The sequence below is a fragment of the Hymenobacter qilianensis genome (assembly GCF_014638675.1).
Classification (GTDB): Bacteria; Bacteroidota; Bacteroidia; order Cytophagales; family Hymenobacteraceae; genus Hymenobacter; species Hymenobacter qilianensis.
In genome coordinates this window covers 1-57,671 of record NZ_BMFN01000007.1, presented here as the reverse complement: position 1 = coordinate 57,671, position 57,671 = coordinate 1, and the positions used below count along the sequence as shown (strand labels likewise).

The following is a 57,671-nucleotide window of genomic DNA, read 5'->3' as shown; positions in this document are numbered from 1 at the left end:
AGAAGGCAACAGTTGGTCAATTTGACAGCAGTCATTTCTTCCCCACCGCCCCTATTGCGGTAGGGAAAGAAAAGTCATTTTGCTCGGGTCAGCTACCCCACCCTTATTGCGATAGGGGTACACCACTAGGGCGGGCTTATTCTGGTTGTTCTGACCGGCGAAAGCGTACAGCACGCCCCGCACGGTGACGGGCTTGTTCGGTTCTATTTCCGATACCGTGTACTTCTCCTGACCCGGAATATTGTAGTTCATTCCACCTAGATTGTACCGTGCTAGGCTGTCCTTGCCGTTGGGGGCATAGAGCGTCATGGTTGCAGGTACTTTTCCACTTCCATACCCTTTAGGCACCCACTGAATAACTGCCTCATAACTAATCCGGTAGCCAGGAGCCGTTCGCGGTGCTCCCGGTTCCAGGGAGCCCCACAGCGGTGGTAGAGCTACGGCTATTGGTTCTACTTTGAGCGTTTTAGCTGATACCGTTTCCAGGTATCCCTCAGGGGGCAGCAGCTGCTCGACGGCGGGCCGTACGTCTAGGGCCGTAGTGGGCAGTGGGGCGGAAGAGTTGGCTTGGGAAGAAGTAGCGGCAGCAGCTGGTGCCGCCGCCGGAGCCTCAGTTCCTGCCGCTTGCTGGTCGCTCGACTGGCACCCACTAACTAGGCCCAGACCGAATAGCCACGCGAAAGTTTGGGATGGGATTTTCATAGGGAGGGGAGGAAGTTGTTAAGAAGTCCAGAGACCGGAGGGCCGTTGCCGGTAAGATGGATTCAGCGCATCGGACATGGTAATGGAGGGTAAGCCAGCCGCAGCCGAGCTACTAGAAGTTTCCCCAGTGCCAGCACTACTACCCCCGCCACCACTACTGCCGCTGCCACCGCCAGCACTTATGCCGCCACCGCCAGAGCCACCGTTGCCCATTGCCCGGCCAATAGCCGAAGACAACCCCCCACCACCCGGAGCCGCGACACCCGCTGCAAATGTGGCCGCGCCTACTGCTGAACCAATCATTTGCCCAGCGAAGCCTTGCGCGGCGGAGGAGCCGATAAACAAGGAGGTTAGCCAGGGCACCATTCCGTACAGCAGCACGAAGCCCACGGACATGAGCATAAACTTGGAATCCTTCACTGATTGGTCTAGCCCACCGCTGGCCAGGATACCGCCAGCTACTTGCTGCGTTTGAGCAAAGAAGCTATACATCGTATCCAGCAGCACGAACGTAAGGCCCCAGAGCTGCACCGCGAGGAAGTTTTGCAGCCACTTTATCGCTAGCTGTCCAAAAGCCGGAATGACGGAAAGGGTCATCGCAATTGGCCCGCAGACGTAGAGAAAGCCGAGAATGAATTGCTGCAAAAACAGCATCACCTCGCGGACAATCAGCACGGTTGTAGCCGTGAACAGCCGCGTCATTAGGCCGGAGAAAGTGAAGTTGCTGATGGATTCAACCACACTAGTCATCATCGCCGCAGCCCCCGTTACCACGTCACCCAGGCCTAAAGCATCACTCTTAGCCGCCGCCGCCACCGGGGCAGGCGTCGTAAGCGCGGTTAGCGCTTCAGCCGCGGATTGGTCGGTGGAGAAGAGAGCAGTAAAGGCAGAAAGGCCAGCCCCCAGCGTATCGAGCAGGGTCTTGTAGAAGAACAGCAGAAAGAATATCCAGCACGCTTTCAGAATAGGCCCCCAATCCATTGCTAAGCCACTCCCGCTGATAAGCCCCCGGAAGATGGTATAGAGTAAGGCGATACTCATTAGCGCAGGCGTAATGAAGCGGCAGGCCATGAGCACAATTTCTAGGGTCTGGTCACAAGCGCGCAGAAACCCCGGGTCAACTCCGAAGGCTACCATTAGAAAGTTTCCCATCATTTCCCGCCGAGTTTACCGTTGCGCTTATCCTCGACAAACTGTTCTACTGCGTAGTCCAGCCGTTGTACTTTAACTTCTTCGTATTCCGGGGTGCCATCCGGGGCCAGCACCGGGCGACCGTCAGGGTCAATTTTGGGCCGCTTGTTGGTCTGCTGATAAAACTTAATCAGGCTATTCAAGTGGTTGCGCTCGAAGGGCTTAGACGTCAGGATAGCGTCTAGCTGAGGAGAGGCTTCCAAGGCAAACACTTTTCCTTTATCGCCCTGCTTGATAAAGAACTCCCGCAGGTGGTCAGTAGCGCGCACCGACTTAATCAGATCCATTTCGTGGCCAGTTAGACCGAGTGGTGCTTGCAGTTGCGCCAGCGAATCCGGGTTGATGTGCCGCAAAATGATTTTCGTGCCCGAGTTGGTAATGATAGCCGAGCCGATTTTGCTGTTTACAATTTCGTTGATACCCTGCGTGATGATCGTTACCGAACCGTTGGTTTTCCGAATCGTGCGGTACATACTTTCAATAAACTCCGAGAGGACACCGCTCAGCATCGTCCAGGCTTCATCCAAGGCGATGTACTTCACTGCTTCCGGGAACTTGCGGAACAGATCCAGGCTCAGCTCCGTGATGAGCATCGCGACCACCGGGTACAAGTCGGGGTCAGCTTGCACCTTGGCTAGGTCGAAGCAGATAAGCCGGTGTTCGCTCAGGTCTACATCACGCTTCGCATTCAGTACCTTCTCGTACCGGCCTCCCGTGATATATTGACTCATCACCAAGAAAAATTGGTGCATATCAATATACTTCATGTTCTTCTGGTAGGTCCGACGTGCCCCATCCAATGGGTCTGCTACGGCCCCTTCACCGGGAGCAGAAACAGGCTTTTGCATTTCAGCGTCGTAGCGTTCCACGAACTTGTAGAAGCTCTCCATACCGGGAAACTCCTCATCCGCTTGGCCTAGCTTATCCTCATTGTTCAGGTACTGGTAGTACTCAATCAGAAAGCGGGAAAGGATAGTACGCTCTGACTTATCCAGGCCGGAGGCTCCACCTTTCCAAAGCGCGGCAATTAGAGCGAGGTGGAAAACCGTTTTCTCATCATCATAAAGCCACTTTTGGGAAGCCTCATCCCGAGGTACCATGAAGGGGTTAAACTCGATGGGCCGCTGCGGGTCGTACTCGAAGTAGGTGTTCCCGAATTGCTCCCCGTTGAGCGACTGTATAACGTTACGGTACGTGCCGCCCACGTCCATAATGATTTGCCGTGCCCCCTTCTCGAACCGCTGCACAATCAGGTTGCCAAACGTGTAGCTTTTGCCCGTACCGGTAGGCCCAATCACCATCGCGTTCTGATTTTCCAGCTTGGTATTGAACAGGTTTACTTGTACCAGATTGCGGAAGCGGTCTACCAGGTATTCTCCTACCTGGTCCGTCTTGTAGGTGGACGTCCAGTGAGTGTAGCAAGCCGCCCGGTCAGTGGTACTGGTTAGCCAGCGGTCGGGAATCTGGTACGAGTTGCCAGGTAGCAAGCCGAAGAAAAGTGGCAGCGCCAAATAGCTTTCTACTACGCTTTCCGTGTTGAACATATACCGGAAGGCTGAAGCGGCTTTGTCCACGTTCTCACGGCGGCTGGTATCGTTGGTATCCCACAGCATGACCGAGAGGTGCAGGCCCACAATTTGCTTTTGACTGGCCCGTATTTCCGCGGTAAACTCCTCGACTTCCTTGGCGCGCAGCGCGTTGTCCTGACCAGCTAGAAAAGAGAGGGTGTTATTGATTTTGCGGTCATTGTCCAGGCTGCCTAGTTCGGACCGGCTATCCCGCACAATCATGGCTTGCGTCAGAATATGGGGGCACTGCAAAACGTGCGTCAGAGGGTAGAGCATGGGGGAGGTTACCCCGTAGCCGTTCCTGACCGCCGGGTAAGCATCCGTTCCCTGCCCCACCATGGACAGGATATTCACTTTGTGCTCCCCAACGGCCAGGGTACCTAGCTCATTCCCTATTTCGCGCTCTTGGCGGGTAGGCTGACCGTCGAAATTGAGGTTGAAGTATTGCAGGTACAGTTTGTGAATGTCTTGGCTGCTCAGGCGTTCGAAGGAAACGCCGCACAGGTTCTTGACCCCCTGGATAAACTCAATAGCGTTGCTTTCTGCCGCCTCCAAGGTTTGGACGAGCTGCGCGTAAGGGTTCTTCATAATCGCCTCACCAGCCCGAGCTACTAACACATTCAGGGCGTTAGTCTTGGGCGACTTCACGGCAACCGGCGCATACGAGAGGAATAGATAAGACTTTTGAAACAGCACCAGCCGTTCGTGAAAGTGCTTATTCATCTTCCCCTCAAAGTAGGTCTGTTGGGTTTTGTCCTGCCGATACGGACGGTCATAGTAGCCATCCGTTTTCTGCAACATCATACCTGCCGGCTGCGAGCGCATGGCACCCACCAGAGCTGAGTGGAAGGCTTCATACTCTTCCACGTTCCAGCTTTCCATTTCTGCTGGCTCAACCAGGAAACCCACCGCTACGCGGCCATCCTTAAAAACCACCTTGTCATCCTCATAGGAATGAACCGGCATCACGTCGTTAAACGCGCTTGTTTTTGGGTTTTTCATGAGGGGAAGGAAGTTGTCCCACAGCAATACGGCGGGGTTGGGAGAACTTGAAAGACACCCAGGCCAGCAGGAAGCCGGGCGGCTGGGTCTTGCTGAGGTAGCGAAACCCAAGGAGTAAGAGGACCTCTACCACTATCACGATTAGGTACACCAGGCGAGGTATCTTGACGATGATACCCAGGAAGCCGAGTAGCAGAACCGAGCCCATGAACAGGCCAACCAAAATGCCCAAATCCTGGAGGTTCATCCCCAGAACCTGAGCTGGTCGCTCAATTGATTTGTAAGAGCGCATGAGGGCACTACTTTCCTAGCGTACCCCACCTTGTCCCCCACCGACAGCCCCGACGAGGTCGTCTTTGAAGAGTTGGAAGCCAAACCAGAGGATAACGGCACCTACGAGCCAGCCCAGCGAACCCAGCGCATCCGGGGCACCACGCATGAACTTTAGCACCACAACGACCAGAAACACGATAAGACCGATAGCGAATACTACCTGCACGATACCCAGTACTGTTTCTTGCACTCCTTCTAGTGCGGCTTGCGCACCCTGTGCAAAGGCAGCCCGATTGGTCAGCGCCAGGGCTGATAGTAAAGCGAAAGCGCGGCGTTCCGCTTTAGAAGGTTGGTAGGCTTTACCAGCAACAGCCAGCTTGTTAGCCAAGGAAAGAGATTTGGTAAACATGGGAAGGAGAATTGGTGGTTAGTAGATGAAAACCGCAGGGTGCTTAACTCCCTATAAGCAGGTTAGAAAGGGGCGTATTCTTGACTTTTGAGTAAAGCCTTAGCAAAGAGTTATAGGATTGATAATCAGGGGGGCTTATGTCCCGGGAAGCACTATTTTTTCTCCGCTAGCAGGGAGGTGAGAATATTCTTTTGCCCGGCTGATTGAAGTTGTCTGGCGGCACGTTGGCGCTTGCGTAACTCGACCTCAGCCGCCCGATTATTTGTATCGTTCTTGGTTGGGGCAGCCGCAGCCGCCCCCAGCGGATTATCATAAACTGCATCCGGAACTGCCTCATCTTCCGCAGCCGACGCCGTAGCAGGTACTATATCTGAATTGAGGGTGTCTAATACTGAATCTGTTGCATTCGCGGCTGGTGGGCGCCTACCGGGTGCTTTGGTTTCATCTATTGCTGCATTTGTAATGCTGGTAGTAGCTGCGGCAGGTCTAGTAGTTGGTTGTGTAGCAGCTTCGGCCAATTCACGCCGTTCAGCTTCTTCGGCTTCCAGGCGTTCAACTTCTTCTTGAATCTCCTTTTGTTGTTTTTGTAAGAAATCCTCTTCCGGCATCAGCTGAGAAAGAGCGCCACTTTCAGTTAGTGGGGAAGCAACAGGAGTAGGTAAGGACGGCGCAGGGCGATAATGGAAGTTCTTTATTGACTTATGATTGCTAGTAGCTGTGAAAACCTCTTTTTTCTCTTTTTGAGCGCTTTTAAAGCGCCATACTAGTAGCCCAATAAGAGCAACAGCAGGGGCCAGAACCAGCGCTACAAATAAGACAGGTGACATAATAGGCTGCTAACGGCCTTAGTTCACCTAAACTTATAAAATAATTATAAACAAATTATAAAGAAAGTATAAAATTATTTTCTTCGTTGAAAGAGTGCAATAGTAAGTTATACAATAGTTGTTAAAAGCTTATAATTTTATTTTCATTTTTTAATCGGACTAAATCTACTGGGATTATATATTTGCTCTCACCCAGCTTTCTCAACGAAAGTTTTGCCTGGTATTTTAGGTTGTATTATAGCGGGATAGGTTGACAAGCAGGGTATGCTTGGTTTGGAGGACAAGCAAGGGATTCGTGTATTTGTAAATTCAGTATATACAATATCACGCCCTAAAGGCCCACTTTTACGGCCTGCAAACACACCTCCCAGCCATGTACTCAGAAGACAACACCATTCCCCCTTTAGGAGAGCCTGATCTAGACCTAACCATTACTTATGAGGATGGACTACGATACGCCGCCTACCGACTAAAAATGTTTGGTAGAGGAGAACTGAAACCGTTTTGTGACGCGCGGGGCTTGCCTTACACCACCCTTGTAAACCTTAAAAACGGCAACCTTAAAACTGAAGAAATACGCCTTGTCCTACGCTTGCTTCGCCACCTTGATGTTCCGGTTGAACTCACTAGGATAGCACCGGATAGCAACATTCACCGCTTCGTATTCCCGAACCGGGAGCTCCTCGACAAATTCCAAGCAACCCTCAAATGCTTTGATGGGGGCGTTTCTCCGCTGGAAAAGAGCAAGCACGAACAATCTAAATCTTGACCGGATAGCTCCCGCGTGTCCTTCGTTCAGAGCTACTGGTTTACATCTCACCAGTCAGCTGCCTACCTATGAACGCTCCAAGAGGGAATGACCCCAACGAGCTTGACCAATTCAAGCGCGACATTGACTTAGTTGACTACGCCCAGCGCCACGGGTACCAAGTACAGAAGGAAGGAAGGAGAGGCGATTGGCACCAGTTGGAGAAGGAAGGAGAGGTATTAATTATTAGTCGAAAAGGTGACCATCAGGTGTACCTCAATACCGGCGACGACCGTGACAAAGGCAGCGTAATTGATTTTGCCAAAACCAGAGGAGGTGATGGGCACGGCTTGAACTTAGGCCAGGTGCGGCTGGAGCTACGCGAGTACCTAAATGATGGAGCCGCACTGGCCCGCCAATATGCCCCCGCGCCCACAGTAGCGCGGCTTAATGCCTTGCCAGTGAGCGACCCCAACCACGAGCGTCAGGTGGAGGAGGATCGCAAAACACGCCTGATTGCGGAAGTTTTAGGAGTAAAAAAAGAGCTAACCGACCGTAGCTATCTGCATGGCCGGGGTATCGAAGATAAGACCCTCGATAACCCGGCCTTTCAGGGCCGCATCTTCACGGCGCAACAAAATGGGCATAAGAACACGGCGTTTCCTCTTTACAACGAGCAGGGATTAGCCAGTGTCGAGCAGAAGAACGAGAACTATAAAAACTTGCTCCCATTGCCTAAAAACGGCGTTTGGGTTTCCCATCCGACAGAGGGCAAGGATACCAAAGTAGAGCGAATAGTAGTAAGTGAATCAGCCATTGATTCGCTTTCCCATTATCAGCTCAAACACGAGCAAGACCAGAAAAACACCATGTACATTGCGACCAGTGGCACCCCTACGGAAGCACAGGTAGCCTTGATTCAGCGGGTCATTGACAAGCAGGAACCCAAGGAGATAGTACTGGCCAACGACCGCGACGCGGGAGGCCGACAATTCAACATGAACTACCTGAACGAGCTGCACCCAGCCCGTCCCTTAGCACCTATTGCTGACCAGGAAGCCTACAAAGAGGCCAGCCGCCCGGTAGAGTGGCACGCGACCAGTGACAAATACCACACGGCCCTGAAAGTGACGTATCATCACGACAGCACTGAGCAGGGCGCCCCCCAGGTGCAGCAACTCACCGACCGGATAGCCAGGATGAACAGCGTCCAGGAAAGCGGACCGACAATCGATCTGGAGGTGCAGCGCAGCACCGAGCGCGAGACAGTACTACGCTTGTCAGTGGCTAAGGCGGATACCGCACAACTCGAGGTAATCAGCCACGAGCTATACCGGCAGCGGGAGCAGCTACGGCCTGAGCAGGAGCGCCAGCAAGAACCATTCATCCGGGTAGACTATCCGCTGGCCAAGGATTATAACCGCGATGTAGAATTGACCCTTCAAGGGCTAAACGCGGAACAAATCCGCGCCCAGGGCCAGCGGGAGGAACTGGAACGCGCCGCCGAGCGTCAGCAGCGCCAGGAGCAAGAGCAGCAGCAGCGCCTAGAGCAGCAACGCTTGCAGGCCGAGCACCAGGCCGAGCAAAACCGCCATGATATTGACGAGAAACAGCGTCAGCAAAAAGATTGGCAAGAAAAGGAGCGCCAGGAGAATACTCCCGAAGCCCAGCAGCGCCGCCAAGAGCAAGACCGCCAGCTCAGCGAGGCAATAGCAGCATCAGCGGTAACTAGTGCCGCCACCGAGCAGTCAGGCGCCGCGTTCCGCTCCTACCGCACCGAGCAGGAAGCCGCCGAGCATACCGCGCAGTTTGTAGCGGCCAAGGATGCCGGCTTGATATTGCTCAAGGAGTACATTAACGATAACCCCCCGCCAACGGGCCGTAAGGTTGATGAAGCGGAGGTACAGGAAATCCGGGACCGGGCCAAGTTCGCTGCGATAAGCCCCGCCCCTACCCTACCTGTAGGGGAGGAGAAAACGGCAACGTGGAAGATTGATGAGCTGGTAGCTAATACCACCGGACGCGCTGAGGCCTGGAAGCAAGTGCTCGACCAGTCGGGCTACTCGATGCAGACCAGCGAAATCCGCAGCACGGTTGATGCGCAGGGCATACGTCGGGCTGAATTCGATATGAACTACCGGAACGACCAGCCCGATATTGCCATCATTCACGCCGTCATAACTAATACCAATGCGCGAGCTGAGGGCGGGCAGGAAATGTATATTGGAGTTAAGATTGTGGAATCTGAGGCCGACCGCGCTACTCGTCAAGTAGCCGCCGAAGCCGCCGCCATTCAGCCGCACAACCGCGATCGCAGCCAGGACATAGCCGCCAAACCCGCAGCAGCTGTTACTCTCGAAGTTGCCCGCACTGAACGGGCTGAAACCCCACCCCGTGCCGTAGTAGATGGGGTGGAAAAACAAGCTATTGTGAAGGTTGAGGAAGTAGAGCCAAAGGCCGGCGTACGTGGCCAAGCCGAAGCGGTAAAAAGTGCTATTAATGCCAGTGGCGCTAAAACGGGCGAGATTCTAAGTATTATCGACGAGCAAGGTATCAGGCACTCTGAAATGAAGGTGTCGTACCGTACCGATCAGCCCGAAATTGCTAAGGTGAGCAACACGCTTGACGCGGTGGCTAGACAGAGTGGTAACCATGTGATAGAGCATAGCAGCGACCGCGCCGAGCGCCGCGAAATCGGCAAGGGCTACGAAATGGCCCAGCCCCAACACAGTCAAGAAATCACCCGGTAGTCGGACGCTTCGCACCCGACTACCGCGCCGGAAACGGCGTTACCCATGACGCTAAATAAAAAGCCGCCCCGGAATCCGGGGCGGCTTTTTATTGTGGTTAGACAGAGACCAGAGACATCTTTTTCCCCACTGCCCTCTTTTTGCTGTTTTCAGACCCGTAAGGGTACATTTTTAAGAGCAGCAGCTGTCCCAAAGACAGCAAAAAAGCAATAGTGGAAGCTAAATAAGAGGTTTTATTAGTCAATAAATCGGTGGAGTACCCAGTTGGGCGTGCTCCCAGGGCCGCTGTTTAGGGCTATGGCTTCGGTCCTCGGGAACAAACTCCTACCCTCCTTCTCGCGACGTTCAGGCCGAAAGCAAGCCTGCTGACTCACTTTAATATAGTTCGATTACAGGCTTGCTTTCAGCTACAAACACCGATTGGGGCAGTGGGGAAGAAAGTCTGGTAGAATGGGGCAAGGGCCTAATAAAAGACAGTAAAAATAAATGTATTTTATACAAACATAAATGTAAAAAATGCAACAACGAATGAGCTTTTTACGTTTAATAGATATAGTCAATAAACAGATATACAGGCTCTTAGCTATGAAAAAGAACAGTAAGACTGCCACTACGAAAGCAACTGCCAAAGCTGCTACTACCAACCATCCCGACGTGTACCAGATTGTAACTGATCGGATTATCGCAGCCCTTGAAGGCGGTATTATTCCGTGGCGCAAGCCGTGGAACGCTGTTTACGGGTTGCCCCGTAACTATGCCACCGGCCGCGTTTACAGTGGTATCAACCTGTTTTTGCTGCATTTCAGTGGTGCCTTACCCTTCTTTATGACGTTTAAGCAGGCGCTTGCGTTGGGCGGCAATGTTCGCAAGGGTGCCAAAGGTCACCATGTAATCTACTACAGCATTGCCAAGCGCGAAAACAAGGAAACCGGAAAAGAGGAAAAAATGCCCTTTTTGAAGTATTACACCGTGTTTTCGGTGGAAGATATAGAAGGCATTGAGTTTAAGCTGCCCGAAGTAAAGACCTACGGTTTTACCCCCAGCGAGGTAGCCGAGGGCATTGTAGGAGCATGGGAGAGCAAGCCTGCCATTCAGCACTTGCACCAGCGCGCCTACTACTCGCCCATGATGGATATTGTGAATATGCCAAAGCCGGAGACGTTCACCACGTCGGAAGGTTACTATCAAACCTTATTCCACGAGCTGACCCACAGCACCGGCCACAAGTCCCGCCTTGACCGCGCCGAACTGACCGCTGGCGAAGGCAAGCAGAGCACCAGCTACGCCCGTGAGGAGCTAATCGCCGAAATGGGTGCATCATTCCTGAGCGCCGCCGCAGGCATTGCCACCGAGCAGACCGAGCAGAACGCGGTAGCTTATATTCAAAACTGGCTGGATCTGCTTAAAAACGACAAAAAGCTAGTAGTACAGGCCGCCAGCAAAGCCCAGCGCGCCGCTGAGATGATACTAGGCCACACTGAGGAGCCGGAAGATGAGGAGCAGCCCCCAACCGCCACCGAGCGGCCCGCAGCCGAACTGGCCGCGCCGGAGCTGGACGACACCGACCGCGAATTTATGGCAGCAGAAAAAAGCTGGTTGGCTGAGTAGCCACCGGCTAGGGGGTAGCAGCTCACGAGCTACTACCCCCTAGTCCTAGATTGCCCCTAACGTCTTAAAACGCTACTTTAGCACCTACCTACACTCCTAGTTCTTTCGATATGTCAGCCGCCCCAGCCACCGCCGCCGTTTCTTTTACCATCCAGCAGGGGAAAGGCACCTTGACGATTGAAGCAGCTACGCTGGCCGAGTTGGTAGACGCGGCCCCACTAACGAAGAAGGAGTTAGGTAAGAAGCTCAAGCTGAACCCGCGTACGTTCGACACACGCCGGCAGCAGCCAGGCACCCTAACCCAAGACGAGCTACATGCACTGGCCAACGCGCTAGGAGTGCCGTACCTTGATATTGCCCGGCTGATTTACGAGCAGCGAGAGTCCGAGCGGGCGCAGGAACCGGCATCAGAGTAGCCCCAGCAGGCCGGAAAGGGCATTATTGAACAAATAGGGGAAGCCTCCGACTTTGCTGTTTAAACAAAGGGTTTATACTCACCTGATCGGCAGCGGGGTACACGTTAGCCTAGTTATGGAAATACTAGGTCAACCTGGGTCTGTAGCTATTAGCGGAAAGTTTCCACCTTCAGATGAACTGCTAATGCTCTGATTTTCAATATATCTTTGGTCGTTTCCCCAAACGAATTAAGGTCCCCATTCAAGCTTTGCACATCACCGCAGGCCGCAGATTTTCAAAAATAGCCCACCGGGGTTTTTGGTCGCCTTCACCTTCTCCGTTTTGAGCTGATAGGTGAACTTGAAAAGCTGGTCCAGATGCTTGGTGTCTCCGAGGATGGTGGCCACCAGATGCGGCTGGGTGATGCCCAGTGTTTCCAGATGCTGACGCGCGGTGAAGGCGCGGGCATCCTCGGCCGGTTGCTCGAAGGGAATAGGCAGCTGCTGGGGCTGCTGGCGGGCAATGGTGAAGCGTACCGCGTCATAGGCCCTCCCCTTCTTGAGCAGTTGGTAGTCAATCTTGAGGTCGGTATGCTCGCTGACTTGGCGTACGGCGATGTCGAGCACCCGGGCCTTGAGCTGGCTGATGTTTTGAAACAGTTCCGGCTCCTTGCCCTTGGGGTCCTTCAGGTGCAGCATCTGCTTGAGCTCGTCCAGCGGGTAGGTGCGCGTGGTGGCCTTGTCTTTCCACTGGCTAACGAGCTGGTAAATGCGCTTGGCGTACTTGCTGCTTAACTTTAGGGCCGAGTGCAGCTGGTAGGAGGTGAAGTTTTCCTTGAGGTTGAACAGAAAAGGTCGGATGGGGGCGGCCAACTGAATCTGCAGGCAACCTTTACCCTTGATGTACTCTACCCGCTGAAACATCCACAGCTGCTGGTAGGTCCGCTCGTTTTCTACCTCGAACATGCGCGAGCCCATATCGGCCGTAGCTTCACGCAACTGCTGGTAATTCCACTGCCGCCCGGTCAGGGCTTCTACGTCCTTGACGTAAATCGTGTACTCCTGATCCGGCGCGTCATCCCGCCGCAGGCGGGAGAGCAGGTAGAAGAAGATGTCCAGTTGGCAGGCCGTGTAGTCGTAGCGCGCCTGGGTGATAGCGTTGTGCTGGCGCACAACGGGGGTGGGCTCCACCACGGTTAAGGCAGTTACAACAGGCTCCATAGACTCGGGGTACGTAGCAAGATATAAAGCAAATGTAGTTAACCAAGTATTAAAAAACCACAGTGGTAGTTATACGTGGTTTTTAACTTATAAAACGTGAGAGTTTAACTTATAAAACGTGGTTTTGAACTTATAAAAAGTGGTTTAAAAGGTATAAAACGTGGTTTTTCGCTTATAAAACGTGGTTTTATACCTTTATATACTATTGATTATCAGCGAGTTATGAACCCTACAAATAGACAAGTAATAACAAATACTCACAAACTTGTTGATACCCACTCTAAAAAAAGCTTTTAGAGTAGTGGTTCGAGCTGGGCGGTGGGGCAAACAAAAAACAACAAAAAGAAAGCACAAAATAAGCCTAACCACAGGGATTGCACTTTACCATGTAGAAGTTATGCTTTACTTATTTAAAACCACGTTTTATAAGTTGTCTCAGTTTCTCTAGCATCTCCGGTAATCAGCAGTGGCAAAACACTTTTTATACTCCCAGTAGACTTATTAACGGTGATCAAACAGCGTTTGCTGACTTTATACAAGAGTGAAAAACCACGTTTTATAAGTCGCTAGCCCCACCTTTATCTCCCAACTAGCACGTTTTATAAGCAAAAAATCGGCGCGACAGTGGCAGTAAAAGGGCCTTTCTGCCTAGTCTAAGCCGTTAAGCGGCTTCCAGGATAAAGTCAGCGGGGATGCCCAAGCGCTTGTAGAGGCGCTTAGCCAAGTCCAGATTGATGCGCCGGCCCTGGAGCACGTCGCTCAGGCGTGAGGCCGGGATATCCAGCAGGGCCGCTAAGTTTTTCTTGTTGAGCTTGCGCCGGTACATCTCCAGTTCCAGGCGGCCCACTAGGGTTTGAGGCTCGGGCAGTTCGTAGCCCTGGGTCTTCTCGTAGGCACTGATGGCGTCGCGCAACGCGAGCATGGGTGCCAGATCGGTGGGTTCCTTGTCCATCCAGGCCGTGAACTGGTCCAGGGCCTGGTGGTAGTCGGCTTGGGAGCGAATGTCCATGAGGAGGAAGCTTATAAAACGTGAGAGAAACGGTGCGAGCTCAAACGGTGTCGGCGTCGATGCGGTCGTACTGCTGGTGGGTGCCCACAAAGCGGATGAACACGGTACGGGTCGCGAAGTGCAGCCGCGCCACCAAGCGGTAATTATTGCCCCGGATGTTGAACACGTAGCGCCCGTCCCGGGTGTACTCGGCCGTGTTATAATCTCGAATCACGTCCGCGTGCCGGGCCCAGTCGCTTTCCTGCACAAAGGCGTACCAGGCACTGAGCGCCTCTTTCGCATCGGGGTGCTGTTCCCAAAACTCCCGTAGCGGCTTCTGGGAAATGATGACCATGCCCAAAGATATGGGCAGAATTCTGAAATTGATAATTTTCTCCTAGAATCTGTAATTGCTTATTTTAGAAATTAGTTCACCAGATAGGTCGCCTCTCCCCTACCCTATCGCCGTTAAGCGCAAAAGCAGCTCCGGAAGGAGCTGCCCTTGGTTTGGCGCGTTGTAGCGCCGAATTAAAAATAAGTTGTGTCGGCGACCAAACCGACCCTACTTCTAACCAGTGCTGCAAATTACATGCTTTGTGTTATTTGCTTGGTAGTTTTCCCTGTTTTCGTAAGTGCGCTTCGTAGTGATGATGAGCTGCTTCTATGTACGTCTGAATGTTATGGGGCACATCCTGTATACCCGCAAGTTGAGCCACTACTAGCTTAATCTCAAGCCAACTTGGTTCGGGCACTTTTAGTGAACGGAGCGCGACCGGAGCCGTCGCAGTGGGAACCGCAGGCTTGCGACCACGCCGACTAGGAGCAGTCGGGGCCGCTTGTTGAGGAGTTGACTCAATCGAGGCCACGGCAGGTTCTACCGCTGTCGGTTCGGTAGGCGCAAGAGTAGTGACTACCGTCGGCGCAGTTGCAGCCTCAGACGCAGTAGGTTGGGTTGGAGCAGCGGCAGACTCTGACTCTGTGGCCAACGGAGTTGCTGGCTGGGTTAAGGTCGCAGCGGGCGCTAAAGGTTCGCTGGCTTGTTTGGTTTTTTCACCATCCATACCAGCGCGGGCGGCGGCTCTATCCGCCTCAGAAACAGGAATACGCCCACGAGGAGCTTTTGGGACGAAGGGAGCGGGCATGGCCTTATTCAGTTACAGTGGTAGATGATACGCCGCGTTCGTCAGTTTCTGTAGCAATAGCCACCGAAGCTGCTTTGTGATTCGGTAAGTCCAGGCGTTCTATCAGCTCGTCACACACACGGCGTATTTCGTCGGAGCTTTCCTTGGTCCCACCAGCATAAGCGCGGAAGCCAGGGGTAAGCAGACTGTGCAAAGTAGATGCCCGCGAGTAGGCCACGCGGTTACTTAGAAAGGAGTTAAAGCGTGAGAGGCTCAGCCCGTCTATATACTCATCCATTTCTTTTTCTTCTCTACGGCCCGCAATCCGCTTCGTAGCTAAGCCGAAGTAATCAAAGGGAAGGCCCGCATCGTTCGCTGCTTTCTTGATGCTAGCCAGAATCGTCATAAACTCGGCAGTAGAAGCACGGTCTAGCTGATCTGACACGAGTGGCACAATAACAGCGTCACAGCCAGTGAGAGCATTAAAAACATCGTCTCCATCAGCGCGGCCCGGTACGTCAATGATGATTAAGTCGTAGTCGTTTTCCGGGTTGTCGGTGAAATCAAAGATTTTATCCAGTGGCAGGGCGAACACATCATAAGGATATTTGGCCGATGGATCTGCCTGTTGCATAGCAGCCAAGCTAGGGGCATCAATCTGGTTCCGGGTTTTGACAATGCTTTGCTGATAGTCACAATCCAGAATAGCGATTTTCAAGCCGTACTCAGTAGCCAAAGGAGCAGCCAAGACAAGGGCCAAAGTCGACTTACCGGAACCACCTTTTTGGGTAGCGAAGCTGATAATTTTTGACATAGTTTCTACTGATTAGAAGGGTTGGGTAAACACTCCTGACTGGTCAGGTAGAGGGTGAGCCAAATGTAAGTAGAAAAAGATAAAAGTAGCATAGAGTAAAAAGGTAAAATAATAAAAGTAGAAATTTATAAAAACATAATTATATAATAATAGAAAAGTAGAAATTATAATATTGAGTTCAGGGGAATCACTAGTATAAAAAGGGAAAAGTAGAATAAAGGAATTGTAGAATAGTAGAAACATAAGTACAAGTAATGTTAGTCATTCAAACCCGTATAAGTAGAAAAAGAGAAAAGTAGAAACAATTAGTAAGCAATTAAGGAAAGGTAGAAAAGTAGAAAAAGGGAAATTAGAAGGACGATAACTCTAATAAGCTTTAACGTTTGAAGGTAGAAAAGTAGAAAAAGGGAAATCTATTTAGTGAAGATAGTATTGATTCGTAAGCGAACTTGAGTAGTAGAAAAGTAGAAAAAAATAAAATAAATATAATGCGGTACATACAGGTAGGTAGGATCAATCTATATAGAGTAAGAACAATGCTACAGGAGTGTATTTATAGGGTTTAAGAGGGGTAGTTGAAGTTAGAAGAAGATTGATAGGGGAGGCACAATGGGAGTTAATTTTAATTATAAATTAGTTATAAATTAGTTAATATTCGTAGTTTCAGCTCTAGGACACTAACCTTACAACCACAGCCGACTAACCCTATCCCCAACCGCTATAAAGACAGATAGAAACTTCTTAGCAAGAAGAGTAACACAATATCAAGACTAAAGTATTGACATTGTGTTACTTAAATTTCAGCATAGCTGAAATCTGTATAATAAACATCATAATCTATTGATTAACAGGATAGTTTTAACCTAATAACGACTGAACGAACGATCCATGCCAACAAACCCCGGAATTAAGAGTGTCGCTATTCCCAATGCGGCACACCACCTAATGAGTAAGGAGGCCAAGCGGTTGAAGTTGAGCCAAGCTGATTATACCGCCGCAGCCGTTAGCTACTTTGCACAGCGCGGTCTCAATCCTGCCGAGACGGAGAGTCGGGAAGGTCAGCTAATCATGCAGCAAGTGAAGAAGCTAGGCGACCGAGTATTTAGCTATATGCAGGTACAGGAACGGAGTGTATTAATTCCGATGCTCGATGAAATGCTACGCAGCCGGATAACACTTGAGCGCGTGCTACGCATGAATGAGATACTGGTAAATAACCTAAGTACCGGACTGCAACAGCTTAGCGAAGCCCAACTAAAACAGCAGCGCGAGGCACTATTGAAACTGCGGAAGCAGAACGAGGAGATGATAGAAGCGCAGGTGCGGGAGGCAGTAGCGAGCAGTAAAATACAGCAGGGGCAGACACAGCAAGCGGGGGCAGTTGGGGAGAAAAGCGCCGCAAACTACTAGCAAAAGAGCCATGTACGTTAAGCTAATTAATCCCGTCACGCACGGAAAAGCAGCTTACAATAACACCGGCAGCAGTGCGCAAACACTGAATTACTTGAAGCAAGAAGCAGAGAAAGAAGGGCAGGAAGCTTCGTTTTTCGGTGCTGAGAAAGACGCTCAAACAGCCGCCGAAGTGATGCAGGATATTGATAATAATGTGAAGGGACTGCGCGCTACGGAGGCCAAATTTTACTCGTTAGTTATCAGCCCCAGCACCGATGAGCTATCCCACATTGGTAACAGCGAGAAGAAATTGAAGGAGTACACCCGCGAGGTGATGGAGCAATACGCTAGCAATTTCAAGCTGAAAGATGGACGCACTTTGGACAGTGAGAATCTTGTTTGGGCGGCGACCATCCACCATGATAGGAGCTACCGAGGCACTGACCCAGAGGTGGAAGCAGGGAGCGCCAAAGTAGGGGAGAAGCGACCCGGTTTACAGACCCACGTTCACATCATTGTTAGTGCCCGCGATACCGAGCAAAAGATAACTCTGAACCCAGGTGGCAGGCGGGACAGATTTAACCTGACGGAGTGGCAAAAAGAGGCAGGCAAACAGTTTGAAAAACAGTTTGGCTACACCGCCCAGGAGCGCGAAAAAGTGCAAACCAAGTTGAGGGATAGCAGCCGCGATACAGCCCGCGCCGCCAAGATTATGGAGCGAGTGGACCGCATCAATCTACTAGTGCCCAAAGAGCAGAAGCTAGACCCGCAGCGCGTACAGCAGCTAGCCGAGAAGCGCGAGTATGATAAGACGTTTTACCGATCGATAGCCACGGTAGAACGCCGGGCGGAGGCTGGAATACCGATTGATAACGCCTACCATCTACTGACCACGGGCAGAGAGCAGCCCCAGCCGCAGCAAGTCACTACAGCTGCTTTACGAGCCGTGCAGCAGGCCCTACGGTCGGGCCAAGGGCAGGACGAGAAGACCGAGACTATAGCTGAGAAGAAGGGCCGTAACCGCGATGAATTGGATATTGAAATGTAGTGATATGCCCCACCATAGCCTACCCTCAACATGATTAGTCAATCCACTAAACCAGCCAGCGGCCCGGTTAACGTCGGGCAACTCTTTGCCCTTTTGATTCTGCTTCTTATAGGAGGAGAGTATTATACCTTGCTTAAGAGCGATGAGGTAGCCGCCGCCAGGGCCGTGCAGCTCACGCCGGCTAGCGAGGTAGCTGAACTGACCCCCAAGGAGAAGTTAGCCGCCCGGATAGCTGTTATTAAGGAGAGGCAGCGCCAGCGCAAACTTGCCAAAGCGCAGATGCAAGCTGAGGCAGCAGGAACGCCTAGTATTCCTACCCATGCTACGGAGCAGACGCTTACTACTAGGGTATCCAGCGCGCAGGCCGTAACCAAGGCCGGACAGAGCATCAAGGGTAAGCTATTAGTCAGGGCCGCGAAGTTCTACGGCTCAGCCGGCATCCTCTTACGCGGGCTATTGGTAGTAGCCAGCCTTGTACTCGTATTCGTGCAGAAAACGCCCGCAGAGGAACCGGGAACACCGAAGCATAAGAAGATAGACCCCAAAGCGCGGCAAGTCATTACAGCGATTTGCTTGGGTATGCTGCTACTCGGAGCGTACCTGCTACTCACTATCCATACGTTCACTCCGGGCTTTATTACGTTTGGTTATCCAGCTGCCGCTGCCGCCGTGCTGGCCAGTGGTGGTATAGCTGGTTTCCTGTGGGCTGGTGCCAAGCGGCCTGCCTTCGGGCTGACGACAGAGCGTAAAAAAGTAGTTAAAGAAGATGCTGTTTATCTTCCTACCAGTGATGGCGGCTGGATTACCATAGCCAACCCGTACCGGGGCGTTATGGTACTGGGTGGCGCAGGAGCCGGCAAGACCTACTCGATAGGGGAGCCCTTGATCATCCAGTTTGCTAAGCGTAACTTTTCGGGCCTCATCTATGACTTTAAGTTTCCAGTGCTGGCAGAGGTTGCCCAGAAAGCTATCGTAGTGGCTGACCGTTACAAACAGGCTGAGAAGGAGAAAGCGGCCAAGCTAGCGGCTAGCCCATGGGGCAAGCTGCAAGCGAAGCTATACGCGAAGGAGCCAGTAAGGGAGGAGCCACCCGTACAGCTACACATCATCAACTTCCGTGACCTTACGCGCAGTGAGCGCGTGAATCCGATACGCGCACTCGATATGCCCGTGGTTGCGTTTGCCGAGGAGTACAGCCGGGCCATTATCAATAATCTAAATCCATCCAGCATTAAAAAGATGGAGTTCTTTGATACCAGCGCCGTAGCTTATTTAACGGCCATTATGTGGTTTTACAAGAAGCACTATCCAGCGTATTGCACCATTCCCCACGTCGTAGCTACAGCTATGCATAAGGACTACCGCCACGTCCTGAGTATGCTGGAAACCGACCTAGAAAGCGGTGATCAGGCCCGTAGCCTTATTTCAGCGGTAGAAACCAAAGCGGACAAACAAGTGGGAGCGATACTGGGCACCTTGCAGGTAAACCTAACCCGCATCAATAGCCCCGAAGTGGTTTGGGTACTGACACCGGATGAAGAAAACGGGGAAGGTTTCTCGTTGGATCTAAATAACCGGGTGGCGCCGAAGCTACTTTGCATTGGCAACGACCCGACCCTAAAAGAAACGTTTTCCCCGGTCGTAAGCTGCCTTATCACCGTGGCGATTAAGCTTATGAATCAGCAGGACAAGCACCGCTCCTACGTGTTCCTGGATGAAGCGGCCACGATGTACGTGCCTGGTCTGGAAACGCTGCCGGCGACAGCGCGAAGCAATAAGGTTGCTACTATCTACATGACACAGGGTTTCCCGCAGATGACGGATCTGTACGGCAAGGATAAAATGAATGTGATGGTAGACAACCTGAACAATCAGTTTTATGGCAAGACAAACTCGCTGGAAACGGCTAAGTTTATTTCCGAGCTGGTCGGGCGAGAGGACCGGGAAATGACCAGCACCAGCACCGGCACCAGCCAGGGCGGCAGCGGCCACCGCAACCGATCAACCAACCAGAATACCAGCCTTCAGGAGCGCCACTTGGTTCGGGTGCAGGATACCGTAGGATTGCAGCAGGGAGAGTTTATTGGTCAAACCGTGGAAACCGCGCAGACTTTCTTTAAAGGAACTATTGCCCGGAACGACGTAACAGCAGAGCGTTTTCCTTTGCATCCGTTTGCAACATTTAGTGCCGAAGGGTTAGACCCCGCCGCCGCCCTAAGTCAGACGGTGATGGAGAACTTTCTACGGGTGCGCAAGGAGGCCAACGACATAATTGCCACCTATCCCAATACCTTCGCCGGAGCCAACCAATAAAGTATTTTACGCGCACATTTTCACCTCGCAGCCCATTCAGGCCGGAGGGCTAGTGATACAGGGCTTGAATGAAAACGGTGAGGAATTAAATGCAATTCGCTGGCAGGGAATAGCCAAGTATAGTAACGTATCCCCCCATATTGACGGTATTAATCTGGATAACGTTGACAAGGTTCCTATACGGCAGACCGCGTGTTTAACCTGAGCAGCAATAAGACGTTAGGCGAGCTAGAGGTTGCAGCTGATAAACTTTCGGAACTGGCCTACTCAGTAGCGAAACCATATAGATGTAGGCAATGACAGTAGCGGCATAGAACGCTATCCATCATCTAACAGTAAAACCCATGCAAAAAGACGAGCTAGCTTTCCTAGAAGATATGTTTGCTGCCACGGAGCTGCTAGAGTGCGCGACGTGTGGTGAGGCAACATTACACGCCCACGAGGAAGTATTAGAAGTGTACACAGTCGGCACGAAACTAAGAATGCAGTGTACCTGCTGTCAAACGTCCCGGTCATGGATAGATTGGACGCCACCACAGACTAAGGCCAACCTCCACTAACACCAGAAACCCCGCCAGCATCGGGGTTTTTATTCGCCTAACCGACCACGCAGCTAACAAAAGGCCCCTGTTAATCTTAAAGGCCCATGCAAGTGCGAAGCAGAACGTTTTAAGGTGTATCTACTAGTTATTGGGATGCATTAGAGCTTTCCATGATCATAAGAAGCAGAGTCCTAGCAGATATACACTTTACTTGCAGCCTTGATTTCTATATGAGCCTTATTTACCCTAGCCTATTAAGGCCAAATTCGACCGAAGCCTTAACCATCAGCGGCCATATTTTAACGGTTCCTAAAGTTGAATTGCAGCTTCGACGTTGGGAGGGAACCCCCCTAAGCAACACGTTCGGCAATAAGCCCCTCATCTATTTTGGGGGCCAGCCTGTTTTTGCCGAGGTATGCATCTATGAGTTACTACGTCTTTCCGGTTGGCAGGCCCGATGGGTAGAAACCTACGGAGCTGGGGCAATGACACCCAATCATTTTACCCGCTGGGCTGATGCCGGTTTGGCCGGGCAGCAGCACGAGCCCATTACCGACCCTACGATGCTGACCTTATTGCATCAGATTGCCCAGGCCAACGGCAATACCTATGCGGGCTGTTGGGATGTAGTTGGCTGGCAGGGGGAGACTGTTTTATTTGCCGAATTGAAACGCCATAAAAAAGACCGTATCCGGCCGACTCAGCCGCGCTGGCTGGAAGCGGGCTTGCAGTTGGGCTTGCAGCCCGATAACTTTCTGCTAGTGGAGTGGGATTTTACGATACTTCCTAGTTAACCAACATCAACTCTTCTAGCCGGGTAGTGAACGCAGGCGAGCGCCATTGGGCTTTCCCCTGCCAGGGAGGAGGCATTTTACCGCTCGTAGTAGCCTAGTAGTTAGGAACCGGAACCGTCGTAACAATTTGCACCGTTCCGCGCCCGAAACGCTGATTTAAAGCGTCGAGGCTGGGCATTAGCCCGGCCGCATAGAAACCTTTGGCGGTACTGTTGACAAAATATGCCCCGCTACTTGGAAAGGGCTTATTTTGCATCGTGCATTATACCGACTTTGAAACCCGCTGGCTGAAATCAGGCGGCGCGGAGCGGGCTAACTACGGCCTGTTTCTGCAAGACCTCTGCGACTTACTCGGCGTACCGCGCCCCGATCCTACTACTGATAACCCTGCCCAAGATGCGTACGTGTTGGAGCGGGCTGTGACGTTTGAGGACGGGGGGGGCAAGCAGACCACCGGCCGAATAGACTTGTATAAGCGAGGCTGTTTCGTGTTGGAAACCAAACAGGGCACGAACAGCCCCGACGAGCAGGCCGCCGCTGAGAAAGCGCAGCTAGGCTTGCCCGCCGAGAAGCGCCGCAAAGGCCACGCCGTGCGCGGCACGGCCAAATGGGAGCAGATGATGAAGGCGGCCCAGCAGCAGGCGCTGCGCTACGTCCGGGCCCTGCCGGCCTCGGAGCCACGCCCACCGTTCGTGGTCGTGGTGGACGTGGGGCACTGCGTGGACGTGTACAGCAACTTTGCCGGCGTGGGGGATACCTACGTGCCCTTTCCGGATGCCGCGCATTCCCGCTTCTACCTGCCAGCGCTGGCCCAGCCCGCGCTCCGGGCGCAGCTGCAGCTGCTCTTTACGGATCCGCAGCAGCTCGACCCCGGCCGCCGCGCCGCCCAGGTGACGCGCCAACTCGCCGGCTACCTGGCCGGGCTGAGCACCCAGCTGGAAAAAGCGGGTCACCCCTCCGACGTGGTGGCGCAGTTTCTGATGCGCTGCCTGTTCACCATGTTTGCCGAGGACGTGCAGCTGATTCCCGCCGATTCATTCAAAGGGCTGCTGGCCACGTACGCGGAAACCGAAGAATCGCGGGGCTACCTGCCCGACGCGCTGCAAGGCTTGTGGACTGTGATGGACAAAGGCGGCTTTTCCCCCGAGCTACGGACCAAGCTCCGGCGCTTTAACGGCCACCTATTCCACGATGCGAAGGCATTGCCCCTGAACGCGGACCAAATAAAATTGCTGGAACTCGCCGCTGAGGCTAACTGGACGGAAGTGGAGCCGGCCATCTTCGGCACCCTGCTGGAGCGGGCCCTAGACCCGTCCGAGCGCCATAGCTTGGGCGCACACTATACGCCCCGGCGCTACGTCGAGAGGTTGGTATTGCCCACTGTCATTGAACCGCTCCGCCGCGAGTGGGCCGCCGCGCAGGCGGCCAGCGCCACCCGTTTGGACGAAGGCAAGGGCAACAAGGCCGTGGCTGACGCCCGCGAGGAAGTGCTGAAATTCCTGCGCCGGCTCACATCGGTGAAGATTCTGGACCCGGCGTGTGGGTCAGGCAACTTCCTGTACGTGACGCTGGAGCATCTCAAGCGCCTGGAAGGCGAGGTGCTGACGACGCTGGCGAAGCTTGGCGGCTCTGGGCGCTTAGATTTGGGCGACGGCACTACCGTTAGCCCCCGGCAGCTGCTCGGAATGGAATTGAACCCCCGCGCTGCGGCCATTGCCGACGTGGTATTGCGCATCGGCTACTTGCAGTGGCACTTGCGGTCCCACGGTCTCACGCAACTGGCGGAGCCATTACTTGATAACTATCAGAATATCAAGCAGCAGGATGCCGTGTTAGGGCACAACGAGGATTACAGCATGACGTGGCCCGCTGAGTGGCCCGCGGCGGACTTTATTGTGGGTAACCCACCGTTTGTGGGTGACAAGGCCATGCGGCGGGCGCTGGGTGACGGTTACGTAGATGCCTTGCGGAAGACCTACAAAGGCAAAGTAGACGAATCGGCCGACCTAGTCATGTATTGGTGGGAACGGGCGGCCGATGTGACCCGCCTGGGCCACACGGAAGCGTTTGGATTTATTACCACCAACTCCATCACTCAAACGTTCAACCGCCGCCTTATTCAGCGACACCTGGCGGCCTCGCCGCCGCTGTCGCTCACTTTTGCCATTCCCGACCACCCGTGGGTCGATAGCGCCGACGGTGCGGCCGTGCGCATTGCCATGAGCGTAGGACGTGCCGGTACGCACACGGGCAAGGTCGCGTCGGTGATGCGTGAAACTGCAACAAAAGATGACGATGCTCCCACGGTGGAACTGGCGGAAGCCGATGGGGTCATCAACGCGGATTTCACGACCGGAGCCGATGTGGCGGCGGCACAGGCCCTCAAATCTAATGAAGGTATTTCCAGCAACGGCATGATGCTGGCAGGTGCTGGCTTCATTGTCACCGAGACCCAGGCTCACGCATTGGGGTTGGGCACAGTCTCCGGTCTGGAAACGCGAATTCGGCCGTACCGCAACGGTAAAGACCTTACCGCCCGGCCCCGGGGCGTGTACTTGGTAGACTTATTCGGCCTTACTGAAGCCGAGGCAATTCGCGAATATCCGGCGGTGTACCAGCACTTATATATCCACGTCAAGCCTGAACGCGACCATAACAACCGCAAGAAGCTCAAAGAAATCTGGTGGCAATTTGGTGAGACCCGCAAGGGTCTACGTTTGGCCTTGCACGGACTACCGCGCTACATTGCCACGGCCGAAACAGCGAAGCACCGCATTTTTCAATTCTTGGATGCTGGCATAGCACCTGACCACATGCTTGTAGCACTGGCCCTCGACGATGCTTTCCATTTGGGTGTGTTATCAAGCAGAATGCACCGCACCTGGGCTTTGGCTGCCGGGGGAAGGATGGGGATGGGTAATGACCCTCGCTATAACAGCTCCCGTTGCCTACTGCCTTTCCCGTTCCCCACGGCAACGGACGCCCAAAAAGCCCACATTCGCGAATTAGCCGAGGACCTTGATACCCACCGAAAGCGCCAGCAGGCACAATACCCTAACCTTGCGCTCACCGACCTCTACAACGTGATGGAAAAACTGCGGAGTGGCCAGGCACTCACGGCTAAAGAGCAGACGACCCACGAGCAGGGCTTGGCGGCCGTGGTGCTCAGTCTGCATCAGCAGCTTGATGCTGCCGTAGCTGATGCCTACGGCTGGCCCGCAACACTAAGCGACGCTGAGCTTCTGACGCGCTTGGTACAATTGAATCAGCAGCGGGCGGCCGAAGAAGCGGATGGTACTGTGCGATACTTGAGGCCCGAATACCAGGCGCCCGGCCAGCTACAGAGCACTATGGCCTTACCGACTATGGTAGTAGCTGCAGCCGATGTAGTCACAGGTGAGACACAACCGTGGCCAACTGAATTGGCACAGCAGATGTTCGCCGTGCGTGCCATCGTCCAGCAAGCAGCTGGCGAGGCCCTGAGCAGCGCCCAGGTAGCGGCCCGGTTTCGGCGCACCAAGGCCGACAAGGTGAAGCCCCTACTCGACACGCTGGCCATGATGTCGCTAGTGCGCCACTTGGAACCGGAAGATACATACGCTGCTTAAATCAACCCTTTCGCTTGACTACAATGGAAGACCACATTTCCCCCATGAGCTACGAAGCATTCATCAGGCGTGCCCACGGTTGTGAGCGTAACCAAAAAGGTGCTTCGTGCGATTATTTCCGCAACCTGCAAAACACCGAATCCGGCCAGTTAAAACTACGGGGTTTGGGGACTGCTGAAAAGCAGCTAGCTGCCGTGAAAGGTCATCTTACCAAAGCTATCCAGGCTTTTTTGAAACCTAGAAGGGGTCGTAAGCTCACTTCCGACGAAGCGGCTCAACTGGAAGGGTTGCAACTCTCTATTGAGCGTAGCTACGGTTCCGCTGACCTTATTCCGTTAGTCAAGCGGGGCCTCGACATCACGCAGCCTTATAAAGAGGCCTAAGCAGCTATTCTCGTTCGTTGCCTTCTGCCAGGACATTCTTGGTGGTCACTTTATCGCCGTTCCGTTTATGACCGACATTCTACTAAGTTTTCTAGCTATTCGGGAGCAGCCGTTTGCATTTACGGTGTATCGAAAACTCTATGACGGCGCGCAAAAGACGGAGGACAGCTTGTGGATATACCCCTTGCCTGAAGAGCCGGGCGACGATGAATTCAAGCGCTATTACGTGGCTTTTGAGCCTATTCCGGGTTTTGTTGCCTATGAATGTCCAGCCCGCGCCAACCGCAATCTAACGTGCCGGGTGCTCACGCTCATGGTGCAGCAGCGAGCGGAGGCGGCTGGTATCGACCATTCCACCAAGCTACGGGGATTTCATAATTCTATTGACCTATACACCGAAAGCTTCACCAAGGGCAAGCGGGCCCTCGTGCTAGAGCCCTACTACTTGGAGAGCAAGCGGCAATTCGGCTTCTTAGTGGATGTGCGCTTCCGAGCGAATAAGAGCTATCCAAAGGGCGATGCAGAAACGCTACAATTGAGCTTCAGTAACAGTCGTAACGGTGGTGTAAACAAAAATTTTTACGGTGACAAGTACAACTACGTGACCGCGCAGCTCAGTCGGCTCTTGCCCCAACTCGGTCCGCTGGTTTGGCAGGACCTGCAGTTATCGCTGGTCGAAGCATTTTCCACCGTTACCGCGACGACGCTGGCCAAAAAACAATATATCTTCAAAAACGACAATTACGATTACAATCAATTTAGCGGTATCCGTCGCTACGGTCCGTACCGGCCGGGTCCGTCGGATTGCACGTTTGTCTTCCTTCTCGAAGAGCGGTACCGAGCCTTCGCCAACAAGCTGTTTTTAAGCCTTACCGGCAAGCGCAACCCAGATACTTTCAAGGGCATGCACGAAATGTTTCAAGTAGATATTGGCAAGAACAACATCGTGCAAATACCGCTTCTTGACACCAGCGAGCCGCACTTAGCTGGCGCCGTAGAGCAAGTACGACAGCTGCAGACCGAACGCCCAAACGAGCACCTGATAACCATCTTTGTAGAAGAAAACAACCACGCTGACGAGCCGGGCGTTTCGGAAACCTACTATTACCTCAAGTACCACTTAACCAAGCTGCAAATTCCCTTGCAGGTGCTCAGCCACGAGAAAATTAGTGTGGACAGTACGCTGAAGTGGTCCACATCCAATATCGGCTTGGCCTTATTTGCCAAGCTGGGCGGCATTCCCTGGATAGTGAAGCCGAGCATTTCCAACTGCCTGATTTTAGGCATTGGCAGTGCCCACAAATTCAATGACCAAGGCCAGATTGAGCGGTTCTTTGCGTATTCCGTTTGCCTGGATTCTTCCGGGATTTACCGAAAGCTCGAAGTGCTAGCCGATGACCATTCCGAAGAATCGTATCTGAGTGCCTTGCAGCGCAACCTAGTGAGCTTGTTGGGAAGCCCGGAGTTTGCCGGTTACACCAAGTGCGCCCTGCACCTGCCTTTCAAAATCAAGCACCGGGAAATTGATTCCATCAAAGCCGCCATTGAGAAAGTGCGCAGCATGGAATTCAAGGTGCTTAAAATCAATGTAAAGAATAAGTTTTTTGGCTATAGTAACCACAACACCAAAACCCCTTATGCCAGCACGTTAGTTGAGCTAAACCCGCATGAGTTTTTGGTATGGTTTGAAGGCTTGCAGCAAGGGAAAGAAGTGCTTAATGAGCGTATTAGCCCCCCGGTGCATATTGAGTTTTTGCACTCGGCTCATACTTCGCGTGAATCAGTTTATCCTTACCTCCAGGATGCCATCAACCTAACCGGTACCAACTGGCGGGGCTTCAATGCCAAGGTGAAAGTCATCTCCATTTATTACTCCTCCATTATCACGGATTACTGCACCCACTTCGAGCAATTCCCGGATTTTCGAAAGGATATGCTGTCGCTGCATTCACCCTGGTTTCTGTAAGCTAGTATTTATGAGCATTGAGCGCGACAACGTCTTGTTTTTGCTGGGAGCTGGTTGCAGTCGTGACGCCGGCATACCCGTGTCGGCGGAGATGGTAAACAACGTGCACCGCCTCGTGAACGAAGACACCGCCTGGAAGCCGTACAAAGACCTTTACTACTACCTGCGTAGCTCCATTCAATTCGCGGATGGCATTTTCGGCAACTTTCAAGCTTCTTTCAATATCGAAAAGCTCATCATCGTGATGTCTGAAATCGAGAAGAAGGAGCGTAACCTTATTTATCCATTCATAGGGGCTTGGGACAACCGCCTGTTGGACTTGGCCGGTCCCGAATTTAGTCACCTAACAGAGTTCAAACGCCTAATAACAAACGAGCTGGTTAGCGACTGGGTGAAGCCCTCCCTGTACAAGGATGCCGCGTACTACGGCGGGTTCAAGGACTTGATGTTCGGCAACAACGGCATTGGCATCAACATCAAGGTGTTTAGCTTAAACTATGACCTCTGCTTTGAGAAGGTCGTGGGCAAAGACAACATCGAACTGGGGTTTGACGAGAACACTCGTGAGTGGAGCTATAATAGCTTCACGCGAGGCGATGAAAAGAACTTCACCTTGTACAAACTACACGGCTCGCTGGACTGGTACACTGACCCCAAAACGCATAAGCTGATGCAGGCGGAAGACCCGTCCCGCGACCCAGTCCTAATTTTTGGAACGAGCAACAAGCTGCGCGCCATTGACCCGTACCTTTTCTATATCTATGAGTTTCGGCGGCTCTGCTTCCTGACTGACTTGCGGCTCATTGTGTGCATCGGTTACAGCTTTGCCGACGACCACATTAACGACATAATCGCCCAGGCGCTGAAAAGCAATGCCCAAGCCTGCGTTCTGGCCACGGTTTGGAATGCTGCCGATGATTATAAGGACTACGTTCGCAAATCACTAGGCTTAGCATCTGGCAGCAATCAGGTGCTTTTTGAAGAAAGCAAAGCCAAGGATTTCTTGGGAGCTATGGTGTCCAAAGAGTACCTCGAATCCAAATTCCTGCCCGATGAGTTGCCCTTTTCGGTCTGACGCCGAAGTTGCTACTACTCATTGGTCCAACCACTAAACGCCAGCATGAGAACTAAAGTAGAAGAATATGACGGCCAACTTGTTCGGGTTAGTTTTTTTCCTGAATCAGAGGCGGAAAGAACTGTGCTGTTGTCCGTTCGCAACGGCCTACCTAGCGACAGCGCTGAATTAAACGTAATGGACTGGGTTAACTCAGCTATGAAGCGAGAAGGCTTAGGTCCACACGAAATATTGGGTTTTGAGGACGTGTTTAACAATGTGTACTATGTCTTTCGAGTCCAACGCTCCCCAAGAGGTATTGGGTATTGAGATGGGATTGTGGCTAGGTTTCAGTGTCCCGTAATGTATAACAGTACCACCAGTAATACTGGTAATATTCTTTTAACTGTATACAGCAGCCCATAAGCTGCCACTGTTTCACCACGTATCCCCACTCCATGCCTGCATCCACACGAACCAGCGTTTTTATTAGCTACAGCCACGCCGATGAAAGATGGCGGAAACTCGTTGAAAAGCACCTGGCTCCGCTCGGGCGTGACCATAGCTTACGGGTGTGGAGTGACCAGAACTTAAAGGCTGGCGAGCCTTGGCTGGCCCGAATACGCCGCGAATTGGCGACGGCCCGGGTAGGAATAATGTTGGTCAGTCACAACTTCATGGCGTCGGACTTTATTCATTCCGATGAGTTGCCGCCGCTGCTTCTAGCAGCCAAGAAAGAAGGGGTGACCCTGTTGACCGTAGTGGTCGGGCATTGCCATTTTGCCAACTCGCCACTTAGTAAGCTGCAGGCGTTTAACAAGCCGGATAAGCCGCTGGAGGCGCTGACCATTCCGCAACGGAACAAGGAAATGGCGCGGCTCTGTGCCATGGTGATGAAGATTTTTGGGTTGAAGCCCGGGGCCGCGAAACCTGACGCAGCTAAACCAGCAGTTTTGAAAAAATCTACTGCTCCCGCCTCACCCAAGCGGTTAACCCCGTCTGCTGCTAAAGTAGCCCCGACCCCTGAGGCTACTGCCAAATCCAAAGCTATTGCCAAATCTAAGGCCATAGCTAAAAACAAAGCGGCAGGAGCCAAGCCTAAGCCAGCCGCAAAGCCGACTACCAAACCGGCTGCGAAGACGGTGCCCAAACCAGCTAAAAAGGCCGCACCTCATAGCAAGAAATGATTCGCTCTCCCACGCCCTTGTATCGGCGAAGGGATAGCACTGCTTCTTTTACATACTGTAAAAACTTCCTAATCGATACCTATTGTCTATAGGAAAGGCCACTTTTTACAGTGGCCTTTCAGTAAACTGGGTTTTTGCTATTGATACTGGTTTGGGTTTGCTCGTCGCTATGCCGGGTAGCTCGTTCCACGCTTCTAGGTCAACGCATGACATGCTAGGAAGACCTGTTCCAAGAATGTCACACGCTGCACTACCTTAGCCGAGCGTTCTTAATTAAAGCGCCTGGTTCATGCTCTACGTTGCGTATCACCGGGTGAGTACTGCTCGCCAAGGCCAGTCTGGTTTAGGGATAGAAGCCCAGCAAGCGGCCGTGCTCGCGTTTGCCAAAGATCGCCACCTGAGTTTGTGGCGAGCGGGGCGTCTCAGCAAACGACCACTACCCAAGGCCTTCTGGTTTTTATAGCCCTAAGAATTAGCTACCCGAACTGCGGCACTTTGCGTAAGCCTACGGCTTGGTCATAGATTATTCGGTTGCTAGCTACATCAGCTTAACTGACCACAAATTATTGGAAGCAACTTGTTTGAATTCTGCCGCTGCTGCCTGTTCATACTGTGCTCGCGTGGCTGCGGAGTGGTACATATCTGACCGCCGAACTTTGGTTAGATATAACCATTGCCAAAAGCGCTTCATTAGCCCCATTTTAGCCGAAAAGAATAAATCAATCAGCTTTAAACTAATCACAATGCCTACGCCTGCTAAGAGTACACCGGTATGGACTTGATCTTTTATTAATACTCCCCCTACTGCACAAGCTATACCTAGACTCGCTTCAACTAATCGTGCAATGCGCAGGCTGTTACGCAAGTGTCGATGAGTACTGGCTAGAATGGCCGAGCTCAGAGTTTCGGTCGCAACATCACGCTCAGTGGCTGCTGCTTGCCGCTCATTAGCCGCTACCGTGAGTTGCTGTTGGTTATATGCCTCCTGCTCTAGACGAGCATCTTCACTGCGTATTTTCTCTAGCGCACGCTCCTGCTCAGCTTCCTCGGCCTTGCGTTGCGCAACTTCCAGTTGAGTTTCTAGCTCGGTGCGGGCAAATTCACTGAATGTAGGTAGCGTCAATTCAGCTTCATAATTACGAGCGTTGGTATAGCGCTTGTCTGAATACGCTTTAAGTAGCGTGGATATTGCCTTAGGGTCTGTTGTGAAGCTACTGACCTGATTGACGTATCGTACTATTTCCACACCAGTGAACTCTTGGCCGACTATGCTCTTTTTAAGAAATTTGGTGAAGGTGATGTAATCCGCTTCCTTGACATTAGCCGACAAAGAGGCATGCAGCAAAAATGCTTGTGCCGGAAATAGCACTTCACTAACTCCTTGATCGCTTGATTCTATAGCCAAAATTTCCGCTAGCATTCGGTCAGTGCTCAGATAAAAGCATTTCACATCCGAAAAGCTGGTATTATTAAAAGCGCGTGCACCCCTTACGTACAAGATGTTGTAGGCGTCAACTTGCGCTGCACTACCGGTATAGCGTAGTACCCGACGGGCTTTTTTCCCCTCAAACAGTTCTTGGCTTAAGCCTTCTACTTCCCGTTTGGTCACCTCCACATCTCGGGTGACGGGACGAAGCTTGTAGATATCTTCAAATCGACGAAAATCGGCCATTAATTTTAACTCGTACTGCTCAGGAGTAGCGACTACCCCAACTTTCTTGTAGCGATAATATTGGTTAGCAAAGCCTTCTTGGATAGCTAAATCACCACCTATAAGAGTGTCTTCCACAAGTTGAGTGGCTTGGTTATTAAAGCGCTTTAGCATAGCCACGGCCTGTTCCCGCTTGCGCTTTAACTCTTCGTATGTTTGAGCTGTGTAGCGAAACTCCACGCCTTGGTGCAGGCAAGCTGTTACCAACTCCTCCATATTAGCCTGCTCCTGTACGCCATCAATTCCCATAAGGCGGAAAATGACATTGGCATCAAGCAAGTACACTTTGCCCTTAAACAGGTTGGCGGTAAAATCTTTCACGCCTTTACCTGATGTAACTATCGCAAACTCTAACGCTTTATAAAAGAGCCGAAAAATAGCGTTGTCTTTGGCCCGATTCTCATATTCAAGAAATCTGTTAAATACTTTTATGTTTTCAACCGGAAACTTGCCTTTTATTTCTTCGGCAAGCAAGGCTTTTACATTAGCCCCCGCTAGACCTTGGATGTTTTCGTAAATCGACTGGTGAATCATCTCCACCAAGATTTCAGCTAACTCTTCAGGTAGCGCTTCCTGCCGTAGGAAGCGGCGAGCGTGCTGCTCAATAGAGTTCGCGTCTGAAGTATGACACAGGTTGTCATACAAGCCTACTTCTAGAGATAGGAGTACATCGTTTTTTAATGGTTCGGTGCGTACGTAATCTACTTTTGACAACACATTTTTAAGATGTTGTCGGGAGGTGGGTATGCCAATCTCATGCACTACGTAGTCCAAGCATTCGCTAAGCGAAGTGCGCTCATTATTGCGTTGGTATATGTAATCACAAACAACTGAGACTAACACTTTATTGAATTTAGCCCCATCCATATCATCAAGCATGCAGCTCAAGCGGAAGAGGTTAAATTTAGCCATGTCAGTCGCGACAACTTGTTTATTTACAGTTTGTAAACGTTCTATCATTATGAAATAACTATTGGCCTACTGTGATGCTACACCTGCGTAATAACCAGCTAGGCACTAAAAAATGAGCGATAGTATTGCACTATATTCAGACAATCTGACCTAATGAAAAACCAAAAGCAAACAGGTAGGAGAGAGAAGGAGAGAGCAAATAGATCCTAGCATCTAGAATTATAGAAGCTAGAGGTAAATAGTCTTGCATTCGTGCTCGAAACATGATTTTACTTAGGTCTTTCAGAATGTAAGCTTATCGTATCAGCTTACTGTGCAAACAGTTCAACTTGATAGGGCACGCTGTGTACTACGAAAAGCTTGGCGCGAAACTCGTACCAGGTAGAGCAAGTCTGCATCAGGGCAATGGCTTCGTCTCGGTACTGCTCCAGTTCCGCTTGACCTTCGGCGTTCAGAAATTGAAAATGTTTATAGGCTCGACTGCCCCCAAATCTTTTTGGATTAAACACACGCAGCGTTGGCAATACCTCTTGTGAAAAACGATTGTAGATCAATTCATTAATCCACACGGCTACCACGGCAGGCTTGATATAGCTTGCTGGGTCTAGGTCATGCCAGCCGTTCAAACGGTAAATTTCCGAGAAGAACGGTATTGATCGGGGAAACCGAGGCTCGTAAGGTTGACGCTTCGATGCAATTAAAGCTTTGAGGGCGCCGAGCGAGGTAGTACCACCACCGATTAGCTCGATCACTTCTTGGTCTCGCTGCTTTTTTAGCTCCTGCTGTTTCCGGTTAAGATCTTCGGTTTGTTGCAGCAGTAAGCCAGAAAGCAACGAGCGTTCCAGCTTCTCCTCTTGGCTTATTTCAACGTGACGAATGTTTTCGATCGGAAAGCCAGGCGAGGCTAAACTCTCTTGCTCTGCGGGGGCGTTTGTCTTTTTAGATTTCTTCATGACTGCTACGCGTACACTTTGGATTTGATTTTTTGAATTTTCTCTTCAACCATCTCCTGACCGTGGCAAGTCATGTCAATGAGGTCAACAGCACGGTTGACGTCGGGAGAGTTAGCTCGCGCCCGAGCCCAAGCCGTTCGATTGTTTGATTCGAACGCCGTGAAAACATAAGGGAAACTAGGATGAACGTGGTTCTCCGCTGCAAACTCGGCGACATATTCTGGATCATTAATGAATCGGCGCACTTGGTCAGTTTTCTCTTTCGAGAATAAGTACCCTCGCGCAAACGCATCTGCCTCCTTTTCCCGCTCGCGAACGGACAATTGCTCGTTGGAATCGTCCGTTAGATGATATTTACTAGCCTTAATTTCGTCCCAGTCAAAGAGCACATGGTACAACTCGTGAATGAGGGCAAACCAGACAGTGGAGTAGAAGCCGACGTAATTGGTTAGCGCGATACACGGCTTGTTATTAACGTTGAACGTCGCCCCCCGCAGCTGCAAGGTCTGCAGTGATTGCTGGAAGATGACGGTAATGCCGACTTTATATAACTGCTTAACTACATCAACTAGGCCTTGGTCTACGTTGGTGGTATACCAGCGCAGCTGTGGGAATAACTTGATCAGTTCATCCCGGCTGTACGGGTAAGGATTATCTATTTCTTTGAAAGCAACCGTGGCGGCGTTAATCCAATAAGACCGCGTCAGGTTATTTTCTGCCTTGAAGTTCCCGGAACTGAAGGCGATGTCCATGCTCGGTTTGCGGTATTCGAAGATGGACTTCAGTCCCAAGCGGGCGGTAAGCCGTTTCTCGATGTGGGCGAAATCAGTGATATTATCGATCAGGCCCGCTTTGCGCAACACCGCCAAGTCAAAGTTTTCCTTAATGAAGTGGATTTTGTCAGGTGTAATTGTGTCAGTTGGAAAGTTCTCTTCCACTACATCCAAGTACAGCTTTAGCAACTGCTCCTTAGGTAGCTGTAGGAAATTGGCCAGCTTGGCGAGGTTAGTAACGTCAACTAATTTTTGGGAACCGCTCAAAATGCCCTTTAGCGTGCGAGGCTGGATGTCCATGAGCTTGCACGCATTCGTTAAGGCCATATCTAATTCCAGAAGCTTTTTATCAAAAAGCGCCTGAAGTGTCTGCTTGTCAGGCTTCATGAGGCCACTGAGCAGAGCATCTATATCGCTGAACTTATCAATCATAGTTGGGTGAAACGGAAAAAATGCGCCGTTACATCAGCAAATATATTGCTTTATATGCCTTTGTAATACGTTTTGACAAATAAAATGCATGATTGCATTAATATTTTTGTCAAAATGAGCAGCTTGTAGAATGCTTTGCCCAGCAAGGCCTCTATTATCTAGTACGACAACATAGCCTGACGCGGTGCCCACACAGAGTAGCAGGCAGACGTAAGAACTGTTATCCAATAAATCTAGACTTAGGTAGACGCAGTGGCTGTAAGTCGGCATGGTCAACTTATTTAAGGACGACACAGTTTTCAGGACGACACACTACAAACCGCCGGTGCCGGTGAGCCCAGAATAAACTAAATTTAGGATTACCACGAAAGTTGTCTTGTCCGGAAATAAGTTGACAGTTTTTCACCCTTAAAACTGTCCTTATGCAAGACCACATTCAGGATTTACTGACTCGCTTTCAGTATAGCGAACAACTCCGAGAAACAGCCGTGTTTCGTATTCTCTTTGGCGGCGAGGAGCCTAGCCAAGTCATGGCCGATTTGGATATCCATAACAGCTACACATTGCGGAACTGGGTGAGTCTGTACCAGCGCAAGATCCAAACAGGGCTGCTTACCTTACCTGCCATGACGACCACGCAAAAGCAGGACATGCAGGCCTTGAAGCAGCGCAATACCGAACTTGAGCAGGCTTTGAAACAAGCAAACTTGCTGATTCTGGCGCTGAACACCATGATTGAGGTAGCGGAAAAAGAACTCAAGATCCCGATCCGAAAAAAGTCTGGTACCAAACAGTACAAAAGCTCCGTTACAACGAGATTGCCAAGGTGAGCGTCGGCCGCCTTTGCCAACTGTTTGGTGTGAGCCGACAAGCTTTTCATCAACGTGAACACTACACCCAACATGCCCACAGCCAATCCATGCTCGTCTTGGACCTGGTCGTGGCCCTACGCAAAGAGATTCCTGGGCTAGGAACCCGCAAGCTCTACTGGCTACTGCAAGAGCCTTTCGCACAAAGTGGGATTCGAATGGGCCGGGATAAGCTGCACAGTTTGCTGCAAGCTCATGGGCTTACGCTCCGGCACAAACGGTCAGCACCAAAAACTACGAACTCAGCGCATGGCTTGCAGAAGTATCCCAATCTGCTCGCCGATCAGCTGATTTCGGCACCCCAGCAAGTCTGGGTGTGCGACATCACGTATCTCTGTATCGGGTTGGGCTTTGGCTATTTATCCTTGATTACGGATGCTTACTCCAAGCTGATTGTGGGTTACTGCCTGCACCCGTTGCTGACCAGCGAAGGATGCTTGCGAGCGCTGGAGATGGCCTTGCACCAGGAACGACCACAGGCAACGACGCTGATTCATCATTCGGATCGGGGAAGCCAGTACTGCAGCTTCCTCTACATCCGCAAACTGAAAGAAGCGGGCATTGCCATCAGCATGAGCCAATACGGTGACCCCTATGAAAATGCCATTGCTGAACGAGTGAATGGCATTCTGAAGACCGACTTTCGACTGAATCAGGTCTTCACTAGTTTTGAGGAAGCGGCTCGGGCAGTGGAGAGAAGTATCCGGAACTACAACCATTTGCGGCCTCACATGAGCTGTGACTACCTGACACCGGCAGTAGCTCATGGCAGTGAACAACCACTGAAAAAGCGTTGGAAGCCCAAGCGCTATAATGCCTCGAAAGAACCCACCGAATCACACTAATTCATGTGATACTTCGTAGTCAAAACCGTCAACAAAATTCCAGGATCGGACAACGGTCAACTTATTTTAGGACGACACAAGTCGCTTGGTTTGTTCACTGAAACGAACGTATAACTGAACAAACCGGCCTAGCGCCTACGACCCGAGGAACCGAAGCCAAAACCAGTCGATTTGGTTCACAAAACTTGTTCAGCAATCAAAGTACAAATAAGGGTACCTTCGGCACGGATAAACTGTACTTTGCCCCATGAACATCGGCTACGCCCGCGTCTCCACCCGTGACCAGAACCTGGAACTGCAACTCGATGCCCTCCACAAGGCCGGCTGCGAAACCATCTACCAGGAAAAGGTGTCCGGGGCCAGCGCCAGCCGCCCGGAGTTGGAGCGGCTGCTCACGCAACTGCGCCGCGGCGACACGGTCATCATCTACAAACTCGACCGCCTGGGGCGATCGCTCAAGCACCTGCTGCAGGTGGTGGGCGACTTGCAGCAGCGGGGGGTGGGACTAGTTTCCCTGACCGATGCCATCAACACGACCTCCGCCCAAGGCCGGCTCGTGTTTAACCTGTTCGCCTCCCTGGCCGAGTTCGAGCGGGAGCTGATTCGCGAGCGTACCCATGCCGGGCTGGCCTCGGCCCGGGCGCGGGGCCGGGTGGGCGGCCGCCAGCGGGGACTATCCGAAGAAGCCGAGCGCACGGCCATCATTGCCGAAACGCTCTACCGGGAGCAGCAACTGGGCGTCAACGAGATTGCCCAGCGCTTGCGCATTTCCAAAGTTACCCTCTACAAATATTTGCGCCACCGTAAGGTCATCATCCACGCCCACCGCAAATCAGCCCCGGCCAACCCACCCGTTTAACCTTCGGACTAAGGGGTCGGTAGCGCCTGGTATGTGCGTACCCAGCGGTAGAGCTTCCAATCCTGCTACCGCACCTTGGAGGATGCGCTGGTGAAGTTTTCCGAAAGAAAAACGTAATCCATCCTTCTAATTGAAATTGATAGGCTTCTTCGAACCTTCCCCGGCGCGCCCTCTTCAATATAGGGTGGGCGAAGTCATTTTGTACAGCTAATTAATTTATATTTAATCTAAATAGGCTAGGAAATAGTACCCATCCACTTTAAGTTTGCGGCAGTTTAAACAAATTCTAAATAAGCAAATCATCGCTGACACTAGGCCTATATATGCCTTTGCCCCCGTGCTAGGTAGTATGAGAGCCACAAGCCCCTCCCCAAAGGTGTTTGAGTAGCGCAGAGACTACCGGTTTGCTACGCTGCATTTTTCGTTCGCTGCCGTGACGTACTCCTACCTTTCTTTCTTTCTTAGCTCATCGCTTGTCCAGCGCACGGCGCGGGTAATTCCCGTCCTGCTGCTAACGGCTACTTCGGCCTGGAGCCAGCAGCGCACGGTAACGGGCACCGTGCTGGAGCAGACCTCCGGCAATGCCCTACCAGGCGTGACCGTTGTGGTCAAGGAAACATCCACTGGTACGGCCACCGACGCGGAGGGGCGATTTAGTTTGCCCGCCCAGCCCGGTCAGGTGCTGCTATTCTCCTTTATTGGCTACAGCCCGCGCGAGGTAACGGTGAATACCAGCACCGAGCTGGTCACCGTATCTTTAAGCGAAAGCGTCACGGAATTGGCGGAGGTCGTCGTGACCGGCGCCCTAGGCATTAAGCGCTCGGCGCGGGAGCTGGGCGGGGGCAACCAGCAGATCGAGACGGACCGCCTGAACCAGGGCCGGGTGGTGAATCCATTGCTGGGCTTGTCGGGCAAAGTGGCCGGTTTGCGCATTAACCTCGTGGACAGCAAGGTGGACCCGCAGGTGCAGGTGCTTTTGCGCGGGGCGCGTTCCATCAGCGGCAACAATGCCCCCCTGTACGTGGTGGACGGCGTACCGGTGCCCAACATCAACCGCCTCAACCCCAACGACATCGAAAGCATCAACGTGCTGAAAGGGGCCAACGCCGCCGCCCTCTACGGCTCGGAGGGCGTGAATGGCGCCCTGCTGGTGACCACCAAAACCGGGCAGCGGGGCCAGTCGCGGGTGTCGTACACCAACACCAGCACCTTCGGGCAAGTATACTTGCTGCCCCCCACCCAGAACGAGTTCGGCATGGGCGTCGATGGCGTGTACAATCCCACCCAGTTTGAATCCTGGGGGCCGCGCTTCGACGGCGAAACTCGCCCGGTGGGGTCCGCCCTGGCCGACGGCACCCGCTGGGAGCTGCCGTACGCCCCGGTCGATAACCTCAAGGAAGACCTGTTTCAAACTACCACCACCCAGCAAAACGACCTCTCATTTTCGGGCGGCGACGAGCGAAGCACCTATTTTTTCTCCTTGCAGGATGTAAACACCAAGGGCATCATTCCCGGCGACAAAACCCGCCGCACGGGGGGGCGTTTTAACGGCTCGCGCACCTTCGGCAAGCTCGCCACCAGCTACAACTTCAACTACGTGCAGAGCAAAACCGAAACCACCCCCGACGGCCCCTGGATTACCGCCTACCAGATGCCGGCCAACGTGCCGTTTCACGAGCTGCAAGATTTGGCTAACCCCCTGGCCAATCCATCGGGCTTCTTCACCGACATGCAGCAGAACCCTTATTTCCAGATTGCCAACAACCGCCAGCTCAGCGAGCAACAGACCCTCAATGGCAAGGTGGAGTTCAACTATCAGCTGCGGCCCTGGCTGCGCGCTGTCTACCGCGTCGGCCTGTTCAACACCAGCACTGACTCGCGTAGCACCGTGGGCAAGTTTGTGGGCACCGGCCGGCGCAACATCGCCGGCAGCGTCAGCGACGGCAGCGAAACCTTCCGCCGCCTCAACAGCGACCTGATTCTGAACGCGGAAAAGACCTTTGGCGACTTCAACTTCCGCCTACTCGCCGGCCAGAACCTGCGCACCGATAACACCAAATCCACCGGCCTGGCCGCCTCGGCCCTGGTCGTGCCAGACTTATTCAACCCCGAAAACCGGGTGGGCGAGCTCACGGGCAGCGCGGCCATCACCGAATACCGGCAGGTGGCCGGCTACGGTGAGCTGACGGCCGGCTTCCGCAACTTCCTGTTCCTGACTTTCACCGGGCGGCAGGAATGGGTGTCGGTGCTGAGCGAAGAGAACCGCTCCTACTTCTACCCCGGCGTAAGCACTTCCTTCGTCTTCAACGAGGCCATTCCGGCTTTGCGCGACAGCCGGGTGCTGTCCTTCGGCAAGCTGTTCGCTTCTTATAACAAGACCGGCAACGTGAATTTGGCCCCCTACTCTTTGCAAAACGTGTACAGCCAGGGCAACGGCTTCCCCTTCGGCGGCCTGGCCGGCTACCTGCCCGGCACGGTGTACCCCAACCCCGACATTCGACCCGAATTTGTGACTTCCTACGAGGCGGGCTTTCAGGTCGGGCTGTTTGAGGATAGGCTGAACCTGGAGGCCGGCTACGTGTACTCCGACTCGCGCGACCAGATTTTCACGGCCACCACCTCGGCCGCCACCGGCTACCGCTCGGCCCGGGTGAATGCCGCCCGCCTGACTAACAACATCATCGAGGCCACCCTCAGCGGGGACGTGGTGCGCAGCGCTAACCTGCGCTGGAACGTGGGCTTCAACTTTGCCCACATCGACAACCAGGTCAAGGAGCTCTACGGCGACCTGACGTCGGTAAATAAATTCCGCCAGGCCTACGCCATTAAGGGGCAGGCGTACCCCAGTCTCCAGCTCAGCGACTACCGCCGCGACCCCGAGGGCCGCGTTATCGTGGACGCCCGCACCGGCTACCCGTCTGCCGCCCCCCAGGACACCTACCGCGGCACCATGGTGCCGCCCTACCAGATGGGCTTCAACACCCTGCTCGACTACAAGGGCCTGCGCCTGGCCGCCCAGTTCGACTGGCGCAAGGGGGCCTTTTTGTACTCCGAAATTGCCAACCGCATGATTACCAGCGGCACCAGTCCGCTCACGGTGCAGTACGACCGCCAGCCCTTCGTGATTCCCAACTCGGTGATTGAAACGGCCCCCGGCGTGTTTATGCCTAACACTGAAGTGCCCACCCAGAGCGGCGGCAAGGCCTACTGGAACGGCTACGTGGCCCCCTACCAGGTAAACTACGCCGCCAGCGCCGACTTCCTGAAGCTGCGCGAGCTGCAAGTGAGCTACTCCCTGCCGCCCGGTCTGCTGGGCCGCCAGAAGCTAGTGAAAGAAGCGACCGTGGGCGTGGTAGGGCAAAACCTGTTCACCATCCGCGCCAAAGACAACGTGTACGGCGACCCGGAATACTCTTACAACAATACCGAAGGCTACCTGAGCTTCCGCCAAGTGCCGCCCTTCCGCAGCGTGGGCTTCACCGTCAACCTGACGCTTTAATCCGGCCGGCCACCGCTTATTTCTGTGATGATGAAACGCACGCTTACCAAGCTCACCCTGACCCTCGCCGCCCTGAGCACCCTGACCCTGACGGCCTGCGAGGATTTTCTCGACGTCAACGATAACCCCAACAAGGCCGTAGCCGTGCCCGCCGATCTGCGCTTGCCGGCCGCGCTAGTGAGCACGGTAAACGAAGAAACCGTGGCTTTGAACCAGCTAGGGGCGCTGTGGGGGGGCTACTGGGGCACCACCAACGAGGGCGCCAACCTCTTCACCAAGGAGAAAGCCTACAGCCTGGTCGCCATCACCGACGGCCGCGACGGTATTCCGTTCTGGGAAAACGGCTACACGACCCTGCTCACCTATCAGCTGCTGCGCCAGGAAGCCGAGGGCACCAACTCGCCCAACTACGCCGGCATCGCCAAGATCATGCAGGGCTGGCACTTTCTGCGCCTAGTCGATCTGTACAACAACATCCCCTTCGACGACGCCCTGCAAGGTACCGTCCGCCTCACGCCCCGCTACGAAGACGGCCAGCAGGTGTACGGCAAAGCCGTAGACCTCATCACGGAGGGCATGCAGGACATCAAAAATGCCCCCCAAACCGCTCCCCGCCCCGGCCCCGACGATGTGGTATTTCAGGGCAACATGACGCGTTGGCTCAAGCTGGCCAACACCGTGAAGCTGCGGGCTTTGCTCCGCCAGAGCCAGGCCGGCACCGGCGCCTACGTGCAGGCCGAGCTGGCCAAGATTCAGGCCGAGGGCAGCGGCTTTTTGAACGCGGGCGAAAGCGCCAACGTGCAGCCCGGCTACCTGGTCACAGCCGGCAAGCAGAACCCGTTCTGGGAAGCCTACTACCGCACGGCCGCCGGCATAGTTACGGCCAACTTCACCGACCTGCGCCCTACCGAGTTTATCCTCAGCGAGTACCAGCGCCTGAACGATCCGCGCCTGGCCCGGCTGTATGCCCGCACCAGCGCCGGCCAGTACCGGGGCGTCGTGTTCGGCGCCCCGGCCACCAGCGGCACCACCTTCAACCGGGCCAACACGTCTACGTTCCTGGGTCCGCGCGAGAACAACAACCTTGCGGGGGGGCTTTTTAAGAGCGCCCAGCAGCCGTCGGTGCTCTTGAGCTCGATGGAGAGCTTGTTTTTGCAGGCCGAAGCCGCGGAGCGCGGCTGGCTGGCGACGGCCACGGCCCGCAGCCTGTACGAGGCCGCTATCCGGGAGTCGTTTCTCTACCTGGAGGTGCCCGCCGCCGCCGCCGCCGTGGCTACCTACCTGGCGCAGCCCACCGTCCGCTACGATCAGGCCCCCAATAAACTGGAGCGGCTGATTACGCAGAAGTGGCTGGCCCTGAACAGTATCAGCAGCATCGAGGCCTGGAACGACTACCGGCGCCTGGGCTTCCCGGCGGCCCTGCCCAACTCCCCCCAGGCGCCCTCCCCGACGGCTCGCCCTCTGCGCCTGCTTTACCCCGAAACCGAGCGCACCACGAATGGCCCCGAAGTTGGAAAGCAAGGCTCCCTGGATGGTCTGACGGACAAAGTGTGGTGGGATCAGTAAGACCTCGCACCTAGAAACAAACGCCCCGGGCAGGCCGCAGCTACGGTTGGCTCAGACTGGAACAGCGTGTCCTCGCGCTCCCGGGTTTGTAACGCGTCCATCCCATTAGGATGAGGTGCTGGGGAGAGAAGAACAAACGGAACGGGCGCAAGCCTTCCGAGGTTTTTAGGCAGGGAACAACATCCCGTTAGTGTAGCAGCCAGCAAAGAGAAAGCCCCGGCCAATGACAACCATAAACGGGCTGCGGCTATGGTGAAATTAAAGCGAGAGAAGGAGCACAAGACTTGGCGAGAGATCGCCCAGAAACGGAATATTAATTATTTTAAAATCAGTCAGGGCCGCTCCTTCTAGGTAACTCATGCTATGCAGCTCTCTTAAGGAAGTAGTGCTCTGCAATGAGAGTATATTCATTTATTCACTTCCGCTTATCCGTTGAATGGGAAGGCAATGCGAAGCCGCCTTTTAGCCGTTAAAATGGTTTATTGTTTATGAATTCCAGCCTATTTTTATAGCACGACTGCTTCCTGATCACCTGTCCTCTGTCCTTCTCCGGAAAACCCGGTCGCGGATGTCGCGGATTTGGTCAAATATTGACGGTAATTTATAGTCCTTGACGTACCATCGCATCGGCACGGTCCGATACGTGCTGTTGCCCGCTTTGGACATCCAGTAGACGCCGTTGGAGTTGTAGATATGGTACTCGACGGCAAAGGGCACCTCGAACTCCAAACCGGTGCCCCCGACCCTCGTGTCCGCCGCCCTCATATATGTAGCACTTACTAAGCGTGCGGAGCCAGTCCCGCGCGTCGAAACCGACTCGCAATAGCGTGACCACCAAACGCCTGGTCCCGAATTGTAGATAACCTTGACGTCGGCACCCGCGCGTACTGCTCTTGTGAGATCGGCTACGGACCCCACGACAGCCGTGCCAGTGGAGTCCGTAATGTAGATTAAAGTCCAGTCGCTCATAGTATTTAAAATTAAATGGAATAACAAATATAACTTAACACCGAAATTATTTAACTTTGTTAAGATATAGGTTTACATAATACAAGTCAAGGGTTTTCAGTAATATCTTATAAGTATGATAGTTATATAAAAACATCTAGCGAATGAAGAGAAAGCCCTGGCCAACAAGAACCATAAACGGACAGGAGCTACGGTGAAATTAAAGCAGGCGATCGCCCAGAAACGGAATGTAATGCTTTCGTAACGTTTGCTTCGCTGCCGGTTCCTCCAGTACGTGGCCGTTAGGCTTATCATGCCCATTTTGTTAACCTCGGCCCGGAATCCACTGCTTTATCCCGTCGCTAGCTGGTCCTGCCCGGAAGGTTAGTACTCGACAGCGGTAACGCTAGGCACATACTCATGCGCAGCTCATCCGGACTTTCCACACGGAGCGTGTCCCGATGCCCTTGCGTGATAATATCGTACGCGAGCGAGAGGCCCAAGCCCGTGCCCTCGCCCGCAGGACGTGAGCATACTCGGAGACAGCTCTTTTAACTTTCATCGGGCTGGGCGTGAACAACGGTGTCTTTACCACTTAACGACCACCGTTAAATAGACGCTACGGCCGTCCTTTGGCAGGATCCCGGGGCTAGGACAGCCCGTGGCCCAGCGCGTGAAGTAGCGGGTATTCTCCAAGTTGTTCACGCTGCCTACCAGCTTGAGCGTGCCAGTAGCTGGGTTTAAAAGTATTCACGGGCCGCTGTTGCGACTTTGGTGATTGAGAAGGGGGCTTAGTACAAATTGTCGTAACCTAGGACACACGCGCCACCACCGGGAGCGCTATTCTTCATGGCGTCCCCACCCACTGTCTAGGTCCTATGACCTGTGTTGTAGGCCTGCTAGGAGGGAAGTCCCCCCTGCGAACGGATTTGTCCTTAGCCTGGGGCGGCGTTGCCCTTAGAGGCCACATGGCCGCGAAAGAGCAGGATGTCCTTATCAAAGAGGTAAATGCCGCTTTTGTCGTCCCCGACTAGCTCGAGCTTGTCGTTGAGGGTGCGGGCCAGCGCTTCTTCCTCCAGCTGCTCCGAGACGTACCACTGCAGAAAGTTGTGGGTGGCGAAGTCCCGCTCCTGCAGGGCCAAGCCCACCAGCTCGTTGATGCTGGTGGAGACGGCGATTTCGTGCTGCAGAAAGTCCTGAAAGACCCGCTGCAGGGATTGGAAGGTGATGACGGGTTGCGCCAGGGCAGGCACCACGGCAAAGCCACCCCGCTCGTTGACGTAGCGGATGAGCTTGAGCATGTGCACCCGCTCCTCCTGGCTTTGCTGGTAGAAGAAGGTAGTCACCCCGTCCAGACCGGGCTGAATTTCGGCCCAAGAGGCCATGGCCAGGTAGGCCTGAGACGATTGCGCCTCCATGGCAATTTGTTGGTTGAGCGCGTCTTTGATGGGAGCAGTGAGCATGGCCAGGCAGCGGGATAAGACGAGGAAGAGGTTCCTAAGGGCGGGTCACGAGCCGCCTTGGTACCCGTACGTAATTTGCGCGCAAAGGGCTTCGCGCCTGGTCCAGCGCAACGCCTACCCCACCACTAGGTCTGGTCATAGGTATGCCGCTGGTCGGGCGACGTCCTGCTGGATTTGGTTGCCCTAACCCATGAACTATACAGCCTTCTTCTGCCCATCCTTCTTAAATCACCTTCCGCGGTTACTGCCCCTATGCCCCGCGGCCTTCGCCTTGCGCCGGGCATTCAAAAAATTACCCTGGCAGCATCACCTCGAATAGGACTGGTTTAGCAAACCCGAAACAAATTTTTAGAGTAGTCTAAAAATAATTGATACCTTTAGGAGAGTCTCGGCCGAACCCCTGCCCGGTACCTTCTCTCGCTTATGGGTCGAAAAGCTTTCTCCTTGTTTTGGCTGGCACCCGCCCTCGCGCTGCTGGCTTCCTGCGAAACCCTGATGACGGCCCCCCCGCCCGAGGACTCCCTGCTCGACGGCCCGGTGGAAGGCCTCACTACGGAACAGTCGGGGCAGTTTCTGCGCGGCGACGTGGCCTTCAACGACGAGGTGTTTACCAGTGCCACCGGCCTGGGCCCGCTGTTCGTGAGCAACAGCTGCGGCAGCTGCCACGCGGGCGACGGCAAGGGCCACCCCACCACCACGCTCACCCGCTTTGGGCAGGTGGACAGCACGGGCAATCCCTTCGCCGGACGCCAGGGGCCGCAGCTCCAGCACCGCGCCCTACCGGGCTTTGCGCCCGAGGTGCTGCCGGCCGGCGTGGTCCACAGCCGCTTCACTCCCCCGGCCAACACCGGCCTGGGCTTCCTCGACGCCGTGCCCGACGACGCGCTGCTGGCCCTGGCCGACCCCCACGACCGCGACGGAGATGGCATCAGCGGCCGGCCCAACTGGATCACGGTGCCTGACTACGCCACCCTGCGGCCGGCCGCCCGGCCCCGCGCGGGCAAGTACATCGGCCGCTTCGGCAAAAAAGCCGCCGCCTACGATTTGCTGCACCAAACGGCCTCGGCTTACAATCAGGATATGGGGGTCATCTCTTTTTTTGAAGACCGCGATCCGAACACGCACAATGTGCTCGACCCGGAGGTGAGCAACCAGAAAGTGCAGGACGTGGTGGCCTACCTCAAGTTTTTGAAAGCCCCCCAGCCCCGCGGAACCGAGCAGGCCAGCGTCAGCGTGCTGGCCGGCGAGCAGCTGTTCGTGCAGGTGGGCTGCGGCAAGTGCCACACCCCGGAGCTGCGCACCGGTGACTCCCCCGTGGCGGCCCTCGCTGACCGGCCCGTGCGGGCCTACACCGACCTGCTGCTGCACGACATGGGACCCGGCCTCAACGACGGCTACACCGAAGGCAGCGCCCAGCCGGCCGAGTGGCGCACCCCGCCGCTCTGGGGCCTGGGCCTCTCACCCAACTCGCAGGGGGGCAGCTACTTTCTCTTGCACGACGGCCGCGCCCGCAGCATCGAAGCCGCCATCGCTCAGCACGGCGGCGAGGCCACGGGCAGCCGCGACCGGTACGACCGGCTCAGCGCCGCCGAGCAGCGCCAGCTGGTAGACTTTCTGAAAAGCTTGTAATCGGACTCCCTTTCCTATCACCATCCTTATGAATCGTCGGCAATTTATCGGACGCGGCTGCGGGGCCTGCCTCGGGGCAGTGGCCCTGGGCACCGGGCTAAGCGGCTGCGCTACCACCCGCTACGCGGCTACCACGCTCACCGCGGACGGCGTCCGGGTGGCCCTGCGCGAGTTTGTCATTGAGGGCAGCTCGCCGGTGGCGTACCGCCCCTTCGTGGTGGTGCGCGACGAGGCCCTGCGCTTTCCTATCTGCGTGTTCCGCTTCGGCGAGACCGACTATTCGGCTCTGTGGATGCAGTGCGCCCACCAGGGAGCCGAGCTGCAGGCCAGCGGCACGGCCCTGCAGTGCCCGGCCCACGGCAGCGAGTTCGACAGCCGCGGCCAGGTCACCAATGGGCCAGCCGCCGCGCCGCTGCGCAGCTTCCCGGTCCGCCTGGCCGGCCATGACTTATTCCTGGACTTACGGGCCGCGTCATGAAGACGCTCCTGACCCTGCTGCTGCTGGCTGCGGCCGGCCCGGCCCTGGCGCAAATTGACCCTACGCTGCTGCGCGACCCCGGGCGGCTGCGCCGCGTGCCCGCCGACACTATGGGCCGGCCCCAGCTTAACCTGGATGCGGTCTACAACCGCCCGTTTCTGCAGGCCGGGCGCCTGCCCGTGGCCCTGGGCGGCTACGTGGAAGCCAACTACCAGAACGGCCGCACGGACGGCATCGGCGAGGGCCACCAGTTTCAGATGCGCCGCGTGACCCTGTTCGTGTCCTCGGCCATCAGCAAGCGCGTGAAGTTCCTGACGGAAATCGAGTTCGAGGACGGCACCAAGGAAATCAACATTGAGTTTGCCTCCGTCGACTTTGAGTTCAGCCCCCTGCTCAACGTGCGCGGCGGCATCGTGATGAACCCCATCGGGGCCTTCAACCAGAACCACGACGGCCCGAAGTGGGAGTTCGTGGATCGGCCGATTGCGGCCACCCAGCTGCTGCCCGCCACCTGGAGCAATGTAGGCGCGGGCCTCTTCGGCAAAAAGTACACCGACCGCTGGGTGTTTGCCTACGAAGCCTACCTGACCAACGGCTTCGACAACTCGGTCGTCGACAACCCCGAGAGCCGCACCTTTCTACCCGCCAGCAAGGCCAACCCCGACCGCTTCGAGGAGAACGTCAACGGGCAGCTGCTGACCACGGCCAAGGTGGCCCTGCGCCGGCAGAAGGTGGGCGAGCTGGGGCTCTCGCACATGGGCCAGGTCTATAACAAGTTCGAGGACGACGGCCTGGTGCTGGACCAGCGGCGCCGGCTCGACGTGTGGGCCGTGGACGCCAACACCACCCTGCCCGGCACCCGCACGGCCCTGACCGGGGAGTGGGCCTGGGTGCGGGTGAACGTGCCCGACAACTACGCCCCGCAGTACGGGGGGCGCCAGATGGGCGGCTTCCTGGACCTGGTGCAGCCGCTGCGCAAGGGCCGGGTGTTCGGCTACGAAAACGCGGTGCTCAATGCCGGCCTGCGCCTGGAATACGTGGACTGGAACCGGGACCGGTTCGCGGAAACGGGCGGGGCCATCGGCGACGAGACCTGGGCCGTGGTGCCGGCCCTGAGCTGGCGGCCCTCCCCCCTGACGGTGGTGCGCCTGAACTACCGCTCGCAGTGGGCCCGTGACTTTCTGGGCAACCCCGCGGTTCGGTCCGCGACGGTGCAAGTGGGACTCTCGTCTTACTTCTAACCCGGGACCAATCCAGCGACCCTTTTAGCTATGGAAATCTATTACCTCCGCGTCACCGAGGCTCAGCACATCCTCAGCGCGCTGAACCTGACAACGACCCTGTGCAGCAAGCTGGCGGCTCTAACGCTGCTGGCCCTGGCTGGCGTAGGCCCGGATACCCCGTGGGTGGAAGCCAGCGACGGGCGCAAAGGCATGGCCCGCGGCATTCGCGACTTCATGCGCACGGTGTATAACTGGCGTGAAGCTTCCACCGAACACGCGTTTGTGCGCATGCGGGGGCAGGTGCTGCAGCCGCTGGTGGCCGTGGGCCTGGTCTTGCGCAACCCCGACAACCCCACCCTGCCGTGCACCAGTCCCCGGCTGCACTTCGCCCTGACCCCGGCCCTGGTCCCCCTGCTGCGGGCCTACGGAACCCCGCACTGGGAAAAGGCCCTGGCCGCCTTTCAGCAAATGAGGGGTGCCCGCCGGGAGCCCCACCCGGGGGCTGCCCAGCCAGACCCGTTGTCGAGCTTGAGAACCTTCACCGGCGTCTAAAAACAAAAAAGCCCGGTCCTACTGGTTTACTGCCGCCGTCGCCTCCTGCGCCGCCCCGGTTACTACCCCCCGCCAGGAGTGCCCGAGCTCAACGTTTCGGGTTCAAGATGCACCGTGCTCTGGCGAATGTGGAACTCCCTGTGCAGGGCCTCTTGCAGGTATTCTATAAAGGCGGTATCGTCCTGGCGGGGCCGCACCAGGTGCACGCTCAGGGCGGTGTCCGTCGGGGTGAGGGGCCAGATATGCAGCTGATGCACCTCCCGCACGCCGGGCTGCCTCCGCAGAAAGGCGCGCACCGCCGCTACATCCGTGTCTTCCGCGCGGGTCCGCAGCAGCCGGCTCGGGGTGAGCAGGCCCCAGCAGCCGTAGGCGATGACGCCCAGCAGCACCACGGCCAGGAAAGGGTCCACCCACGGCCAGCCGGTGCCATACAGGAGGGCTCCGCCCAGCGCCACCCCAAACGATACCAGGGCATCCGTGAACAGGTACTGGCAGCCGCGGCGCCCGTTCCCCCGGACCTGCTGCCCGCGCAACAGCAGTCCGGCAGTTCCGGCGTGCAGGAGGAGGCCCGCGCCGGCGAGCAGCCCGACCAGCAGGCCACTCACCGGCTCAGGGGAGCGCAGGTAGTCCATGGTTGCTCGCAGCAGGACGCCCAGCAGGACACATAGTCCCACCGCCGTGAAGAGGGAGATTTGAATCGGCAGGCTGTGGAAGCCGTAAGGATAGCGTCCCCGGCCCGAGCGCCGGGCCGGGCGCCCGCACCACCAGGCAAGGCCCAAACAAAGCCCACTGCCGAGGTTGCGGCCGGCGTCGGCCAGGAGCGCCGCCGAATGTCCCCAGAAGCCGGCGGCCGCCTCGGCCAGGACAAAAGAAAAATGGAGGAGCAGGCACCCGCTCCAGACCAGCAGGTAGGGGGTGTCCGCCCCGAGCCCGTGGGGGTGAGCGCCCGGCCGGTGGTCGGGGCCGCGGGGCTTAGGTCCGGCGGCGTCGGAAGAAGGCAGGTGCGCCATAGGGATAGCGAAAGAAACGGGGGGCTTACTGGCAGGGTAAGGTAGTAGATGGCGCGCAGATGCGCGGCGGCAACGGGGCCTGACCGGTAGGGAGGATAGCGCACGGAACCAGCAGCGCGGAAGTGTCCTGACTAATTCGGTCCGCGCGCTGGCCGTGGAAACTTATTGCCTGCCCGACCCTGTTTCTTCGGCAGCGCGGCGCTGCTACACCGCGGTCCCCGTGCTTACCGGCCCGCTAGGCCAGTGACTGATTGACTCGCAAACCTTGTCCGGGCAGTTACCAAATTAACCCCTGGTTGTATCCTTATTGGTGCGCATTTCGTAGGTTTGCACCATCCCGTCTTGCTTGCATGCGTTTCCTCTCCATCTTTTTTGCCTGTTACCTCGCTGTGTTGGCTTGTCTGCCCTGCGTAGACCGGGAGCCAGTGCGCGCGGATAACCTGCAGACGTTGGTCACCGCGGCCTCCCAGCAGCAGGAGGCCGGTACGCATGCGGGACTGGATTGGTGCACCCCCATGTGTCAGTGTCAGTGCTGCGCGAGTACCTCGCTGCCGCTTGCCCTGGGTATTCCCCTGATCGTGCAGCCCCGGACGTATTACGCGCCCAGCCGCTTTGCCCGGCTAGCCCCCCCCGGGCCCCGGCACTTGCCGGGCACCATCTGGCAGCCTCCGCAAGCCTAGTTTCCTGTTTCCTCCGGTCCCTTCTGGGAACGGGTGCCCTGTGGTGCCCGCTCCCGTGACGCGCGCACCCGTTTCGCGGTGCCCGGACCCTGCCGTCGTTGAGCCTTCCGGTGCTCCGGCCGCCCTATGTCAGGATTTCTAGCCTTTTTCCCCAGCCAGCATGTTTGACCGGCTCATTCATTTTTCCATTCACAACAAGCTCATCATTGGGATCCTGACCCTGGCGCTCATCGCCTGGGGCGGATACTCCCTGAGCCGGCTGCCGATTGACGCGGTGCCCGACATCACCACCAACCAGGTCGTGGTCTACACGGTGGCCCCCTCGCTGGCCGCCGGCGACATCGAACGGCTGGTGTCCTTTCCCATCGAGCAGAGCCTGGCCACCATCCCGGACCGGGAGGAGGTGCGCTCCTTTTCCCGCTTTGGTCTCTCGGTGGTCACCATCGTCTTCGAGGACGGAGTAGATATTTACTGGGCCCGCCAGCAGGTCGCGGAGCGCCTGCGCGAAGCCGAAAGCCAGATTCCAGAAGGCATCGGCCGGCCCGAGCTGGCCCCGGTTACCACCGGCCTGGGCGAAATCTACCAGTACCTGGTGCGCGCCAAGCCCGGCTTTGAAAAGAAGTACGGCGCGCGCGAGCTGCGCACGATTCAGGACTGGATTGTGCGGCGCCAGCTGCTGGGCACGCCCGGCGTGGCCGACGTGGCCAGCTTCGGGGGCCTGCTCAAGCAGTACGAGATTGCCCTGGACCCCACGCGCCTGCGCTCCCTGAACGTGACCATCGAGCAGGTACACCAGGCCGTGGCCGCCAACAACCAGAACGCCGGCGGCGCCTACCTCGACCAGAAGCCCACGGCCTACTTTATCCGCACCGAAGGCCTGGCCGAGAACGCAGCCGACCTGGGCAACATCGTCGTGCGCAACACCGCGGGCGGCCTGCCCGTGCTGGTGCGCGATGTGGCTGACGTGCGCCTGGGCTCGGCCGTGCGCTACGGGGCCATGACGCGGAACGGGGAAGGCGAAGTGACTGGCGGCATCGTGCTCATGCTCAAGGGCGCCAACGCCAACGACGTGATTAAAGATGTGAAAGCGCGCATGGCCACGGTGGAGAAATCCTTGCCCGAGGGCGTGGCCATCGACGTGTACCTCGACCGCTCCGAGCTGGTGGGCCGGGCCATCGGCACGGTGAAAACCAATTTGATTGAAGGGGCCCTGATCGTGCTCTTCGTGCTCATCCTGTTCCTGGGCAACTGGCGGGCGGGCTTGGTCGTGGCCTCCGTCATCCCGCTGGCCATGCTGTTTGCCATTGCCATGATGCAGCTCTTCGGCGTGTCGGGCAACCTGCTCTCGCTCGGCGCCATCGACTTTGGCCTAGTCGTGGACGGAGCTGTCATCATCGTGGAAGCCATCGTGCACCGCCTGCACGGCGGGCAGCTGCAGGTGCCGGGTAACCGCCTGAGCAGCGAGCAGATGAACGCGGAAACCTACACGGCCGCCTCCAAAATCCGCTCCTCGGCGGCCTTCGGGGAAATCATCATCCTTATCGTGTATTTGCCCCTGCTAGCGTTGGTGGGCATCGAGGGCAAGATGTTCCGGCCCATGGCTCAGACCGTAGCCTTCGCTATTATTGGCGCCTTTATTCTGAGTCTCACCTACGTGCCCATGATGGCGGCGCTGGCCCTGAGTCGCAACACGGCGCACCAACCCAATTTCTCGGATCGCATGATGCGCTGGCTCGAAGCCCGCTACCGCCCCCTGCTCGAGTGGGCCCTGCGCCGCAAGGCCGTGGTGCTGACCAGCGCAGTGGCTTTGTTTGGGGGATCCCTGCTCTTATTTCGTACCCTGGGCGGGGAGTTTATTCCCCAGCTTTCGGAAGGGGACTTTGCCGTGGAGCTGCGCACGCTCACCGGCTCCTCGCTGAGCTACACCGTGGACAAAAGCCTGCAGGCGGGCGCCATCCTCAAAAAGCAGTTCCCCGAAGTCCAGGAGGTAGTGGCCAAAATTGGGGCCGCCGAGATTCCCACCGACCCCATGCCGGTGGAAGCAGCCGACGTGATGGTGATTCTGGAAAAAGATCCGGACAAGTGGACCTCCGCGGGTAACCGCGAGGAGCTGGCCGACAAGATGGCCGCGGCCCTGAGCGTCATCCCCGGCGTTACCTTCGGCTTTCAGCAGCCCATCCAGATGCGCTTCAACGAGTTGATTTCGGGGGCCAAGCAGGACGTAGTGCTCAAGATTTACGGCGAGGACTTGCAGCAGCTGGCTTCCTACGCCGAGCAGGCCGCCCGGCTGGTGCGCCGGGTGGAAGGGGCCGAAGACGTGTACGTGGAGCAGGTCACGGGCCTGCCCCAAATCGTAGTCAAGCTCGACCGCAACCGCCTGGCCCGCTTCGGCCTCAACGCCGACGACGTGAACCGCACGGTACAGACGGCCTTCGCCGGCCAAAGCGCCGGCCTGCTCTTTGAGCAGGAGCGCCGCTTCGACGTGGTGCTGCGCCTGGCTCCCGAGCTGCGCCAGAACATCAGTCAGGTGCGCCAATTGCTCATCGCCACTCCGGCGGGCGAGCAGGTTCCCCTGGAGCAGGTGGCCACGGTGGAGCTGCAGGAAGGCCCCAACCAGATTCAGCGCGACGATGCCAAGCGCCGCATCAGCGTGGCCTTCAACGTGCGGGGCCGCGACGTGGAAAGCGTCGTGACCGAGCTGCAGGGCCGGGTGGAGCAGCAAATCAAGTTCGCGCCCGGCTACTACACCACCTATGGCGGCCAGTTCGAGAACCTGCGCCAGGCCACCGAGCGCCTGAGCATTGCCGTGCCCGTGGCCCTGGGGCTCATTTTTACCCTGCTGTTCTTCACCTTCGGCTCCCTTAAGCAGTCGGTGCTCATTTTCACGGCCATTCCCCTCTCGGCCATCGGTGGGGTGCTGGCGTTGTGGCTGCGGGGCATGCCGTTTAGCATCTCGGCCGGCGTGGGCTTTATTGCCCTCTTTGGCGTGGCCGTGCTCAACGGCATCGTGCTCATCGGCTACTTCAACCAGCTGAAGGACGAAGGCCGCACGGACCTCTATCAGCGCATTCTGGAAGGCACCCAGGTACGTTTGCGGCCCGTGCTGATGACGGCCACCGTCGCTTCGCTGGGCTTCCTGCCCATGGCCCTGTCCCAGTCAGCGGGCGCCGAAGTGCAGCGCCCCCTAGCCACGGTGGTTATCGGGGGACTGGTCACCGCCACCCTGCTCACCCTGCTCGTGTTGCCGGTGCTCTACGCCCTGTCCGAACGCAAGGCGAAACCAAAGGGAGAGGAAAAGCCGCAGCCCTCCGCGGCCGTGCCGGTTTCGGTGGTGCTGCTGGTGCTCGGCGGACTGCTCAGCAGCCCAGCAGCCCGGGCGCAGGGGCCGCTGACCGCCACCCAAGCGGTGGGCCAGGCCATGCAGGCTAACGGCACGGTGCAGGCTGCCCAACGCTCCCTGGAAGCCCAGCAGGCCCTGCGCCGCACGGCTTTTGACGTGGGCCGCACCACCCTGCTGGGCAACTACGGACAGGTGAACTCGCCGCTGGCCGACAACGTGCTCAGCATCGGCCAGTCGCTGGCGTTGCCGGGCTACTACAAGGCCCAGGCGGGCCTGAGCCAGGCCCAGATTGCCACCCGTGAGCAGCAGCTCCGGCAGGTCCAGGCCGAGCTGCGCCGGCAGGTGCGCCTGACCTACGAGCAGGCCGTGTACGCCCGCCACCGCCTGCGCACCTTGCGCGGGCAGGACAGCATCTATGCCGAGTTTTTGCGCGCGGCCCAGCTACGCTTTAAGACCGGGGAAGTAAACCGCCTGGAGCCAGCTAACGCGCTCATCCAGCACGGGGAAACCCAGAACCTGCTGGCGCAGGTCCAGGCAGACCTGGTGGTGGCGCAGCGGCAGCTCCAAGCCCTGCTGCAAGCTCCCCAGCCCGTGGCCGTGGCCGACAGCACGCTGCAGCGCCTCGCGGCCCCGGCAGCCCCAACGGACACCGCCCAGCTGGCCACGACGCCCCAGGCGCTGGCGCTGCGGCAGCAGCTGGCCGAGCGCCGGGCCGAAACCCGGGTGGAGCGGGCCCAGGGCCTGCCCCAGGTAAACGTGGGCTACACCAACCAGACCCTGCGCGGCACCTACGAGGTGGACGGGCGTTCCCAGACCTACGGGACCGGCGACCGGTTCCAGAGCGTGCAGGCCGGCGTAGCCATTCCCCTGCTGCGCGGGGCCCAGAAGGCCCGGGTGCAGGCCGCCCAGCTGCAGGAGCAGGTGGCCACGGCCCAGTACCAGCGCTACCAGGCTGAGGCCGCCGCCCGGCTGGACGAGCTGCGCGTGCGCCTGCAGGAGCAGCAGCGGCGGGTGCAGTTTTACGAGCAGACGGGCTTGCCTCAGGCCGCGACCATCGTGCGCCTGAGCCAGCTCTCTTACAAGGCCGGCGAAACCACCTACTCCGAACTGCTCCTTAACCTGGAGCGCGCCCTGAGCGTGCGCACGGCCTACCTGGACGCCGTGCTTGCGCACAACCAAACCGTTATCGACCTGGACTACCTGCTCGGCACGGCGGTCCAATAACCCATCTCTCGACTTGATCCATATGAAGAACCTAGCATCCCTAGCGTTGCTGCTGGCCCTGACCCTGGCCGGCTGCAGTAAGGAAAATGAAACCGCCGACGCGGACCACGCTGAGACCACCACCGAGGCCGGTGGTCATGCCGGGGAAGAAGCGCACGAAGGGGAGGAAGCCGCCGACATGGTGACCCTTTCCACCGCCGAGCAGCAGGCTGGCGGGCTGAAAACCGGTCCCCTGGCCTCCCGCCCCATGGGCGCGGGCCTGGCCGTGAACGGCACGCTGGACGTGCCGCCGGAAAGTGCCGTCAACATCACGGCCCCCCTGGGCGGCTTCGTGGACAATACCGAACTACTGCAGGGCGCCCGGGTGCGCAAGGGTGAAGTGCTGGCCACTATCCGCAACCCCGAGTTTGTGACCCTGCAGCAGGACTACCTGGAAACCCGCGCCCGCTTGGAGTATGCCCGCACCGAGCTGGCCCGCCAGAAGGAGCTCTACGAGCAGGAAGTAGCGCCCCAGAAAAACTACCAGCGCGCGCAGGCCGACTACCAGGCCCTGCAGGTGCAAACCAATGCCCAGGCGGCCCGACTGCGGCTGGCGGGCCTGCCGGTAGGAGGAAAGATAGTCACCACGGCTAGCGTCCGCGCCCCGCGGGCCGGCTTCGTGCGGGCCGTGAACGTGACGGTGGGCCAAGCCGTGACCGCCACCGATGCCCTGTTTGAAATCGTGGACCCCGAGCACCTGCACGTGGAGCTCACCGTGTTTGAGCGCGACGTGGCCCGGGTGCAGAACGGGCAGCTCATTCGCTTCACCCTGGCCAGCGACTCCACTGGCTCCCGCCGCGAGCGCACGGCCCGGGTATACCTGGTGGGCAAAGCCATCGGGGAGGACCGCACCGTGCGCGTGCACGGCCACCTCGACCAGGAAAACGACCCGGCCCTGCTGCCCGGCCTCTACGTGCGGGCCCTGATTGAAACGGGCCGCACCCAGGCCCCCACCCTGCCCGACGCCGCCCTAGTACGCTTTGAGGGCCAGAGCTACGCCTTTGCCGTGGAAGCCTCCGGCCGCTACCGCCTGGTGCCCGTGACACTGGGGCGCAGCGAGGACGGCTACACCGAAGTCACCCTGCCGGAGACCGTGCCGGCCACCTCTACCTTCGTCACGGACGGCGCCTACTCGCTGCTAGCCAAGCTGAAAAACGCCGAGGAGGAAGGTGAGGGCCATTGAGGCCTTTCTCCTCCAGCAACCAACCTTCTTCCCGGAACCAGGCAGTACCTACAACCCCTGACCATGGTTATTCTGGCGGGACTCTACGAAATCGGGGGTAGCTCCCGCTTCTGGCAGTGGCTGAAGGCTGACCGACCCGGGTGGATGGGGCTCCTGGGCGCCATCCTGCTCGTACTCTACGGCTGGGTGGCGACGTGGCAACCCACTGCCTTCGGCAAAACCTACGCCGTCTACGGCGGCATTTTCGTGGTCATGTCCAGGGCGAGGGGCTGGTACTTTGATGGCTTCCGAGCGGACCGGTCCGACTTGCTGGGTGGAGCCATCCTGCTGCTGGGCCTGGCCGTAATCTTGTTTTGGCCCCGGTCCTGACCGGCCCTTTGGTAGTAGCTTAATCCTATTCCCCACCGCTGCGCTTTTACTATGGCTCATCCCCTCGAAGACACCCTGATCGCCAAGCAGATAACGCCCACGGCCATGCGCCTGCTGATCTTAGACGTGCTGGTCCAGCAGTCGGCGGCGCTGAGCTTGGCCGACGTGGAGGCGTTGCTCCAGCCCGCCGACCGCATCACCGTGCACCGCACCCTGAAAACCTTCACCGACAAAGGGCTGGTGCACCGCATCGAGGACGGCAGCGGCGCCGTCAAGTTCGCCCTGTGCGAGCCCCGCTGCACGCCCCAGCACCACCAGGACTTGCATGTGCATTTCTTCTGCACCCGCTGCCGGGAAACCGCCTGCCTGCCCGCGGTGGCCGTGCCGGTCATTGCCCTGCCCGAGGCCTACCAGGTGCAGGAAACCAGCCTGGTGATGAAAGGCCTCTGCCCCCGCTGCGCGGGCGACTCGCCAACCGCTGCTTAAACAATGCAATAGCATTGCATCGCCCGGAGCCCGAGGTTTGTCCTCGTAACCGGCGGTGCCTCTTTCCTGACCGCTTCCCATGCTTGAACTACTTACCGGTGCCTTTGTGCTAAGCCTCCTCCACGCCGCCATTCCCAACCACTGGGCCCCGGTGCTGGCCGTGGCGCGGGCCGAAGGCTGGCCTTTGCGGCGGGCGGTGGGCGTGACGCTGGTGGCCGGGCTCGCCCACGTGCTCAGCACGGTAGGCATCGGGGTGGCGCTGGGTTTGCTGGGGTGGCGCCTCTCGGCCCGCTTCGAGCAATTTGCCAGTTGGATTGCGCCGCTACTGCTCATCGCCATCGGCCTACTCTACGCCTTTTCCGGCCCCGGTCATACCCACCCTGACCCGCGGCCCGTGCGCCGGCGCACCCCGCGCCGGCGCCTAGTAGTTGGGCTGGCCGCGACGATGTTTTTGGCCCCGTGCCTGGAGATTCAGACCTTCTTTTTAGCGGCCGGCACCCACGGCCCGGCGGCCCTGGCCCTGCTGATGAGCGTGTATTTGCTGGCCTCCGTGTCGGCCATGTGTACGCTGGTAGCGCTGGCCCATCGCAGCCTGCAGGGCCTCAACGTCGATGGACTGGCCCGGCACGAGCGGCAGCTGACGGGCGCGGTGCTCGTGCTGGTGGGCGTGGCCGGCTTTTTCGTGGACTGGTAGCCGCCGGCGGACCGCTCCCATATTTTTTTT

At 56.1% G+C, this 57,671-nt stretch carries 43 protein-coding genes and 1 pseudogene; 28 read left to right on the top strand and 16 right to left on the bottom strand.

Translation table 11 applies throughout. From position 1 onward, the window contains the following. Positions 1 to 51: 51 nt before the first annotated feature. The 6 genes from IEW06_RS20370 to IEW06_RS20345 form a co-directional block, all read right to left on the bottom strand. Entirely contained in the window at positions 52 to 702 is a 651-nt protein-coding gene (locus IEW06_RS20370) for a hypothetical protein (protein WP_188548861.1), read from the bottom strand. An 18-nt stretch (positions 703 to 720) separates the two neighbouring features. After that, entirely contained in the window at positions 721 to 1,857 is a 1,137-nt protein-coding gene (locus tag IEW06_RS20365; RefSeq protein ID WP_188548860.1) for a hypothetical protein, read from the bottom strand. Further along, positions 1,854 to 4,463, bottom strand: a complete 2,610-nt coding sequence (locus IEW06_RS20360) for a TraG/VirB4 family ATPase (RefSeq protein WP_187734672.1) — start codon at positions 4,461 to 4,463, stop codon at positions 1,854 to 1,856. Before IEW06_RS20360 ends, IEW06_RS20365 begins: the two co-directional genes overlap by 4 nt. After that, complete coding sequence (locus tag IEW06_RS20355; protein ID WP_187734671.1) at positions 4,435 to 4,755, bottom strand: hypothetical protein; 321 nt, start codon at positions 4,753 to 4,755, stop codon at positions 4,435 to 4,437. Before IEW06_RS20355 ends, IEW06_RS20360 begins: the two co-directional genes overlap by 29 nt. A 15-nt stretch (positions 4,756 to 4,770) precedes the next feature. Continuing rightward, on the bottom strand, positions 4,771 to 5,145 hold the full coding sequence (locus IEW06_RS20350; RefSeq protein WP_187734670.1) for a hypothetical protein: 375 nt from the start codon (positions 5,143 to 5,145) through the stop codon (positions 4,771 to 4,773). Positions 5,146 to 5,297: 152 nt separating this feature from the next. Further along, a complete protein-coding gene (locus IEW06_RS20345; RefSeq protein ID WP_187734669.1) occupies positions 5,298 to 5,972 on the bottom strand; it encodes a hypothetical protein in 675 nt (224 codons plus the stop codon). Between the two features lie 373 nt (positions 5,973 to 6,345). Here IEW06_RS20345 and IEW06_RS20340 point away from each other — a divergent pair, with 373 nt between their 5' ends. The 4 genes from IEW06_RS20340 to IEW06_RS20325 all read left to right on the top strand — a co-directional run bounded on the left by IEW06_RS20340 (position 6,346) and on the right by IEW06_RS20325 (position 11,494). Beyond that, positions 6,346 to 6,741 (top strand): hypothetical protein, encoded by a 396-nt coding sequence (locus IEW06_RS20340; protein WP_187734668.1) that lies wholly within the window; start codon positions 6,346 to 6,348, stop codon positions 6,739 to 6,741. Positions 6,742 to 6,809: 68 nt separating this feature from the next. After that, complete coding sequence (locus IEW06_RS20335) at positions 6,810 to 9,470, top strand: toprim domain-containing protein (RefSeq protein ID WP_188548859.1); 2,661 nt, start codon at positions 6,810 to 6,812, stop codon at positions 9,468 to 9,470. Positions 9,471 to 10,055: 585 nt separating this feature from the next. Further along, positions 10,056 to 11,078, top strand: coding sequence for an ArdC family protein (locus IEW06_RS20330; protein WP_188548858.1), 1,023 nt, complete (start codon positions 10,056 to 10,058; stop codon positions 11,076 to 11,078). 110 nt (positions 11,079 to 11,188) lie between these two features. Then, positions 11,189 to 11,494 carry a hypothetical protein gene (locus IEW06_RS20325; RefSeq protein WP_187734663.1) on the top strand — a complete coding sequence of 102 codons (306 nt, stop codon included), beginning with the start codon at positions 11,189 to 11,191 and terminating at the stop codon, positions 11,492 to 11,494. 255 nt (positions 11,495 to 11,749) lie between these two features. Here IEW06_RS20325 and IEW06_RS20320 read toward each other — a convergent pair whose 3' ends face one another. The 4 genes from IEW06_RS20320 to IEW06_RS20305 form a co-directional block, all read right to left on the bottom strand. Further along, a complete protein-coding gene (locus IEW06_RS20320; protein ID WP_223285049.1) occupies positions 11,750 to 12,694 on the bottom strand; it encodes a replication initiation protein in 945 nt (314 codons plus the stop codon). Between the two features lie 661 nt (positions 12,695 to 13,355). Continuing rightward, entirely contained in the window at positions 13,356 to 13,703 is a 348-nt protein-coding gene (locus IEW06_RS20315) for a hypothetical protein (RefSeq protein WP_187734662.1), read from the bottom strand. 40 nt (positions 13,704 to 13,743) lie between these two features. Then, a complete protein-coding gene (locus tag IEW06_RS20310) occupies positions 13,744 to 14,037 on the bottom strand; it encodes a type II toxin-antitoxin system HigB family toxin (protein ID WP_187734661.1) in 294 nt (97 codons plus the stop codon). A gap of 791 nt (positions 14,038 to 14,828) precedes the next feature. After that, on the bottom strand, positions 14,829 to 15,617 hold the full coding sequence (locus IEW06_RS20305) for a ParA family protein (protein ID WP_187734660.1): 789 nt from the start codon (positions 15,615 to 15,617) through the stop codon (positions 14,829 to 14,831). Positions 15,618 to 16,505: 888 nt separating this feature from the next. On the opposite strand from IEW06_RS20305, the gene IEW06_RS20300 reads away from it, so the two are divergent. The 4 genes from IEW06_RS20300 (at position 16,506) to IEW06_RS20285 (ending at position 21,706) form a co-directional block, all read left to right on the top strand. Next, positions 16,506 to 17,027: a BfmA/BtgA family mobilization protein gene (locus IEW06_RS20300; protein ID WP_188548857.1), complete on the top strand. Its 522-nt coding sequence runs from the start codon at positions 16,506 to 16,508 to the stop codon at positions 17,025 to 17,027. Positions 17,028 to 17,037: 10 nt separating this feature from the next. After that, on the top strand, positions 17,038 to 18,057 hold the full coding sequence (locus IEW06_RS20295) for a DUF5712 family protein (protein ID WP_187734658.1): 1,020 nt from the start codon (positions 17,038 to 17,040) through the stop codon (positions 18,055 to 18,057). Positions 18,058 to 18,087: 30 nt separating this feature from the next. Continuing rightward, positions 18,088 to 20,370 (top strand): type IV secretory system conjugative DNA transfer family protein, encoded by a 2,283-nt coding sequence (locus IEW06_RS20290; protein ID WP_188548856.1) that lies wholly within the window; start codon positions 18,088 to 18,090, stop codon positions 20,368 to 20,370. A gap of 862 nt (positions 20,371 to 21,232) precedes the next feature. Next, positions 21,233 to 21,706: a hypothetical protein gene (locus tag IEW06_RS20285; protein WP_187734656.1), complete on the top strand. Its 474-nt coding sequence runs from the start codon at positions 21,233 to 21,235 to the stop codon at positions 21,704 to 21,706. Here IEW06_RS20285 and IEW06_RS20900 read toward each other — a convergent pair. Next, a pseudogene (locus tag IEW06_RS20900) lies at positions 21,699 to 21,884 on the bottom strand (DUF4113 domain-containing protein). The gene IEW06_RS20285 and the pseudogene IEW06_RS20900 sit on opposite strands and share 8 nt — an antisense overlap. Positions 21,885 to 21,963: 79 nt before the next feature. Here IEW06_RS20900 and IEW06_RS20275 point away from each other — a divergent pair. The 5 genes from IEW06_RS20275 to IEW06_RS20255 all read left to right on the top strand — a co-directional run bounded on the left by IEW06_RS20275 (position 21,964) and on the right by IEW06_RS20255 (position 29,904). Then, positions 21,964 to 25,314 carry a class I SAM-dependent DNA methyltransferase gene (locus IEW06_RS20275; RefSeq protein WP_223285048.1) on the top strand — a complete coding sequence of 1,117 codons (3,351 nt, stop codon included), beginning with the start codon at positions 21,964 to 21,966 and terminating at the stop codon, positions 25,312 to 25,314. Between the two features lie 23 nt (positions 25,315 to 25,337). Further along, positions 25,338 to 25,697 carry a hypothetical protein gene (locus IEW06_RS20270; protein WP_187734655.1) on the top strand — a complete coding sequence of 120 codons (360 nt, stop codon included), beginning with the start codon at positions 25,338 to 25,340 and terminating at the stop codon, positions 25,695 to 25,697. A gap of 67 nt (positions 25,698 to 25,764) precedes the next feature. Further along, the gene (locus IEW06_RS20265) at positions 25,765 to 27,663 is read left to right on the top strand and encodes a Piwi domain-containing protein (RefSeq protein ID WP_187734654.1); all 1,899 of its coding nucleotides are present in this window, start codon (positions 25,765 to 25,767) and stop codon (positions 27,661 to 27,663) included. 10 nt (positions 27,664 to 27,673) lie between these two features. Next, complete coding sequence (locus tag IEW06_RS20260; RefSeq protein ID WP_187734653.1) at positions 27,674 to 28,738, top strand: SIR2 family protein; 1,065 nt, start codon at positions 27,674 to 27,676, stop codon at positions 28,736 to 28,738. Between the two features lie 437 nt (positions 28,739 to 29,175). Beyond that, positions 29,176 to 29,904 (top strand): toll/interleukin-1 receptor domain-containing protein, encoded by a 729-nt coding sequence (locus IEW06_RS20255; RefSeq protein ID WP_187734652.1) that lies wholly within the window; start codon positions 29,176 to 29,178, stop codon positions 29,902 to 29,904. A gap of 538 nt (positions 29,905 to 30,442) precedes the next feature. Here IEW06_RS20255 and IEW06_RS20250 read toward each other — a convergent pair. The 3 genes from IEW06_RS20250 to IEW06_RS20240 form a co-directional block, all read right to left on the bottom strand. Next, positions 30,443 to 32,575 (bottom strand): hypothetical protein, encoded by a 2,133-nt coding sequence (locus IEW06_RS20250; protein WP_187734651.1) that lies wholly within the window; start codon positions 32,573 to 32,575, stop codon positions 30,443 to 30,445. Between the two features lie 260 nt (positions 32,576 to 32,835). Beyond that, positions 32,836 to 33,480, bottom strand: a complete 645-nt coding sequence (locus IEW06_RS20245; protein WP_187734650.1) for a P63C domain-containing protein — start codon at positions 33,478 to 33,480, stop codon at positions 32,836 to 32,838. Positions 33,481 to 33,485: 5 nt separating this feature from the next. Then, on the bottom strand, positions 33,486 to 34,685 hold the full coding sequence (locus tag IEW06_RS20240) for an ImmA/IrrE family metallo-endopeptidase (protein WP_188548854.1): 1,200 nt from the start codon (positions 34,683 to 34,685) through the stop codon (positions 33,486 to 33,488). A 422-nt stretch (positions 34,686 to 35,107) separates the two neighbouring features. Here IEW06_RS20240 and IEW06_RS20235 point away from each other — a divergent pair, with 422 nt between their 5' ends. The 5 genes from IEW06_RS20235 to IEW06_RS20215 all read left to right on the top strand — a co-directional run bounded on the left by IEW06_RS20235 (position 35,108) and on the right by IEW06_RS20215 (position 42,323). Further along, positions 35,108 to 35,515, top strand: a complete 408-nt coding sequence (locus tag IEW06_RS20235; protein ID WP_187734647.1) for a transposase — start codon at positions 35,108 to 35,110, stop codon at positions 35,513 to 35,515. Next, positions 35,512 to 36,399, top strand: coding sequence for an IS3 family transposase (locus IEW06_RS20230; protein WP_187734646.1), 888 nt, complete (start codon positions 35,512 to 35,514; stop codon positions 36,397 to 36,399). The genes IEW06_RS20235 and IEW06_RS20230 overlap by 4 nt, the downstream gene beginning before the upstream one ends. Positions 36,400 to 36,646: 247 nt before the next feature. Further along, complete coding sequence (locus IEW06_RS20225; RefSeq protein WP_188548853.1) at positions 36,647 to 37,258, top strand: recombinase family protein; 612 nt, start codon at positions 36,647 to 36,649, stop codon at positions 37,256 to 37,258. 433 nt (positions 37,259 to 37,691) lie between these two features. Then, positions 37,692 to 40,757 carry a SusC/RagA family TonB-linked outer membrane protein gene (locus IEW06_RS20220; protein WP_229743197.1) on the top strand — a complete coding sequence of 1,022 codons (3,066 nt, stop codon included), beginning with the start codon at positions 37,692 to 37,694 and terminating at the stop codon, positions 40,755 to 40,757. A 27-nt stretch (positions 40,758 to 40,784) separates the two neighbouring features. Continuing rightward, positions 40,785 to 42,323, top strand: a complete 1,539-nt coding sequence (locus IEW06_RS20215) for a SusD/RagB family nutrient-binding outer membrane lipoprotein (protein WP_229743196.1) — start codon at positions 40,785 to 40,787, stop codon at positions 42,321 to 42,323. Between the two features lie 1,883 nt (positions 42,324 to 44,206). On the opposite strand, the gene IEW06_RS20210 is transcribed toward IEW06_RS20215, so the two are convergent. Further along, positions 44,207 to 44,734, bottom strand: a complete 528-nt coding sequence (locus IEW06_RS20210; RefSeq protein ID WP_187734645.1) for a ferritin — start codon at positions 44,732 to 44,734, stop codon at positions 44,207 to 44,209. 423 nt (positions 44,735 to 45,157) lie between these two features. Between IEW06_RS20210 and IEW06_RS20205 the strand changes: the two genes are divergently transcribed. The 4 genes from IEW06_RS20205 to IEW06_RS20190 are packed head-to-tail and all read left to right on the top strand — an operon-like array spanning position 45,158 to position 48,616. Further along, positions 45,158 to 46,363: a di-heme oxidoredictase family protein gene (locus IEW06_RS20205; protein ID WP_188548852.1), complete on the top strand. Its 1,206-nt coding sequence runs from the start codon at positions 45,158 to 45,160 to the stop codon at positions 46,361 to 46,363. A 28-nt stretch (positions 46,364 to 46,391) separates the two neighbouring features. Next, the gene (locus IEW06_RS20200) at positions 46,392 to 46,841 is read left to right on the top strand and encodes a Rieske (2Fe-2S) protein (protein ID WP_187734644.1); all 450 of its coding nucleotides are present in this window, start codon (positions 46,392 to 46,394) and stop codon (positions 46,839 to 46,841) included. Beyond that, positions 46,838 to 48,082, top strand: a complete 1,245-nt coding sequence (locus IEW06_RS20195) for a hypothetical protein (protein ID WP_187734643.1) — start codon at positions 46,838 to 46,840, stop codon at positions 48,080 to 48,082. The genes IEW06_RS20200 and IEW06_RS20195 overlap by 4 nt, the downstream gene beginning before the upstream one ends. A gap of 30 nt (positions 48,083 to 48,112) precedes the next feature. Then, positions 48,113 to 48,616, top strand: coding sequence for a hypothetical protein (locus tag IEW06_RS20190; protein ID WP_187734642.1), 504 nt, complete (start codon positions 48,113 to 48,115; stop codon positions 48,614 to 48,616). Between the two features lie 62 nt (positions 48,617 to 48,678). Here IEW06_RS20190 and IEW06_RS20185 read toward each other — a convergent pair whose 3' ends face one another. Beyond that, positions 48,679 to 49,626, bottom strand: a complete 948-nt coding sequence (locus IEW06_RS20185; RefSeq protein ID WP_187734641.1) for a cation diffusion facilitator family transporter — start codon at positions 49,624 to 49,626, stop codon at positions 48,679 to 48,681. Positions 49,627 to 49,976: 350 nt separating this feature from the next. On the opposite strand from IEW06_RS20185, the gene IEW06_RS20180 reads away from it, so the two are divergent. The 6 genes from IEW06_RS20180 to IEW06_RS20155 all read left to right on the top strand — a co-directional run bounded on the left by IEW06_RS20180 (position 49,977) and on the right by IEW06_RS20155 (position 57,641). Continuing rightward, complete coding sequence (locus tag IEW06_RS20180; RefSeq protein ID WP_188548851.1) at positions 49,977 to 50,306, top strand: DUF6660 family protein; 330 nt, start codon at positions 49,977 to 49,979, stop codon at positions 50,304 to 50,306. A 160-nt stretch (positions 50,307 to 50,466) separates the two neighbouring features. Next, positions 50,467 to 54,870, top strand: coding sequence for a CusA/CzcA family heavy metal efflux RND transporter (locus IEW06_RS20175; protein ID WP_188548850.1), 4,404 nt, complete (start codon positions 50,467 to 50,469; stop codon positions 54,868 to 54,870). Positions 54,871 to 54,892: 22 nt separating this feature from the next. After that, the gene (locus tag IEW06_RS20170; protein WP_188548849.1) at positions 54,893 to 56,092 is read left to right on the top strand and encodes an efflux RND transporter periplasmic adaptor subunit; all 1,200 of its coding nucleotides are present in this window, start codon (positions 54,893 to 54,895) and stop codon (positions 56,090 to 56,092) included. Between the two features lie 63 nt (positions 56,093 to 56,155). Continuing rightward, a complete protein-coding gene (locus tag IEW06_RS20165) occupies positions 56,156 to 56,461 on the top strand; it encodes a YnfA family protein (protein ID WP_187734636.1) in 306 nt (101 codons plus the stop codon). Positions 56,462 to 56,512: 51 nt separating this feature from the next. Next, the gene (locus IEW06_RS20160) at positions 56,513 to 56,947 is read left to right on the top strand and encodes a Fur family transcriptional regulator (protein WP_188548848.1); all 435 of its coding nucleotides are present in this window, start codon (positions 56,513 to 56,515) and stop codon (positions 56,945 to 56,947) included. 79 nt (positions 56,948 to 57,026) lie between these two features. Next, the gene (locus tag IEW06_RS20155) at positions 57,027 to 57,641 is read left to right on the top strand and encodes a hypothetical protein (RefSeq protein ID WP_187734634.1); all 615 of its coding nucleotides are present in this window, start codon (positions 57,027 to 57,029) and stop codon (positions 57,639 to 57,641) included. Positions 57,642 to 57,671 lie beyond the last annotated feature (30 nt).

Coding starts and splice junctions, on each gene's coding strand:
- IEW06_RS20370 (WP_188548861.1), bottom strand. CDS start 702: ATGAAAATCCCATCCCAAACTTTCGCGTGGCTATTCGGTCTGGGCCTA.
- IEW06_RS20365 (WP_188548860.1), bottom strand. CDS start 1,857: ATGATGGGAAACTTTCTAATGGTAGCCTTCGGAGTTGACCCGGGGTTT.
- IEW06_RS20360 (WP_187734672.1), bottom strand. CDS start 4,463: ATGAAAAACCCAAAAACAAGCGCGTTTAACGACGTGATGCCGGTTCAT.
- IEW06_RS20355 (WP_187734671.1), bottom strand. CDS start 4,755: ATGCGCTCTTACAAATCAATTGAGCGACCAGCTCAGGTTCTGGGGATG.
- IEW06_RS20350 (WP_187734670.1), bottom strand. CDS start 5,145: ATGTTTACCAAATCTCTTTCCTTGGCTAACAAGCTGGCTGTTGCTGGT.
- IEW06_RS20345 (WP_187734669.1), bottom strand. CDS start 5,972: ATGTCACCTGTCTTATTTGTAGCGCTGGTTCTGGCCCCTGCTGTTGCT.
- IEW06_RS20340 (WP_187734668.1), top strand. CDS start 6,346: ATGTACTCAGAAGACAACACCATTCCCCCTTTAGGAGAGCCTGATCTA.
- IEW06_RS20335 (WP_188548859.1), top strand. CDS start 6,810: ATGAACGCTCCAAGAGGGAATGACCCCAACGAGCTTGACCAATTCAAG.
- IEW06_RS20330 (WP_188548858.1), top strand. CDS start 10,056: ATGAAAAAGAACAGTAAGACTGCCACTACGAAAGCAACTGCCAAAGCT.
- IEW06_RS20325 (WP_187734663.1), top strand. CDS start 11,189: ATGTCAGCCGCCCCAGCCACCGCCGCCGTTTCTTTTACCATCCAGCAG.
- IEW06_RS20320 (WP_223285049.1), bottom strand. CDS start 12,694: ATGGAGCCTGTTGTAACTGCCTTAACCGTGGTGGAGCCCACCCCCGTT.
- IEW06_RS20315 (WP_187734662.1), bottom strand. CDS start 13,703: ATGGACATTCGCTCCCAAGCCGACTACCACCAGGCCCTGGACCAGTTC.
- IEW06_RS20310 (WP_187734661.1), bottom strand. CDS start 14,037: ATGGTCATCATTTCCCAGAAGCCGCTACGGGAGTTTTGGGAACAGCAC.
- IEW06_RS20305 (WP_187734660.1), bottom strand. CDS start 15,617: ATGTCAAAAATTATCAGCTTCGCTACCCAAAAAGGTGGTTCCGGTAAG.
- IEW06_RS20300 (WP_188548857.1), top strand. CDS start 16,506: ATGCCAACAAACCCCGGAATTAAGAGTGTCGCTATTCCCAATGCGGCA.
- IEW06_RS20295 (WP_187734658.1), top strand. CDS start 17,038: ATGTACGTTAAGCTAATTAATCCCGTCACGCACGGAAAAGCAGCTTAC.
- IEW06_RS20290 (WP_188548856.1), top strand. CDS start 18,088: ATGATTAGTCAATCCACTAAACCAGCCAGCGGCCCGGTTAACGTCGGG.
- IEW06_RS20270 (WP_187734655.1), top strand. CDS start 25,338: ATGGAAGACCACATTTCCCCCATGAGCTACGAAGCATTCATCAGGCGT.
- IEW06_RS20265 (WP_187734654.1), top strand. CDS start 25,765: ATGACCGACATTCTACTAAGTTTTCTAGCTATTCGGGAGCAGCCGTTT.
- IEW06_RS20260 (WP_187734653.1), top strand. CDS start 27,674: ATGAGCATTGAGCGCGACAACGTCTTGTTTTTGCTGGGAGCTGGTTGC.
- IEW06_RS20255 (WP_187734652.1), top strand. CDS start 29,176: ATGCCTGCATCCACACGAACCAGCGTTTTTATTAGCTACAGCCACGCC.
- IEW06_RS20250 (WP_187734651.1), bottom strand. CDS start 32,575: ATGATAGAACGTTTACAAACTGTAAATAAACAAGTTGTCGCGACTGAC.
- IEW06_RS20245 (WP_187734650.1), bottom strand. CDS start 33,480: ATGAAGAAATCTAAAAAGACAAACGCCCCCGCAGAGCAAGAGAGTTTA.
- IEW06_RS20240 (WP_188548854.1), bottom strand. CDS start 34,685: ATGATTGATAAGTTCAGCGATATAGATGCTCTGCTCAGTGGCCTCATG.
- IEW06_RS20235 (WP_187734647.1), top strand. CDS start 35,108: ATGCAAGACCACATTCAGGATTTACTGACTCGCTTTCAGTATAGCGAA.
- IEW06_RS20225 (WP_188548853.1), top strand. CDS start 36,647: ATGAACATCGGCTACGCCCGCGTCTCCACCCGTGACCAGAACCTGGAA.
- IEW06_RS20215 (WP_229743196.1), top strand. CDS start 40,785: ATGATGAAACGCACGCTTACCAAGCTCACCCTGACCCTCGCCGCCCTG.
- IEW06_RS20210 (WP_187734645.1), bottom strand. CDS start 44,734: ATGCTCACTGCTCCCATCAAAGACGCGCTCAACCAACAAATTGCCATG.
- IEW06_RS20205 (WP_188548852.1), top strand. CDS start 45,158: ATGGGTCGAAAAGCTTTCTCCTTGTTTTGGCTGGCACCCGCCCTCGCG.
- IEW06_RS20200 (WP_187734644.1), top strand. CDS start 46,392: ATGAATCGTCGGCAATTTATCGGACGCGGCTGCGGGGCCTGCCTCGGG.
- IEW06_RS20195 (WP_187734643.1), top strand. CDS start 46,838: ATGAAGACGCTCCTGACCCTGCTGCTGCTGGCTGCGGCCGGCCCGGCC.
- IEW06_RS20190 (WP_187734642.1), top strand. CDS start 48,113: ATGGAAATCTATTACCTCCGCGTCACCGAGGCTCAGCACATCCTCAGC.
- IEW06_RS20185 (WP_187734641.1), bottom strand. CDS start 49,626: ATGGCGCACCTGCCTTCTTCCGACGCCGCCGGACCTAAGCCCCGCGGC.
- IEW06_RS20180 (WP_188548851.1), top strand. CDS start 49,977: ATGCGTTTCCTCTCCATCTTTTTTGCCTGTTACCTCGCTGTGTTGGCT.
- IEW06_RS20175 (WP_188548850.1), top strand. CDS start 50,467: ATGTTTGACCGGCTCATTCATTTTTCCATTCACAACAAGCTCATCATT.
- IEW06_RS20170 (WP_188548849.1), top strand. CDS start 54,893: ATGAAGAACCTAGCATCCCTAGCGTTGCTGCTGGCCCTGACCCTGGCC.
- IEW06_RS20165 (WP_187734636.1), top strand. CDS start 56,156: ATGGTTATTCTGGCGGGACTCTACGAAATCGGGGGTAGCTCCCGCTTC.
- IEW06_RS20160 (WP_188548848.1), top strand. CDS start 56,513: ATGGCTCATCCCCTCGAAGACACCCTGATCGCCAAGCAGATAACGCCC.
- IEW06_RS20155 (WP_187734634.1), top strand. CDS start 57,027: ATGCTTGAACTACTTACCGGTGCCTTTGTGCTAAGCCTCCTCCACGCC.